The sequence below is a fragment of the Pseudomonas sp. 22490 genome, assembly GCF_052044465.1.
Lineage (GTDB): Bacteria > Pseudomonadota > Gammaproteobacteria > Pseudomonadales > Pseudomonadaceae > Pseudomonas > Pseudomonas aeruginosa.
The window spans coordinates 108293-164450 of sequence record NZ_JBQENS010000012.1; the positions used below are offsets into that span (position 1 = coordinate 108293).

General features: G+C 66.0%; 55 protein-coding genes and 1 pseudogene (1 of these 56 only partly in view). 39 read left to right on the forward strand and 17 right to left on the reverse strand.

Translation table 11 applies throughout. From position 1 onward, the window contains the following. The first annotated feature begins 152 nt into the window (after window positions 1–152). The 31 genes from flgF (at window position 153) to fliJ (ending at window position 34021) form a co-directional block, all read left to right on the forward strand. Window positions 153–902 carry a flagellar basal-body rod protein FlgF gene (gene flgF / locus ACTJJX_RS15585; RefSeq protein WP_003082159.1) on the forward strand — a complete coding sequence of 250 codons (750 nt, stop codon included), beginning with the start codon at window positions 153–155 and terminating at the stop codon, window positions 900–902. Between the two features lie 46 nt (window positions 903–948). Then, window positions 949–1734: a flagellar basal-body rod protein FlgG gene (flgG, locus tag ACTJJX_RS15590; RefSeq protein WP_003082164.1), complete on the forward strand. Its 786-nt coding sequence runs from the start codon at window positions 949–951 to the stop codon at window positions 1732–1734. Window positions 1735–1779: 45 nt separating this feature from the next. Then, complete coding sequence (gene flgH / locus ACTJJX_RS15595; RefSeq protein ID WP_003082166.1) at window positions 1780–2475, forward strand: flagellar basal body L-ring protein FlgH; 696 nt, start codon at window positions 1780–1782, stop codon at window positions 2473–2475. A gap of 11 nt (window positions 2476–2486) precedes the next feature. After that, window positions 2487–3596, forward strand: a complete 1110-nt coding sequence (locus ACTJJX_RS15600; protein WP_003082169.1) for a flagellar basal body P-ring protein FlgI — start codon at window positions 2487–2489, stop codon at window positions 3594–3596. Between the two features lie 10 nt (window positions 3597–3606). Next, on the forward strand, window positions 3607–4809 hold the full coding sequence (gene flgJ / locus ACTJJX_RS15605) for a flagellar assembly peptidoglycan hydrolase FlgJ (RefSeq protein WP_016851895.1): 1203 nt from the start codon (window positions 3607–3609) through the stop codon (window positions 4807–4809). An 18-nt stretch (window positions 4810–4827) separates the two neighbouring features. After that, entirely contained in the window at window positions 4828–6876 is a 2049-nt protein-coding gene (gene flgK / locus ACTJJX_RS15610) for a flagellar hook-associated protein FlgK (protein WP_016851894.1), read from the forward strand. 38 nt (window positions 6877–6914) lie between these two features. Then, entirely contained in the window at window positions 6915–8216 is a 1302-nt protein-coding gene (gene flgL / locus ACTJJX_RS15615; RefSeq protein ID WP_003086414.1) for a flagellar hook-associated protein FlgL, read from the forward strand. Between the two features lie 288 nt (window positions 8217–8504). Continuing rightward, window positions 8505–9641: a DegT/DnrJ/EryC1/StrS family aminotransferase gene (locus tag ACTJJX_RS15620; protein ID WP_003086416.1), complete on the forward strand. Its 1137-nt coding sequence runs from the start codon at window positions 8505–8507 to the stop codon at window positions 9639–9641. A gap of 54 nt (window positions 9642–9695) precedes the next feature. Then, the gene (locus tag ACTJJX_RS15625) at window positions 9696–9920 is read left to right on the forward strand and encodes an acyl carrier protein (RefSeq protein ID WP_003086419.1); all 225 of its coding nucleotides are present in this window, start codon (window positions 9696–9698) and stop codon (window positions 9918–9920) included. Between the two features lie 2 nt (window positions 9921–9922). Then, window positions 9923–10963: a ketoacyl-ACP synthase III gene (locus ACTJJX_RS15630; RefSeq protein WP_003086420.1), complete on the forward strand. Its 1041-nt coding sequence runs from the start codon at window positions 9923–9925 to the stop codon at window positions 10961–10963. Window positions 10964–10988: 25 nt separating this feature from the next. Next, complete coding sequence (locus ACTJJX_RS15635) at window positions 10989–11756, forward strand: SDR family NAD(P)-dependent oxidoreductase (protein ID WP_003086422.1); 768 nt, start codon at window positions 10989–10991, stop codon at window positions 11754–11756. 10 nt (window positions 11757–11766) lie between these two features. After that, window positions 11767–12399, forward strand: coding sequence for an acetyltransferase (locus ACTJJX_RS15640; RefSeq protein WP_003158205.1), 633 nt, complete (start codon window positions 11767–11769; stop codon window positions 12397–12399). A 17-nt stretch (window positions 12400–12416) separates the two neighbouring features. After that, complete coding sequence (locus tag ACTJJX_RS15645) at window positions 12417–13547, forward strand: aromatic ring-hydroxylating oxygenase subunit alpha (RefSeq protein WP_003158206.1); 1131 nt, start codon at window positions 12417–12419, stop codon at window positions 13545–13547. Further along, window positions 13544–14158, forward strand: a complete 615-nt coding sequence (locus ACTJJX_RS15650; RefSeq protein ID WP_016851893.1) for an acetyltransferase — start codon at window positions 13544–13546, stop codon at window positions 14156–14158. Before ACTJJX_RS15645 ends, ACTJJX_RS15650 begins: the two co-directional genes overlap by 4 nt. Then, the gene (locus ACTJJX_RS15655) at window positions 14155–15321 is read left to right on the forward strand and encodes an FkbM family methyltransferase (protein WP_077688105.1); all 1167 of its coding nucleotides are present in this window, start codon (window positions 14155–14157) and stop codon (window positions 15319–15321) included. Before ACTJJX_RS15650 ends, ACTJJX_RS15655 begins: the two co-directional genes overlap by 4 nt. A 120-nt stretch (window positions 15322–15441) precedes the next feature. Continuing rightward, window positions 15442–18948, forward strand: a complete 3507-nt coding sequence (locus ACTJJX_RS15660; protein WP_016851891.1) for a glycosyltransferase — start codon at window positions 15442–15444, stop codon at window positions 18946–18948. A gap of 224 nt (window positions 18949–19172) precedes the next feature. Continuing rightward, the gene (locus ACTJJX_RS15665; protein ID WP_003120600.1) at window positions 19173–20357 is read left to right on the forward strand and encodes a flagellin; all 1185 of its coding nucleotides are present in this window, start codon (window positions 19173–19175) and stop codon (window positions 20355–20357) included. A gap of 79 nt (window positions 20358–20436) precedes the next feature. Next, window positions 20437–20823 (forward strand): flagellar protein FlaG, encoded by a 387-nt coding sequence (locus ACTJJX_RS15670; RefSeq protein WP_003086436.1) that lies wholly within the window; start codon window positions 20437–20439, stop codon window positions 20821–20823. Window positions 20824–20900: 77 nt separating this feature from the next. Continuing rightward, window positions 20901–22337: a flagellar filament capping protein FliD gene (fliD, locus tag ACTJJX_RS15675; protein WP_003449042.1), complete on the forward strand. Its 1437-nt coding sequence runs from the start codon at window positions 20901–20903 to the stop codon at window positions 22335–22337. Beyond that, window positions 22337–22735: a flagellar export chaperone FliS gene (gene fliS / locus ACTJJX_RS15680; protein WP_003086441.1), complete on the forward strand. Its 399-nt coding sequence runs from the start codon at window positions 22337–22339 to the stop codon at window positions 22733–22735. Before fliD ends, fliS (ACTJJX_RS15680) begins: the two co-directional genes overlap by 1 nt. 58 nt (window positions 22736–22793) lie before the next feature. Next, window positions 22794–23174, forward strand: a complete 381-nt coding sequence (gene fliS / locus ACTJJX_RS15685; RefSeq protein WP_003158217.1) for a flagellar export chaperone FliS — start codon at window positions 22794–22796, stop codon at window positions 23172–23174. Window positions 23175–23199: 25 nt separating this feature from the next. Further along, window positions 23200–23493 (forward strand): flagellar protein FliT, encoded by a 294-nt coding sequence (locus ACTJJX_RS15690; protein ID WP_003086445.1) that lies wholly within the window; start codon window positions 23200–23202, stop codon window positions 23491–23493. Window positions 23494–23774: 281 nt separating this feature from the next. After that, the gene (gene fleQ, locus ACTJJX_RS15695) at window positions 23775–25247 is read left to right on the forward strand and encodes a transcriptional regulator FleQ (protein ID WP_003086448.1); all 1473 of its coding nucleotides are present in this window, start codon (window positions 23775–23777) and stop codon (window positions 25245–25247) included. Window positions 25248–25359: 112 nt separating this feature from the next. Beyond that, on the forward strand, window positions 25360–26568 hold the full coding sequence (gene fleS / locus ACTJJX_RS15700; protein ID WP_003109120.1) for a sensor histidine kinase FleS: 1209 nt from the start codon (window positions 25360–25362) through the stop codon (window positions 26566–26568). A 4-nt stretch (window positions 26569–26572) separates the two neighbouring features. Continuing rightward, window positions 26573–27994, forward strand: a complete 1422-nt coding sequence (fleR, locus tag ACTJJX_RS15705; protein ID WP_016851890.1) for a sigma-54-dependent response regulator transcription factor FleR — start codon at window positions 26573–26575, stop codon at window positions 27992–27994. A gap of 246 nt (window positions 27995–28240) precedes the next feature. Then, window positions 28241–28570: a flagellar hook-basal body complex protein FliE gene (fliE, locus tag ACTJJX_RS15710; RefSeq protein ID WP_003140591.1), complete on the forward strand. Its 330-nt coding sequence runs from the start codon at window positions 28241–28243 to the stop codon at window positions 28568–28570. Window positions 28571–28592: 22 nt separating this feature from the next. Further along, window positions 28593–30389: a flagellar basal-body MS-ring/collar protein FliF gene (fliF, locus tag ACTJJX_RS15715; protein WP_003109118.1), complete on the forward strand. Its 1797-nt coding sequence runs from the start codon at window positions 28593–28595 to the stop codon at window positions 30387–30389. A gap of 5 nt (window positions 30390–30394) precedes the next feature. Then, window positions 30395–31411: a flagellar motor switch protein FliG gene (fliG, locus tag ACTJJX_RS15720; protein WP_003082212.1), complete on the forward strand. Its 1017-nt coding sequence runs from the start codon at window positions 30395–30397 to the stop codon at window positions 31409–31411. Window position 31412: 1 nt separating this feature from the next. Next, complete coding sequence (gene fliH / locus ACTJJX_RS15725) at window positions 31413–32219, forward strand: flagellar assembly protein FliH (RefSeq protein ID WP_003082217.1); 807 nt, start codon at window positions 31413–31415, stop codon at window positions 32217–32219. Next, window positions 32209–33564, forward strand: coding sequence for a flagellar protein export ATPase FliI (gene fliI / locus ACTJJX_RS15730; protein WP_003086458.1), 1356 nt, complete (start codon window positions 32209–32211; stop codon window positions 33562–33564). The genes fliH and fliI overlap by 11 nt, the downstream gene beginning before the upstream one ends. Window positions 33565–33577: 13 nt before the next feature. Beyond that, complete coding sequence (fliJ, locus tag ACTJJX_RS15735; RefSeq protein WP_003082220.1) at window positions 33578–34021, forward strand: flagellar export protein FliJ; 444 nt, start codon at window positions 33578–33580, stop codon at window positions 34019–34021. Window positions 34022–34025: 4 nt separating this feature from the next. Here fliJ and ACTJJX_RS15740 read toward each other — a convergent pair whose 3' ends face one another. The 3 genes from ACTJJX_RS15740 to ACTJJX_RS15750 all read right to left on the reverse strand — a co-directional run bounded on the left by ACTJJX_RS15740 (window position 34026) and on the right by ACTJJX_RS15750 (window position 37408). After that, on the reverse strand, window positions 34026–34739 hold the full coding sequence (locus ACTJJX_RS15740) for a TorF family putative porin (RefSeq protein ID WP_003086461.1): 714 nt from the start codon (window positions 34737–34739) through the stop codon (window positions 34026–34028). Between the two features lie 198 nt (window positions 34740–34937). Further along, on the reverse strand, window positions 34938–36134 hold the full coding sequence (roeA, locus tag ACTJJX_RS15745; RefSeq protein ID WP_003082226.1) for a diguanylate cyclase RoeA: 1197 nt from the start codon (window positions 36132–36134) through the stop codon (window positions 34938–34940). Window positions 36135–36250: 116 nt separating this feature from the next. Further along, window positions 36251–37408, reverse strand: a complete 1158-nt coding sequence (locus ACTJJX_RS15750) for a multidrug effflux MFS transporter (RefSeq protein ID WP_003082230.1) — start codon at window positions 37406–37408, stop codon at window positions 36251–36253. A gap of 89 nt (window positions 37409–37497) precedes the next feature. Between ACTJJX_RS15750 and ACTJJX_RS15755 the strand changes: the two genes are divergently transcribed. Beyond that, window positions 37498–38277 (forward strand): AraC family transcriptional regulator, encoded by a 780-nt coding sequence (locus ACTJJX_RS15755; RefSeq protein WP_003082235.1) that lies wholly within the window; start codon window positions 37498–37500, stop codon window positions 38275–38277. Between the two features lie 4 nt (window positions 38278–38281). Here the strand turns inward: ACTJJX_RS15755 and ACTJJX_RS15760 are convergent, their stop codons facing one another. Then, window positions 38282–38992, reverse strand: coding sequence for an rRNA pseudouridine synthase (locus ACTJJX_RS15760; RefSeq protein WP_016851889.1), 711 nt, complete (start codon window positions 38990–38992; stop codon window positions 38282–38284). A 112-nt stretch (window positions 38993–39104) separates the two neighbouring features. Between ACTJJX_RS15760 and hcuA the strand changes: the two genes are divergently transcribed. After that, window positions 39105–39728 (forward strand): hydrophobic compound transporter HcuA, encoded by a 624-nt coding sequence (hcuA, locus tag ACTJJX_RS15765; protein ID WP_003082239.1) that lies wholly within the window; start codon window positions 39105–39107, stop codon window positions 39726–39728. A gap of 92 nt (window positions 39729–39820) precedes the next feature. Then, window positions 39821–40969, forward strand: coding sequence for a hydrophobic compound transporter HcuB (gene hcuB / locus ACTJJX_RS15770; protein ID WP_016851888.1), 1149 nt, complete (start codon window positions 39821–39823; stop codon window positions 40967–40969). Window positions 40970–40972: 3 nt separating this feature from the next. Here hcuB and ACTJJX_RS15775 read toward each other — a convergent pair whose 3' ends face one another. Next, complete coding sequence (locus tag ACTJJX_RS15775; protein ID WP_003082243.1) at window positions 40973–41194, reverse strand: VF530 family DNA-binding protein; 222 nt, start codon at window positions 41192–41194, stop codon at window positions 40973–40975. A 100-nt stretch (window positions 41195–41294) separates the two neighbouring features. After that, window positions 41295–41486, reverse strand: a complete 192-nt coding sequence (locus ACTJJX_RS15780; RefSeq protein WP_003109112.1) for a hypothetical protein — start codon at window positions 41484–41486, stop codon at window positions 41295–41297. A 472-nt stretch (window positions 41487–41958) separates the two neighbouring features. Here ACTJJX_RS15780 and hcuC point away from each other — a divergent pair. Beyond that, window positions 41959–43721, forward strand: a pseudogene (gene hcuC, locus ACTJJX_RS15785) (hydrophobic compound transporter HcuC). A gap of 2 nt (window positions 43722–43723) precedes the next feature. Here the strand turns inward: hcuC and ACTJJX_RS15790 are convergent. Further along, a complete protein-coding gene (locus tag ACTJJX_RS15790) occupies window positions 43724–44059 on the reverse strand; it encodes a lysozyme inhibitor LprI family protein (RefSeq protein WP_003082246.1) in 336 nt (111 codons plus the stop codon). Between the two features lie 103 nt (window positions 44060–44162). Next, window positions 44163–46487, reverse strand: coding sequence for an LTA synthase family protein (locus ACTJJX_RS15795; RefSeq protein WP_003082248.1), 2325 nt, complete (start codon window positions 46485–46487; stop codon window positions 44163–44165). A gap of 254 nt (window positions 46488–46741) precedes the next feature. Between ACTJJX_RS15795 and ACTJJX_RS15800 the strand changes: the two genes are divergently transcribed. Continuing rightward, entirely contained in the window at window positions 46742–47581 is an 840-nt protein-coding gene (locus tag ACTJJX_RS15800; RefSeq protein ID WP_003082250.1) for a CvfB family protein, read from the forward strand. A 9-nt stretch (window positions 47582–47590) separates the two neighbouring features. On the opposite strand, the gene ACTJJX_RS15805 is transcribed toward ACTJJX_RS15800, so the two are convergent. The 5 genes from ACTJJX_RS15805 to yfiR form a co-directional block, all read right to left on the reverse strand. Next, window positions 47591–47965: a hypothetical protein gene (locus ACTJJX_RS15805; protein ID WP_003082252.1), complete on the reverse strand. Its 375-nt coding sequence runs from the start codon at window positions 47963–47965 to the stop codon at window positions 47591–47593. Between the two features lie 106 nt (window positions 47966–48071). Next, the gene (locus ACTJJX_RS15810) at window positions 48072–48626 is read right to left on the reverse strand and encodes a magnesium transporter (protein ID WP_003112496.1); all 555 of its coding nucleotides are present in this window, start codon (window positions 48624–48626) and stop codon (window positions 48072–48074) included. A gap of 274 nt (window positions 48627–48900) precedes the next feature. Beyond that, window positions 48901–49407 (reverse strand): OmpA family protein, encoded by a 507-nt coding sequence (locus tag ACTJJX_RS15815; RefSeq protein ID WP_003082254.1) that lies wholly within the window; start codon window positions 49405–49407, stop codon window positions 48901–48903. Further along, the gene (gene tpbB, locus ACTJJX_RS15820) at window positions 49379–50686 is read right to left on the reverse strand and encodes a diguanylate cyclase TpbB (RefSeq protein ID WP_003082256.1); all 1308 of its coding nucleotides are present in this window, start codon (window positions 50684–50686) and stop codon (window positions 49379–49381) included. The genes ACTJJX_RS15815 and tpbB overlap by 29 nt, the downstream gene beginning before the upstream one ends. Further along, a complete protein-coding gene (gene yfiR / locus ACTJJX_RS15825; protein WP_003082257.1) occupies window positions 50686–51258 on the reverse strand; it encodes a diguanylate cyclase inhibitor YfiR in 573 nt (190 codons plus the stop codon). The genes tpbB and yfiR overlap by 1 nt, the downstream gene beginning before the upstream one ends. Window positions 51259–51467: 209 nt before the next feature. Here yfiR and def point away from each other — a divergent pair, with 209 nt between their 5' ends. Then, window positions 51468–52007 (forward strand): peptide deformylase, encoded by a 540-nt coding sequence (gene def / locus ACTJJX_RS15830; RefSeq protein ID WP_015648345.1) that lies wholly within the window; start codon window positions 51468–51470, stop codon window positions 52005–52007. A 33-nt stretch (window positions 52008–52040) separates the two neighbouring features. Here the strand turns inward: def and ACTJJX_RS15835 are convergent, their stop codons facing one another. Both ACTJJX_RS15835 and ACTJJX_RS15840 read right to left on the reverse strand, forming a co-directional pair. Then, window positions 52041–52172 (reverse strand): hypothetical protein, encoded by a 132-nt coding sequence (locus ACTJJX_RS15835; protein WP_003159768.1) that lies wholly within the window; start codon window positions 52170–52172, stop codon window positions 52041–52043. A 132-nt stretch (window positions 52173–52304) separates the two neighbouring features. Next, window positions 52305–52625, reverse strand: a complete 321-nt coding sequence (locus ACTJJX_RS15840) for a DUF2025 family protein (protein ID WP_003082265.1) — start codon at window positions 52623–52625, stop codon at window positions 52305–52307. Between the two features lie 230 nt (window positions 52626–52855). Here ACTJJX_RS15840 and dgt point away from each other — a divergent pair, with 230 nt between their 5' ends. Both dgt and ACTJJX_RS15850 read left to right on the forward strand, forming a co-directional pair. Then, window positions 52856–54352 carry a dGTPase gene (gene dgt / locus ACTJJX_RS15845; protein ID WP_015648346.1) on the forward strand — a complete coding sequence of 499 codons (1497 nt, stop codon included), beginning with the start codon at window positions 52856–52858 and terminating at the stop codon, window positions 54350–54352. Between the two features lie 13 nt (window positions 54353–54365). Beyond that, the gene (locus ACTJJX_RS15850; RefSeq protein WP_015648347.1) at window positions 54366–55118 is read left to right on the forward strand and encodes an SIR2 family NAD-dependent protein deacylase; all 753 of its coding nucleotides are present in this window, start codon (window positions 54366–54368) and stop codon (window positions 55116–55118) included. A gap of 6 nt (window positions 55119–55124) precedes the next feature. Here the strand turns inward: ACTJJX_RS15850 and ACTJJX_RS15855 are convergent, their stop codons facing one another. Both ACTJJX_RS15855 and ACTJJX_RS15860 read right to left on the reverse strand, forming a co-directional pair. Continuing rightward, the gene (locus ACTJJX_RS15855) at window positions 55125–55712 is read right to left on the reverse strand and encodes a DUF4234 domain-containing protein (protein ID WP_003112490.1); all 588 of its coding nucleotides are present in this window, start codon (window positions 55710–55712) and stop codon (window positions 55125–55127) included. A gap of 94 nt (window positions 55713–55806) precedes the next feature. Next, window positions 55807–56158, reverse strand: the end of a protein-coding gene (locus ACTJJX_RS15860; RefSeq protein WP_003082273.1) for an aldo/keto reductase. 638 nt of this gene lie beyond the right edge of the window; the window shows 352 of its 990 coding nt (coding positions 639–990); its start codon lies beyond the right edge, outside the window — the gene reads right to left on this strand; its stop codon occupies window positions 55807–55809.

The window sequence follows — 56158 nt, forward strand, 5'->3', positions numbered from 1 at the left end:
GGGGTTGCCCCCGAAGCCTCCGAAAGGAGGCTTTCTGTTTTATAAAATCCTTTTAAATCAATGTATTAATTGTTTTTTCGAATTCTGGCACGGCGCTTGCTGGATAACCTGCAAGAAAGCCCGGCGGATTGTGCCGGTGCCTGGAGGATTCGATGGACAAGATGCTGTACGTCTCCATGAGCGGGGCCAGCCAGAACACCCTGGCGATGCGTGCTCATGCCAACAACCTGGCGAACATCTCGACCAGCGGCTTTCGTCGCGACTTCGAGCAGGCGCGTTCGATGCAGGTGTTCGGCGACAGCTTCCCGGCGCGGGTATTCGCCATGAGCGAGCGGCCCGGTACCGATTTCAGCCATGGCAGCCTCCAGGAAACCGGCAACGAGCTGGACATCGCCATCGACGGCGACGGCTTCGTCGCGGTCCAGGCGCCGGATGGCAGCGAGGCCTACGTGCGTACCGCCGGCATGCACATCGACGCCCTCGGCATGCTGCGCACCGGCGACGGTTTGCCGGTGCTCGGCAACGGCGGACCGATCGCCGTGCCGCCGGAGGAAAAGGTGGAGATCGGCCAGGACGGCACCATCAGCATCCGCGCCCTTGGCGAGAACCCCAACGTGGTCGCCGTGGTGGACCGGATCAAGCTGGTCAACCCGAACCTGAAGCAGATGGAGAAGGGTACCGACGGCCTGCTGCACTACAAGCCGCAGCCGGGCGAGCAGGCGCCGCTGGCCGACGCCAACGTGAAGGTGGTCTCCGGTTTCCTGGAAAGCAGCAACGTGAACGCGGTGGAAGAGATGACCGCGATCCTCTCGCTGTCCCGTCAATTCGAGCTGCACGTGAAGATGATGCGCACCGCCGAGGACGATTCGGCGGCCATGGCGCGGGTTTTGCAAATCAGCTAATCACTTGAGCGTGGTGCCATAAAACCGGCACCCGAGGAGCACGACGATGTTATCGGCACTGTGGGTCAGCAAGACCGGTCTGTCCGCCCAGGACATGAACCTGACCACCATTTCCAACAACCTGGCCAACGTATCCACCACCGGCTTCAAGCGCGACCGCGCGGAGTTCCAGGACCTGCTGTACCAGATCCGGCGCCAGCCGGGCGGCCAGTCGACCCAGGACAGCGAGCTGCCTTCGGGCCTGCAACTGGGTACCGGTGTGCGCGTCGTCGGCACCCAGAAGATCTTCACCCCGGGCAGCCTGCAGACCACCGAGCAGCCGCTGGACATGGCGGTCAACGGGCGCGGCTTCTTCCAGGTCCTGCTGCCGGACGGCACCGTGTCCTACACCCGCGACGGCAGCTTCCACCTGAACTCCGACGGGCAGATCGTCACCTCCAACGGCTTCGCCCTGGAGCCAGCGATCGTGGTGCCCAACGAGACCCAGACCTTCACCGTCGGCCAGGACGGCACCGTCTCGGTGACCACCACCGGCAACGCCCAGCCGCAGGTGATCGGCAACATCCAGACCGCCGACTTCATCAACCCGGCCGGCCTGCAGGCCATCGGCAACAACCTGTTCCTGGAAACCGGCTCCAGCGGCGCGCCCCAGGTCGGTACGCCGGGTCTCAACGGCCTCGGCACGGTTGCCCAGAACACCCTGGAAAACTCCAACGTCAACGTGGTCGAGGAACTGGTGAACATGATCACCACCCAGCGCGCCTACGAGATGAACTCCAAGGTCATCTCCACCGCCGACCAGATGTTGTCCTTCGTCACCCAGAATCTTTGACGGGCCCTGACCGGGCCCTGGCTGTACGCCGCGAGGTAGCTTGATATGAACCGGCTGATGATCGTCTCCCTGCTTGGCATCGCCACCGCCCTGGGCGGTTGCGTCAATCCACCGCCGAAGCCGAACGATCCGTACTACGCGCCGGTGCTGCCGCGCACCCCGCTGCCCGCCGCGCAGAACAACGGCGCGATCTACCAGGCCGGTTTCGAGCAGAACCTCTACGACGACCGCAAGGCCTTCCGCGTGGGCGACATCATCACCATCACCCTCAACGAGAAGACCCAGGCGAGCAAGAAAGCCAACTCCGATATCCAGAAGGACAGCAAGACCAAGATGGGGCTGACCTCGCTGTTCGGCAGCGGCATGACCACCAACAACCCGATCGGCGGCGGCGACCTCAGCCTCAGCGCCGAATACGGCGGCTCGCGCGACGCCAAGGGCGATAGCCAGGCGGGGCAGAGCAACAGCCTGACCGGCTCGATCACCGTGACCGTGGCCGAGGTGCTGCCCAACGGCATCCTCTCCGTGCGCGGCGAGAAGTGGATGACCCTGAACACCGGCAACGAGCTGGTGCGCATCGCCGGCCTGGTCCGCGCCGACGATATCGCCACCGACAACACCGTGTCCTCGACCCGCGTGGCCGACGCCCGGATCACCTATTCCGGCACCGGCGCCTTCGCCGATGCCAGTCAGCCGGGCTGGCTGGACCGCTTCTTCCTCAGCCCGCTGTGGCCGTTCTGAGGACGCTCGCGATGACCAAGTTCAAGCACCTGCTGGCCCTCGCCGCGCTGCTCCTGGCCGCCGGCGCGGCCCAGGCCGAGCGGTTGAAGGATATCGCCAGCATCCAGGGCGTGCGGACCAACCAGTTGATCGGCTATGGCCTGGTGGTCGGCCTGAGCGGCAGCGGCGACCAGACCACGCAGACGCCGTTCACCCTGCAGACCTTCAACAACATGCTGGCGCAGTTCGGCATCAAGGTGCCGGCCAACGTCGGCAACGTGCAGTTGAAGAACGTCGCCGCGGTATCGGTGCATGCCGACCTGCCGCCGTTCGCCAAGCCGGGCCAGCCGATCGACGTCACCGTGTCGTCCATCGGCAACGCCAAGAGCCTGCGCGGCGGCAGCCTGCTGATGACTCCGCTGAAAGGTATCGACGGCCAGGTCTACGCGGTCGCCCAGGGCAACCTGGTGGTCGGCGGCTTCGACGCCGAAGGCCGCGACGGCTCGAAGATCACCGTCAACGTACCGTCCGCCGGACGTATCCCGGCCGGCGCCACCGTCGAACGCGCGGTGCCGAGCGGCTTCGACCAGGGCAACAGCCTGACGCTGAACCTCAACCGCCCGGACTTCACCACTGCCAAGCGCATCGTCGACCGCATCAACGAACTGCTCGGTCCGGGCGTCGCCCATGCGGTGGACGGCGGCTCGGTGCGGGTCAGCGCGCCGCTCGATCCGAACCAGCGGGTCGACTACCTGTCGATCCTGGAGAACCTCGACGTGCAGCCGGGCGAGGCGGTGGCCAAGGTCATCATCAATTCGCGCACCGGCACCATCGTCATCGGCCAGAACGTCAAGGTATCGCCGGCCGCCGTCACCCACGGCAGCCTGACCGTGAGCATCACCGAGGACCCGATCGTCAGCCAGCCCGGTGCCTTCTCCAACGGCCAGACCGCGGTGGTGCCGCGCTCGCGGGTGAACGCCGAGGAGGAGACCAAGCCGATGTTCAAGTTCGGTCCCGGCACCACCCTGGACGACATCGTCCGCGCGGTGAACCAGGTCGGCGCCGCGCCGAGCGACCTGATGGCGATCCTCGAAGCCCTGAAGCAGGCCGGCGCGTTGCAGGCCGACTTGATCGTGATCTGAGGACGACGCCATGGATTCCCGTTTGCTCAGCGGTATCGGCGCAGGCCCCGACAGCGGCTCCTATACCGATCTCAACCGCCTCAACCAGCTCAAGGTCGGCAAGGACCGCGACGGCGAGGCGAACATCCGCAAGGTCGCCCAGGAATTCGAATCGCTGTTCCTCAACGAGATGCTCAAATCCATGCGTTCGGCCAACGAAGCGCTGGGCGACGGCAATTTCATGAACAGCCAGACCACCAAACAGTACCAGGACATGTACGACCAGCAACTGTCGGTGAGCCTGTCGAAGAATGCCGGCGGCATCGGCCTGGCCGACGTGCTGGTGCGCCAGTTGTCGAAGATGAAGCAAGGCTCCAGGGGCAACGGCGAAAACCCGTTCGCCCGGGTCGCCGAGAACGGCGCCGGTCGCTGGCCGAGCAACCCCAGCGCGCAGGCCGGCAAGGCCCTGCCGATGCCGGAAGCCGGCCGCGACGACTCGAAGCTGCTCAACCAGCGGCGCCTGGCGCTGCCGGGCAAGCTGGCCGAGCGCATGCTCGCCGGCATCGTTCCCTCCGCCTCGCCGGCCGCCAGCCAGATGCAGAGCCTGGGCCAGGACAGCTACCTGCCGGCGCAGAGCTACCCGGCGGCGAGCCGCCGCGGTTTCTCCGCCGATGGCGTCGACAGCCAGGGCAGCCGGCGCATCGCCCAGCCGCCGCTGGCCAGGGGCAAGTCGATGTTCGCCTCCGCCGACGAATTCATCGCCACCATGCTGCCGATGGCCCAGAAGGCCGCTGAGCGGATCGGCGTCGATGCCCGCTACCTGGTGGCCCAGGCCGCGCTGGAGACCGGCTGGGGTAAATCGATCATCCGCCAGCAGGATGGCGGCAGCAGCCACAACCTGTTCGGCATCAAGACCGGCAGCCGCTGGGATGGTGCCTCGGCGCGCGCCCTCACCACCGAATACGAAGGCGGCAAGGCGGTCAAGGAGGTCGCGGCGTTCCGCTCCTACTCGTCGTTCGAGCAGAGCTTCCACGACTACGTCAGCTTCCTCCAGGGCAACGACCGCTACCAGAACGCCCTGGACAGCGCCGCCAACCCCGAGCGCTTCATGCAGGAACTGCAGCGCGCCGGCTACGCCACCGATCCGCAGTACGCCCGCAAGGTGGCGCAGATCGCCAGACAGATGCAGACCTACCAGGCCGTCGCCGCCGCCGGCACGCCGCCTCTGGGTTGAGCAAGGAGGAACTGACCCATGTCCGACCTACTCTCGATAGGCCTGTCCGGCCTCGGCACCAGCCAGACCTGGCTGACCATCACCGGGCACAACATCACCAACGTCAAGACGCCGGGCTACAGTCGCCAGGATGCCATCCAGCAGACCCAGGTCCCGCAGTTCAGCGGTGCCGGCTACATGGGCTCGGGCAGCCAGATCGTCGACGTGCGCCGCCTGGCCAGCGACTTCCTCACCGGCCAGTTGCGCAACGCCACCAGCCAGAACAGCGAGTTGAGCGCATTCCGTAGCCAGATCGAGCAGCTCGACGGCCTGTTGTCCAACACCACCACCGGCGTCAGCCCGGCCATGCAGCGCTTCTTCGCCGCACTGCAGGCCGCCGCCAACAATCCCTCCTCGACCGAAGCGCGCGAGGCAGTGCTTGCCCAGGCCGAGGGGCTGGGCAAGACCTTCAATACCCTCTACGACCAGTTGGACAAGCAGAACAGCCTGATCAACCAGCAACTGGGCGCGCTGGCTTCGCAGGTCAACCATCTGTCACAGAGCGTGGCCAGCTACAACGATGCCATCGCCAAGGCCAAGTCGGCGGGCGCGGTGCCCAACGACCTGATGGATGCGCGCGACGAAGCCGTGCGCAAGCTGTCCGAGATGATCGGGGTGACCGCGGTCACCCAGGACGATAACAGCGTCAGCCTGTTCATCGGTAGCGGCCAGCCGCTGGTGGTGGGCAATACTGTGTCGACCCTGAGCGTGGTGCCCGGGCTGGATGACCCGACCCGCTACCAGGTGCAACTGAGCAACGGCAACTCCATACAGAACGTCACCGGCCTGGTGTCCGGCGGCGAGATGGGTGGCTTGCTGGCCTACCGCAACAGCGCCCTGGACAGCAGCTACAACAAGCTCGGGCAGTTGGCGATCACCCTCGCCGATACCATCAACAAGCAGCTGGGGCAGGGCCTCGACCTGGCCGGCAAGGCCGGCGCCAACCTGTTCGGCGACATCAACGATCCGGACATCACCGCGCTGCGGGTCCTGGCGAAGAACGGCAACACCGGTAATGTCCACGCCAACCTGAACATCACCGATACCAGCAAGCTGAATTCCAGCGATTTCCGCCTGGACTTCGACGGCACCAATTTCACCGCGCGGCGCCTGGGCGACGACGCAAGCATGCAGGTCACGGTCAGCGGTACCGGTCCCTACACCCTCTCGTTCAAGGATGCCAACGGCGTCGACCAGGGCTTCAACCTGACCCTCGACCAGCTCCCGGCTGCCGGCGACCGCTTCACCCTGCAGCCGACCCGGCGTGGCGCGGCGGATATCGAGGCGACGCTGAAGAATGCCTCGCAACTGGCGTTCGCCGGTACCGCGCGTACCGAATCGACCACCGAAAACCGCGGCACCGGCAAGATCGGCGCGCCGACCCTCACCAGCGGTCCGTCGCCGGTGGACCCGGCGGTGCTACAGGGCGCGTTCGGGCCCAACGGGATCAGCCTGGGCGCGACGCTCAGCGCCGACGGCAAGACCTATACCCTGTCCTCGCCGTTGCCGGCCGGCTGGAGCTACGTCGACAAGGACGGTAACGCCCTGACCGGCAGCCCGACGCTGACCAGCGGCAATACCAATACCGTGCGCATGGCGTTCACCGACCCGAGCGGGCAGAAATACAGCTACGAATTCGAGCTCAGCGGCGTACCGCAGAACTCCGACAGCTTCAAGCTGGGCTTCAACGACAAGGGCATTTCCGACAACCGCAACGCTCTCAACCTGCTGGCCCTGCAGACCAAGCCGACCGTCGGCGGCACCGACAACACCGGTTCCACCTACAACGAGGCCTATGGTGGCCTGGTCGAGCGGGTCGGCACCCTGACCGCCCAGGTGCGTGCCAGCAGCGAGGCCAGCGCCACGGTGCTGAAGCAGGCCCAGGACAGCCGCGATTCGTTGTCCGGGGTGAGCCTCGACGAAGAGGCGGCCAACCTGATCCAGTTCCAGCAGTATTACGGTGCCTCGGCCCAGGTGATTCAAGTTGCCCGCACTTTGTTCGATACCCTGATTGGAGCGTTCCGTTGAGTTCTCTCGACGGGGCCTAAGCCAGCGAGACCGCCACCATGCGCATTTCCACCATCCAGGCCTTCAACAACTCGGTCAACGGGATTTCCCGCAACTACGCGGACCTGAACCGTACCTTCGAGCAGATCAGCACCGGCAAGCGCATCCTGACCCCGGCGGACGACCCGGTCGGTTCGGTACGCCTGTTGCGCCTGGACCAGGAGCAGGGGTTGAACGAGCAGTACAAGACCGGCATGACCGAGGCGAAGAACAGCCTGAGCCAGGAAGAAACCATCCTCCGTTCGGTTGGCAACGTCCTCCAGCGCATCCGTGAGATCGCCGGCCAGGCCGGCGACGGCGCACTGGACTCCAACGACAAGAAGTCGCTGGCCAGCGAGTTGCGCCAGCGCGAGGACGAGTTGCTGAACCTGCTCAACAGCCGCGACGCGAGTGGCAAATACCTGTTTTCCGGGTCCCAGGGCTCGGTGCAGCCGTTCGTGCGCAACGAGGACGGCACCTACAGCTACATGGGCGACGAGAGCCAGCGCGAGGTGCAGATCGCCAGCAGCACGCGGATTCCGGTCAGCGACAGCGGCAAGGTACTGTTCGAGGACATCGTCAATGCCGCTCGTCTCGATACCAAGGCGGCGGCTGGCAATACCGGCGACGGTCGCATCTCGGTCGGCCTGGTCGAGGACGAGCTGGCCTTCGACAGCCAGTTCCCGGCGAGCAATCCGCCTGCGGCAACCGACGGCTTCAACATCCACTTCGTCAGCGACAAGGAGTATGTGGTCTACGATCCGAAGAGCCTGCCTCCGGGCTATGACTGGACCACCTACGATCCGAATTCGCCGCCGGCCTGGCAATTGTCCAAGGGCGCCATCGACGACGACCCGAAGACCATCGACAAGGTGCTCTACGCCGGCGTCAGCGTGACGATCGACGGCACGCCGAAGGCGGGCGACGAGTTCAACGTCAACTACAAGCCGGGCAGCGAGAAGCGCAGCCTGCTGAACGTGGTGTCGGACCTGCGCAAGGCCCTGGAAAGCTCCACCGACAACCAGGCCGGCAACGACGCCATCCGCGATGCGACGGCGGTGGCCCTGACCAACCTCTCCGCCGTGGCTGCCGCCGTGGATGGCGGCCAGGGCAAGATCGGCGCGCGCCTGAATACCGTGGAAAGCACCGAGACCTTCATCGACGATGTGAAGCTGGTGAATGCGTCGGTGATGTCGCAGATCCAGGACCTGGACTACGCCGAGGCGTTGTCGCGGCTGTCGTTGCAGTCCACCATCATGGATGCCGCGCAGCAGAGCTACGTGAAGATCCAGGGGTTGAGCCTGTTCAACTACCTGAAGTGACAGTCCCACTGTGGAACAGGGCCCATGACTCCGTCATGGGCCTTTTCGTTCGCAGGGACTGGACCTGTGTCGCTGGAGGGTATGTTCCGCAAGGTCTACGGAAACACGGGAGAATTTGTCAGAAGTTTGACTGCCGATTCGCGCCGCAGCGCCTGTGGAACAGCCAGGGGCCGCGCGACCAGGGGCTTTGACCTGCATCAGGCTCTTTGGGTACGGGCCTTGCATAGAGTGGCGTGCTCGGGTTTTTCGCCCTTTACTCGCCTGAGTATCCATTCATCAGGGCCCTACATGAACAACAAGACGATCCCGGTCACCAGCCCGCTGCTGCCGCCCCTGGAAGAGTTCATCCCCTACCTGGAAAAGATCTGGGAGAGCCGCTTCCTGACCAACGGGGGCGACATGCACCATGCGTTGGAAGAGGCCCTGTGCGAATACCTGGGGGTGAAGCACATCGTGCTCTTCGCCAACGCCACCCTGGCGCTCATCACCGCGCTGCAGGCATTGCGGGTGACCGGCGAGGTGATCACCACGCCGTACTCCTTCGTCGCCACCAGCCACGCGCTGCTGTGGAACGGGCTCAAGCCGATCTTCGTGGACATCGACCAGGACTCCATGAATCTCGACCCGTCGCGGATCGAGGCGGCGATCACCCCGCAGACCACCGCGATCCTGCCGGTGCATTGCTACGGCAACCCCTGCGATGTCGAGGCGATCCAGCGGATCGCCGATATCCACCACCTGAAGGTCATCTACGATGCCGCGCATGCCTTCGCCGTGCGCGACGCCGGCGGCAGCGTGCTGCGCCACGGCGACCTGAGCATCCTCAGCTTCCATGCCACCAAGGTGTTCAACACCTTCGAGGGCGGTGCGATCATCTGCTCGGACGAAAACACCCGGCAACGCCTCAACCACCTTAAGAATTTCGGCTTCGTCGACGAGGTCACGGTGGTCATGCCCGGCATCAACGGCAAGCTCAACGAGGTCGGCGCTGCCTTCGGGCTGCTGCAACTCAAGCACGTCGACCAGGCCCTGGAGCAGCGCAGGGAGATCGCCGAGCGCTATCGGCGCCTGCTGGCCGGCGTCCCTGGCATCCAGTGCCTCCGGCCTGGTACCCAGACCTTCGCCAACAACGCCTATTTCCCGATCCTGGTGGAAGACGATTTTCCGCTTTCGCGCGACGAGCTGTACCAGCGCCTGCGCGACAGGGATGTGCTGGTGCGGCGCTACTTCTACCCACTCATCAGCGACTTCCCCATGTACCATTCGCTGCCCTCGGCGGCGCCCGCCAATCTTCCGGTGGCGCGGTCGATTTCCTCGCGGGTGCTGTGCCTGCCGATCTATCCCGGGCTGGCCGCCGCAGACGTCGAGTTCGTCGCCGGCCTGATCGCTTCCGCCGCCATGCCGCGGCGGCGAGCATCAAGTTGAGCCCGTCGCGACCGATAACAGAATGAACAACCGCCTCACTCAGGTAGACAAGAAATGAGCCAAGCAAAATTCATCGAAGACTTCCTTTCCGCCACCGATTTCCAGAATCCCGTCGAGGTCAGCATGGACACCCAGCTCGAAGACCTGCCGGAATGGGACTCGCTGGCCGCGCTCGGGGTCATCGTCATGTTCGACATGGAATACGGCAAGACCATCACCGGTGAAGACCTGATCAAGGCTCGCACGGTGGGCGACCTCTACCAGATGCTCGGACTCTGACCATGGCCACCTCCACGCTGAAGAACGTCCGTTTCGCCGGGATGGCGACCTGCGTCCCCAAGCGCGTTATCTCCAACCTGACCGACTGCAAGCCGCAGTTGCGCGCCGAGCGCGAACGCCTGGTGCGCAACATCGGCATCGAGACGCGGCGCATGGCGCAGGAGTGGCAGTGCTTCTCCGACCTGGCCTTCGACGCCGCCGAGCGCCTGCTGGAAAGCCTGGAGTGGAAGCGCGAGGAGGTCGATGCGCTGATCGTCGTGACCCAGTCTCCCGACTACCTGGCGCCGGCTACCGCGATCATCCTCCAGGACCGCCTGGGGCTGCCGCATTCCACCGTGGCCTTCGACGTCAACCTGGGTTGCTCGGCCTATCCGTTCGCCCTCAACCTGCTGGGTTCGCTGATTGCCGCCGGCGGGGTGAAGAAGGGCCTTGTGCTGGTCGGCGACCGCGGCGCCAGTGTCAACGATCCGATCTTCTCCGACGCGGGCACCGCGACGGCGCTGGAGTTCTGCGAAGGCGCGCCGCCGATGCACTTCGACCTGAACAGCGACGGCAGCGGCTACAAGGCCATCATCCTGCCGGTGGGCGGCCATCGCGAACCGGTCGGCGTGCAGCACCTGATGCCGTTCCGCGAGGACGAGAACGACCATTGGCACCGTGCCATCGACCTGCAGCTCGACGGCACCGCCGTACTCAGCTTCTCCACCCAGCGCGTACCGCCGGCGGTGGAAAAGCTGCTCGACTATGCCGGTGCGAGCAAGGACGAAGTGGACTACTTCGTTTTCCACCAGGCCAACCGGATGATCAACGAGACCATCCGCAAGAAGCTCGGCCTGCCGGTAGAGAAGGTGCCTTCGACCCTGCGCGACTTCGGCAACACCAGCGGCGCCTCGCTGCCGGTGACCATGACCGCGCGGATCAACCGGGAACTCGAGGCCGGCCGCAATCGCGTGTTGCTCTGCGGCTTCGGTATCGGCCTGTCCTGGGGTACCTGCCTGGTGGATATCGAAGGGGCGAAGTTCCCCGACCTGATCGAATCCTGAGTGCCTTGAACGCGGAATCAGCCAAGTGAACGACGAGACTTCCTTCAATCCCTTCAGCCTGTCGGGCAGGCGCATCCTGGTCACCGGCGCCAGCTCCGGCCTGGGCCTGGCCATCGCGCAGAGCTGCGCGCGGATGGGCGCCGAGCTGATCGTTACCGGACGTGACCAGACCCGCCTGGATGGATGCCTGACAACCTTGCAGTCGATCTCGGAGCTGCCGCACCGTGCTGTCCAGGCCGATCTTCGGGTAGCCGAGGAGCGCGCTGCGGTGGTAGCGGCTGTCGACAGCGAAATCCATGGACTGGTGCATAGCGCCGGTATTTCCCGTCTGTGTCCAGTGCGGATGATGACCGAAGCGCACTTGCATGAAGTCCAGTCGATCAATGTCGACTCGCCGATGCTGCTTACCCAGGCGTTGCTCAAGCGCAACCTGGTAGCGCCCGGCGGTTCGATCCTGTTCATCGCTTCCATCGCCGCCCACATCGGGGTTGCCGGAGTGGGGGCATACTCGGGAACCAAGGCCGCTCTGATCGCCATGTCCCGCTGCCTGGCCATGGAAGTGGTGAAGCGCAACATCCGGGTTAACTGCCTGTCTCCATCACTGGTGGAAACACCGCTTCTGGATGCAGCCACCCAGACGGTCGGTTCGATGGACGGTCAACGCAGCAACCACCCGATGGGCTTCGGCAAGCCCGAGGATATCGCCAACGCCGCTATCTTCATGCTTTCCGATGCCAGCCGCTGGGTGACCGGCACGACCCTGGTGATGGACGGCGGCCTGACCATCAGTTGAGGACGATGCAATGAAGAGGATCATCATCCTCGGCGCCGGTGGGTTGGGGCGTCAGGTGTTGGCCCAGCTGCAGGTCGACTACGGTCACGGCATCGACTGGGTGATCGGCGGGTTTCTCGACGAGCGCGGCCCCGAAGCGGTCGCGGAGTCGCTCTACTATCCGTGGCTCGGGTATCCGGAGAGCTTCGTCGCCGAGCCTGACCAACTGTTCGTCGCCGCGGTCGGCGATCCGCTCAGTCGCCAGAAGCAGGTCGCATGCCTGCTGGCGAAGGGCGCCGAGTTCGTCGCTATCCGCACCCGCTGCACCCTTGGCGTGCGGACCAGCTACGGCCCGACCTTCTTCGGCTACGACGTGAGCAGCGGCGTGGACTGCCGTATCGGCGCCTACGGTTTCATCGACCAGCAAACCATGCTCGGCCACGACGTGGTCATCGGCGACTATGTACACATCGGCCCGCGCTGCTTGCTGGCCGGCTACGTGAAGGTGGGCGATCGCGCGGTGATCAACTCCGGGGCGATGATCGCCCGCGACGTCAGTATCGGCGAAGACGCCGTGGTGGGCATGGGCGCGGTGGTGTTCAAGGACGTGGCGGCCGGACAGACCGTGGTCGGCAATCCGGCCCGGGTTATTTTCAGCAAGTGAAGGTTGTGGATGTGGACATGACTCGCCATGCGCTGGACGCAGCGCACTACACCGAGCCGCAGACGCTCGCGCTGGAGCGCGAAAGGCTGTTCGGCAGGCTCTGGATCTTCGTCGGCTTCAGTTCGATGGTGCGCGAGCGCAACCAGTTCTTCACCCGCAAGATCGCCGGCGTGCCGGTCGTGGTGCAGCGTACCGAGTCCGGCATCCGGGCCTTTCTCAACCAGTGTCCGCATCGTCTGTCGGCGATCCAGACCGAATGCACCGGCCAGCGACCGCTGGTCTGCCCGTACCATGCCTGGTCGTTCGGCGCCGAGGGGCAGCTACAGGGCATTCCGAACTCCAGTCTGTACCAGTTCAGCGCCGAGGAGCGGGCGCGGATCGGCTTGCGCAAGCTGCACCTGGAAGAGGTGGGGCAACTGCTGTTCGTCAACCTGGCGGACGACCCGTTGCCGCTGCGCGAGCAGTTCGACGATGGATTCCTGGAAACCTTGCGGGAGGTCTCCTCGCACCTGGATACGCGGCTGATCTACAGCTGCCACAAGGTGCGCTACAACTGGAAGCTGAACATGGAGAACGTGAAGGACTACAACCACGTTCCTTTCGTCCATCCGAAGACCTTCCTCCCGGTGATGACCGCTCCGGTGCGCGGTTTGGCACGCGAGGCTGCGGTGCCGTCCGAGGTGCTGCGCCTGCTGCAGGAAGGCGAAACGCCGGAGCTGCGTTCGCTGAGCTTCCCCACCAAGGCGCCGATCCAGCCCTACAAGAGCTGGTTCTCCGACCTCTGCGAGGGCTACGGCGACGAGCACGCCTACTACAACTGGTTCATCTACCCGAACGTGAACTTCTGCAGCGTCCGTGGCGAGCACTTCCTGCTCCAGCAGTACGATCCGGTGGCACCCGGCGAGACCGATTACCACCTGTGGATGATGACTGCCCGGCGCAAGGATCCGAAGACCGATTTCAGCGCTTTGCTGAGCACCCTGATTCGCGGCGAGCGTAACGTGATCGGCGAGGACACCCTGGTCCTGGAACGCCTCCAGGAGGGGCTGGGCGCACATTCGCCGCCGTTCATGCACGGCGACTACGAGGTGCAGCTGGTGCGCCAGCACCTGTGGTATCGCGCGCAGGTACTGGGGGAGAGGGCATGAAGCAGGCGATCATCGTCGGGGAAGGGCGCGCGCTCGAACGGGCGGACAGTACCGCGCGGGAACGGGGACTGGAACACCGGGTCCTGGAGCTGAATGCTGCGGATCGACACAACTTCGATATTGCGCCTCTGCTCGAACGCTACCCCGCTGCGGAAAGCGAAGTATTCGTGGCGCTGGACGAGCGGGCGGTGAACTACGCCCGCCACAAGCTCATCGCGGACATCCGCCTGGCGGGCTACCGGCTATTCGATATCGTCTCGCCTCAGGCCATCGTCGGCGAAGGCGTGCGACTGCTGGGCAACGTGTTCGTCGGCGCCGGTTGCGTGCTCGCCGGTCGTGCCCGCATCGGCACTGGCAGTTGGCTGGAGCTGCAGGTCCTGGTGGAGGAGGACTGCCGGGTCGGAACCTGTAGCACGCTGCTCGCTGGCGTGCAGTTGGGACGGCGAGTGGAGATCGGCCAGGGCAGCACGCTGGGTGCGGGCAGCGTCGCGCTCGCCGACACCCGGGTGGGGCGACACTGCGAATGGTTGTTGCCGGGCAGGATTCCCCGGGAGCTGCCCAATTACTCCTTTTACGATGAACTCATGCCCGATGGGGCGCGCATCCTATGAGCGGGGAGCTGTCGATGATGGCGGGAAACGATATGACGCAGGCGGACTTCCTTTCGCGATGCGAACGGAGCGGATATCTATTGGTGCTGGTGCCTAGTTCCTATCTTGGAGGGGTGTTCCGCTCACAGGTGGTTGCCGGTTTGTCACAGCGTCTGCCTGGGGTTCGCCTGATTGCTGTGGACGATGTGCTTTTCGCCAGCAATAGCGTTCCCGATGGTTTCGACCAAGTGATTCCTACCGCCCAGTTGAAGGAACCATGCCACGCAGGGAAACCCGCGGTGAATTGTGCCTATTCGCTGCCTACCTGGCTGACGCTGGATCACCTGGCGAAGACTGCGCAATGCATCACCCTCGATCTGCCCGAGCTTCTCTACCTGCTGGATATTCCTTTGGTCTACCAGACCGGCGCGCTGACTCGCGAATTGGCGATGCAGCATCACGCCGAGTTCGTCTCGCTGCGCGAGCGCCTGGCCGACGAGCGAAGCCGGAAGACCCTGGAAGCCATCATGCGCCTGCGTTTGGACGGCAACCGCGCTGCGTTGCTGGACGTGTTGTGTCCGGGAGAGCAGGAATACTTTTCCCTGTACCGGGGCCCCGAGCATCCGATCGTCTTGCGAAGCGACGAGCATTACGTGGATATCGGTGCCTACGATGGCGATACGGTGAAGAAGTTCATGCTGGCGGCTCGTCATGAATATGCTTCGATCCATGCCTTCGAGCCTGATCCGGCGAATTACCGGCTCATGCATGCGTCGCTTGCTGGAAGTGTCGGTCTCCATCTGCATAACCAGGCGGTGTCCGATACCGGCGGCCATCTCGCATTCGCAGCCCACGGCACCATGGGAAGCAGGGTCGAGATAGACGGCACCGTGCAGGTGCCGTGCGTGCGGCTCGACGATCTCCTCGATGTCATGACCTTGCTGAAAATGGATGTGGAAGGCCATGAGGCACGGGTTCTGCGGGGGGCCGCGCGGCTGATCGACGAGTGCCGGCCGCGCATGGCCATCACCTGTTACCACCATGTGCAGGACCTGCTGGACATCGTCGCCGCGATCGACGGGATCGCTGCGGGAGCCCGGCTGCGCCTGCGCCATTACTCGCTGTATTTCTACGACACGATCCTCTATGTCGACTGGCCCGATGCTCTTCGTGAAGGGCGCTGACGCGCTCGTCGGAGCAGATGCTCCGCCGCGGGGAGTCGAGACCGGGAGCGGCGACACGAAGGGCCATGGCCCGGCTCTTCCGATCACCATGCGCTGCACCAATTACTCAGGAATGGCTCAATGAGCGCGAACGTTCGTGTCAGCATCGTCATGCCGACCTACAAGCTGGAGTACTTCGAGGACGCCCTCGACAGCGTGCTCGGGCAGACCTATCCGGCCCTGGAGCTGATCATCTGCGACGACAGCAGCGACGAGCGGATCGCCACGCTGGTCGAGCAGAAGCGCGCCTCCGCGGCATTCCCGATCCGCTACTTCCGCAACGAGACGCGCCTCGGCGAACTGGGCAGCACGGCGAAAGGCATCCGCCTGGCGGAGGGCGAGTACGTCAAGTTTCTCCACGACGACGACGTGTTGCTTCCCGAATGCGTCGAGGCGTTGGTGGGAGCGATGGAGCGCGAGCCGAACGTGGTCCTGGCCTCGTCGCGGCGGTTGCGTATCGACGAGGAAGGGCAGCCGCTGCCGGACATCCTGGCGACCTGCTTCCCGTTCGCCGGCGACGTCCTGATCGACGGTCGCGAGCTGGTCTCGTTCCTCGCCGACCACACCATCAACTTCATCGGCGAACCCAGTTGCCTGATGGCCCGGCGCGATGCGCTGCTGCAGATCTGCGAGCGCCTGATGATGCTCAACGGCCGGGCCATCGACTGGATCGGCGACCTGGCCATGTGTGCGCAGTTGCTACAGCGTGGCGACCTGGCGTTCCTGTCGCGGCCGCTGACCCGTTTCCGCGTCTCCCGCCAGCAGTTCAGCCAGATCGGGCGCGACCAGCCCGGTATCGGCGAGCAGGGCCATGCCGACTTCCGCCTGGCTATCCGCGAACTGGGTTGGTATCGCCAGGCCGGCGACAACCGCTTCGTCCGGGTGGCACCGATCACCCGCCTGGACGCCCGTGTCTTCAAGCCGGTCAACCTGCTCGCCGCGCTGAGGCGGGCGGCGGGCTTCGGTAGCGTCACGCTGTCGACCTGGCTGGAGGCGCGGCGGCCGGATGCGGTGCAGAAGGCGCTGATCGATCGATTCCTGCAGGAGCAGGGCGGTGGGCCGCGCTTCGCGGTGCTGGTGCTCGATGCCCACGGCGATACCGAGGCCGTGGAGCTTACCCTGCAGAGCCTGGAGCACGTCAATTCGTATCCACGTGTCGAGAGCCACCTGTTCGCGCCGCTGGGCACGAGTCCGCGGAACGGAGCGATGCTCTTCGATCCAGAGGTGGGGCCGGTGCCGACGATCAACCAGGCGCTTGCCCGGCTTGATACCGACTGGTTGCTCCTGGTCGAAGCGGGCGTCGAATTCACTGTCAGCGGCCTGCTGGTGGCGGCGCTGGACCTGCTGGCGGCACCGGAGAGCTGCCAGGCGGTGTATGCCGACGAACTCATGCGCCTGGATGACGGCGAGCTGGGCGCGGCGTTGCGCCCGGACCTGAATCTCGACCTTCTGCTCAGTTTCCCCGCCGGCCTGTCCCGGCACTGGTTGTTCCGCCGCGAGCCGCTGCTTGCCACGGGCGGATTCGACGAGACCGCCGGCGAGGCTTTCGAGCTGGCCTACCAGTTGCGTCTCGTCGAGCAGCGGGGCCTGGGCTGTATCGGACACATCAGCGAGCCACTGCTGTCTGGCCCAGCGCTGCGCCTGCAGGACAGCACCGCCGAGCGTGCGGCGATCGAAGGCCACCTGCGTGCCCGTGGCTACGCGCAGGCGACAGTCGGAAGCCGGCTGCCGGGGCGCTACGAGCTGGACTACGGCCACGCCGGGCAACCGCCGGTCAGCATCCTGGTGCTGGCCGGGGAGCGCCTGGCGCAGCTCCAGCGTTGCGTAGAAACCGTGCTGGAGAATACCGCCTACCCCAACTACGAGATCCTTCTGCTGGAACAGGGTGGCGAAGCGGCCGACGTTCGCGAATGGCTGCTCGCCGTCGAAGGCATGGGTGTCGAGCAGGTGCGGGTGCTGCGAGGCGATAGGCAGTTATCCCGTGGGGCTCTGCGCAACCTGGCGGCGTCCCGGGCGCGTGGCGAATTCCTGCTCTGGCTCGATGCCGGCAGCGGCATCCTCGACAAGGACTGGCTGCAGCAGTTGCTCAACCATGGCCAGCGTCCGGAAGTCGGCGCGGTAGGCGCCAAGCTCCTGGCGGCGGACGGACGGGTCTGCCACGCCGGCTGGCTGCTCGGTTTGTGCGGACCGGCCGGGCGGGCCTTCGAAGGGCGTTCGCACGAGGACGCCGGTTACCTGCAGCGCCTGCAGGTGGACCAGAACTACTCGGCGGTGGCTGGCGAATGCCTGTTGATGCGCCGCGAGTTGTTCCTCGAATTGGGCGGTTTCGACGAGGCGCTGACGCGCTGGGACGATGTCGACATCTGCCTGCGGGCGGTCCAGGCGGGCTACCTGAACGTATGGACGCCGCGTGCGCGGCTGTTGCTCGATGCGCCTGCCACGACGGCGGCGAGCGTCGAGGAAGAAGATGCGCTGTACGCGCGCTGGCTACCGTTGTTGGCACGCGATCCCGCCTATAACCCGGGCTTTTCGTTGCAGGCCGAAGGCGGTTTCAAGCTGGCCGACCCGCAGCTGGCCTGGCGCCCGTTGCAGGGGTGGCGGCCCTTGCCCACTGTCCTGGCGCACCCCGCCGACCTATTCGGCTGCGGCCATTACCGGGTGATCCAGCCGTTCAGCGCGTTGCGCGAGTCGGCATCCATCGATGGCGCGCTGTCGATCGGCCTGATGCACGTGGCCGATCTGGAGCGCTACGACCCGGACGTACTGGTGCTGCAGCGCCAGGTCGGCGAGGAGCGTCTCGAGGCCATGCGGCGGATGCAGGCGTTCTCGCGGGCCTTCAAGGTCTACGAGCTGGACGACTATCTGCCCAACGTGCCCCTCAAGAGCGCCCATCGCCAGCACCTGCCGAAGGACATTTTGCGCACGTTGCGTCGCGGGCTGGGTTACGTCGACCGCTTCGTGGTGTCGACGCCGGCCCTGGCAGAGGCCTTCGCCGGTCTCCACCCGGATATCCGGGTGATCGAGAACCGCCTGCCGGTGGGGTGGTGGCAGGGGCTGCGGGCGCAGCGGCGGCGCGGCGAGCGGCCACGTGTCGGTTGGGCGGGCGGCTCGAGCCATACCGGCGACCTGGAACTGATCGCCGATGTGGTCCGGGAACTGGCCGACGAAGTCGACTGGGTGTTCTTCGGCATGTGCCCGCCGTCCATCCGTCCCTTCGTCAGGGAAGTGCATGCGGGGGTGCCTATCGAACGCTATCCGCGGGCATTGGCGGCTCTCGATCTCGACCTGGCGCTGGCGCCGGTGGAGCAGAACCTGTTCAACGAGTGCAAGAGCAATCTGCGCCTGCTGGAATACGGCGCCTGCGGTTTCCCGGTGGTCTGCAGCGACGTGCGCTGCTACCAGGACGATCTGCCGGTGACGCGGGTGAAGAACCGTTTCCGCGACTGGGTGGAGGCGATCCGCATGCATACCCGCGACCTGGATGCCGCAGCCAGGGCAGGGGATAACCTACGCGAACGGGTGCTGGCGGATTGGATGCTCGACGGCGAGCGTTTGCGCGCCTGGTATCGTGCCTGGATGCCGGACTGAGCGGCCGGCGGGGCTTTCCGTCGCTGTCCGCAGCGCTCGGGAGGCCTTGCGCGAACCCCTCCGACGGGGCCGATGCATGAAAAACGAGGATGGTCAAAAAAAAACCTAAAGCTCCTCAGGGAAGCGCCGATAAAGATCACGAATGCGAACTTTAGGGGTGCCTGGGCGATGCCCACCCGAGGTCGCAAGCTCAGGCAAACATATCGTCCTTGGAGGGCATCAAGATGGCCTTGACCGTCAACACCAACATCGCTTCGCTGAACACTCAGCGGAACCTGAACAACTCTTCCGCGTCGCTGAACACTTCGCTGCAGCGTCTGTCCACCGGTTCGCGCATCAACAGCGCCAAGGACGACGCCGCCGGCCTGCAGATCGCCAACCGTCTGACCAGCCAGGTCAACGGCCTGAACGTGGCTACCAAGAACGCCAACGACGGTATCTCCCTGGCGCAGACCGCTGAAGGCGCCCTGCAGCAGTCGACCAACATCCTGCAGCGTATGCGTGACCTGTCCCTGCAGTCGGCCAACGGCTCCAACAGCGACTCCGAGCGTACCGCTCTGAACGGCGAAGTGAAGCAACTGCAGAAAGAACTGGATCGTATCAGCAACACCACCACCTTCGGTGGCCGCAAGCTGCTCGACGGTTCCTTCGGCGTCGCCAGCTTCCAGGTGGGTTCGGCCGCCAACGAAATCATCAGCGTCGGCATCGACGAGATGAGCGCAGAGTCGCTGAACGGCACCTACTTCAAGGCTGACGGCGGCGGCGCGGTCACTGCTGCAACCGCTTCGGGCACCGTCGACATCGCGATCGGCATCACCGGCGGCAGCGCCGTGAACGTCAAGGTCGACATGAAGGGCAACGAAACCGCCGAGCAGGCGGCTGCCAAGATCGCCGCTGCGGTCAACGACGCCAACGTCGGCATCGGTGCCTTCAGCGACGGCGATACCATCAGCTATGTTTCCAAAGCTGGCAAGGATGGCTCCGGTGCGATCACTAGCGCGGTTTCCGGCGTTGTCATCGCTGACACCGGCAGCACCGGCGTAGGCACCGCGGCTGGCGTAACCCCTTCCGCTACCGCTTTCGCCAAGACCAACGACACCGTCGCCAAGATCGACATCTCCACCGCGAAGGGCGCTCAGTCCGCCGTGCTGGTGATCGACGAGGCGATCAAGCAGATCGACGCCCAGCGTGCCGACCTCGGTGCGGTGCAGAACCGCTTCGACAACACCATCAACAACCTGAAGAACATCGGTGAGAACGTATCGGCTGCTCGCGGCCGGATCGAAGACACCGACTTCGCAGCCGAAACCGCCAACCTGACCAAGAACCAAGTGCTGCAACAAGCCGGCACCGCGATCCTGGCCCAGGCCAACCAGCTGCCGCAGTCGGTTCTGAGCCTGCTGCGCTAAGCTTCGGCGAGGTCAAGGTGAAGTCACGAGGGGGAGCGCTGGCGCGCTTCCCCTCGTATCTCATTGAGAGGTAGCGACGATGGACGTCAGCAATGTCAACAATTCGACGGCTGCTCCGGTAATCCGGCTGTTCGGCTCGGCGTCTTCTTCCGATGGCGCACGCCCGGCCGGCCAGGCCGGCGAGGCGGCCGCCAGCGCAAGCGCGCAACGGACGGGCGACGTCAGGATGGGCGACAAGGAGCAACGCGCTGCGGTCGAGGAGGCGGTTTCCTCCATCGAGAAGTTCACCCAGAGCATCCGTCGTGATCTGAGTTTCAGCCTGGACGACTCCACGGGGCGGGTAGTGGTCAAGGTGACCGATTCGACTTCCGGAGAAGTCATCCGGCAAATCCCTTCCGAAGAGGCCCTGCGCCTGGCAGAGCGACTGGACGAAGCGCGCAGCCTGCTGTTCAAGGCGGAAGCCTGAGCGGAATTGGCACGTCTTTTGAGTGTCTGTTGGAATTGGAAGGACAAAGCGTCAATGAGCTGACGAGGTGAAGCAAGATGGCGAACAGTACGACGATCAACGGCTACAACTCGGGCCTTGATATCAAGAACATCGTTTCCACCCTGGTGGCGGCCGAGAAGGCGCCGAAGGAGGCGCAGCTCAAGCGTCTGGAAAGCGACACCACCGCCAAGTTCACCGGCATCGGCCAGCTCAAGAGCGCGATCTCCGACCTGCAGACCATCCTCAAGGAACTGAACAAGCCCGAGCTGTTCCAGAAGCGCTCGGCGAGTACCAGCGACGAGAAGTTCGCCACCGCCACCGCGACCAAGGACGCCCTGCCGGGTATCTACAAGCTCGAAGTGACCCAGCTGGCCAGCGTCAGCAAGGTGGCCACCGCGTCGTTTGCCGATGGCTACAAGACCACTTCCGGCGGAACCCTGACCATCAAGCAGGGTGCCGACGATGCCGGTGTCACGGTAAACGTCGCGGCGGGCGCGACCCTCGCCGAAGTGCGCGACTCGCTCAACGCGCAGCTGAAGGACAAGGGCATCACCGCCAACATCGTCAACAACCCTGGAGACGGAACCTCGCGACTGGTCTTCACCGGCAAGGATTCCGGCGCCGGCAAGGACGTGTTCGTCCAGGGCAGTTCCGGCCTGGAGAACTTCAACATCGGCAGCGTCGGCGCCGATGGCAAGCTGACCCTGTCCCAGTTGGACGGTAGCTCCTCCAGCAGCAGCGGCTATATCACCCAGGCGAAGAATGCCAAGTTCAGCATCGACGGCCTGACCCTGGAAAGTCCGACCAATACGGTCGACAAGGTCATCAACGGCGTCACCTTCGAGCTGAAGACGGTCACCGACACCAACAAGCCGATCACCATCTCGGTCGAGCAGGACCGTGGCGGCGTCAAGGACAACATCAAGAAGTTCGTCGAGGCCTACAACAAGCTGGTCGGCGTGACTTCGGAACTGACCGGCGTGACCAAGGTGGGCGACGACAAGGCTCCCGTGGTCGGTGCCTTGGTCGGTGACAGCAGCGTGCGCAACCTGCTCACCACCATGCGCAACGAGATGGTCCAGCCGGGGCAAGGTACCGATGTTCGCATGCTCGCCGACATGGGTATCACCACCAAGAAAGACGGCACCCTGGAAATCGACGACAAGAAACTCGACAAGGTTCTGAAGGACAAGTTCGAGTCGGTTTCCGCTCTGTTCACCGGCGATACCGGCCTGATGAAGCGTCTCGACGACAAGCTCACGCCTTACACCCAGACCGGCGGTGTGCTCCAGCAGCGCCTGGATGGATTGCAGGACACCATCAAGTCGGTGGATACCCAGCGCGAAGCGCTCAATCGCCGGGTCGAGCAGTTGCAGGATCGTTTGCTCAAGCAGTTCACCGCCATGGACCAGTTGATCGGCCAGCTCAACCAGACCAGCGGACGCATGGCCCAGGCTCTTAGCAGCCTGCCTGGCCTTGTGAAGAAAAGCTGATGTCGCGTCCTATCGATACCTACCGGCAGGTAGGCAGCGCACAGGACGTCCCGCCCTACCAGGTGGTCAAGCTGCTGCTGGACGGCGCGCTCGAACGCATCGCCCTGGCCCGGCGCGCGGTGCTGGAGCGCAACCCGGCGCTGCGCGGCGAAGCGGTAGGCACCACGTTGTCGATCATCGGCGCCTTGCAGGCTGGCCTCGATCACCAGCAGGGCGGCGAGATAGCCGGCAATCTGGATGCGTTGTACGACTACATGACCCGCCGCCTGGCTGGTGTCGCGCTGGACGACACACCGCGTCCGCTGGACGAGGTCGAGGCGCTGCTGGGCCAGATCAAGCAGGCCTGGGATGCCATTGGCAGCGCCGAAGCGCAGGGCGAAGACAGCGAACGGCGCTAAAGAATCGCGGTAGCCGACCGATATAGAGCGTATCAGTCACCGAACAAGGCAACCGTCGATGAACGCAATGGCAGCCATGCGGCAATACCAGAATGTCAGTACCCAGGCTCAGGCTATCGATGCCAGCCCGCATCGCCTGATCCAGATGCTGATGGAAGGCGGCCTGACCCGGATGGCGCAGGCCCGCGGAGCCCTGGAGCGCGGCGAAGTGGCGCTGAAGGGCGAGCTGATCGGCAAGGCCATCGCCATCGTCGGTGGCCTGCGCGAAGGGCTCGACTTCGAGGCGGGCGGCGAGCTGGCAGCCAACCTCGACCGCCTTTACGCCTACATGTCGATGCGACTGACGGAAGCCAACTTGAAGAACGACGCGGGCAAGCTCGAGGAAGTTTCCGAGCTGTTGCGCAACATCAAATCCGGTTGGGATGCGATTGCCCCCTGAGAGGCATCCCCAGAGGGACCAAGCAATGAGTGCAGCTGTACAGATCCTTGAAGAAACCGGTAGCGCCCTGCGCGTTGCCCTGGCCAGCCAGAACTGGGAGGCCATCGGTGAACTCGACCAGCGTTGCCGCCAGGCCGTCGACGAGGCGATGCTCGATGTACAGGACGAAGCCACCTTGCGGGCGCGGATGGAAGAGCTGCTGGCGCTGTATCGCGAGCTGATCGATGTCTGCCAGGGCGAGCAGCGCAAGCTGGCCACCGATCTGATCCAGTTGAACCAGTCGAAGCAAGGCGCCAAGGTCTACCAGATGTTCGGATAAGTTTTTCATGGCTTTGTGCCGTTACTTTGGCGCAAGGCTTTTCGGAAAAATTTACATATCCCCCAAAACCCCTGCCAGTACTGCTTTCCATGCGGTCTGTAGGGGTTTTTTATTGCCTCTCCCTGTCGGAAACAGCAAAAAAAACACGCCATAAAATTGACTAATCGTTCACATTTGACTTAACTAGTGGCCAAATGCTGGCTGCTTATTAGAAATAGGCATTAGTCCCAGCCCTCTTTCGGGTCGAGCGAGACCCATTCGATGCAAGGCAGCTGATCAAAATGTGGCGCGAAACCAAACTCTTGCTGATTGACGACAATCTCGATCGCAGTCGCGACCTGGCAGTCATTCTCAACTTCCTCGGCGAAGATCAGCTGACCTGCAACAGCGAGGATTGGCGAGAGGTAGCGGCGGGCCTGAGCAACAGTCGCGAAGCCCTGTGCGTGCTGCTCGGCAGCGTCGAGTCGAAGGGCGGGGCGGTAGAGCTGCTGAAGCAGCTGGCCAGTTGGGACGAGTACCTGCCGATCCTGCTGATCGGCGAGCCGGCCCCGGCCGACTGGCCGGAAGAGCTGCGCCGCCGGGTGCTCGCCAGCCTGGAGATGCCGCCCAGCTACAACAAGCTGCTCGATTCCCTGCATCGCGCCCAGGTCTACCGCGAGATGTACGACCAGGCCCGCGAGCGCGGCCGTTCCCGCGAGCCGAACCTGTTCCGCAGCCTGGTCGGCACCAGCCGGGCGATCCAGCAGGTGCGGCAGATGATGCAGCAGGTCGCCGATACCGATGCCAGCGTGCTGATCCTCGGCGAGTCCGGCACCGGCAAGGAAGTGGTGGCGCGCAACCTGCATTACCATTCCAAGCGCCGCGAGGGGCCCTTCGTCCCGGTGAACTGCGGGGCGATCCCGGCGGAACTGCTGGAAAGCGAATTGTTCGGCCACGAGAAGGGCGCCTTCACCGGTGCCATCACCAGTCGTGCCGGACGTTTCGAGCTGGCCAACGGCGGCACCCTGTTCCTCGACGAGATCGGCGACATGCCGCTGCCGATGCAGGTCAAGCTGCTGCGCGTGCTGCAGGAGCGCACCTTCGAAAGGGTTGGCAGCAACAAGACGCAGAACGTCGACGTGCGGATCATCGCCGCGACCCACAAGAACCTCGAGAAGATGATCGAGGACGGCACTTTCCGCGAAGACCTCTACTACCGCCTCAACGTATTCCCCATCGAGATGGCGCCGCTGCGCGAGCGGGTGGAAGACATCGCCCTGCTGCTCAACGAACTGATCTCGCGGATGGAGCATGAGAAGCGCGGGTCGATCCGCTTCAACTCGGCGGCAATCATGTCGCTCTGCCGCCACGACTGGCCGGGCAACGTCCGCGAACTGGCGAACCTGGTGGAGCGCCTGGCGATCATGCATCCCTACGGGGTGATCGGGGTCGGCGAACTGCCGAAGAAATTCCGCCATGTCGACGACGAGGACGAGCAACTCGCCAGCAGCCTGCGCGAAGAGCTGGAAGAGCGCGCGGCGATCAACGCCGGGCTGCCGGGAATGGACGCGCCGGCGATGCTGCCGGCCGAAGGCCTGGACCTCAAGGACTACCTGGCCAACCTCGAGCAGGGCCTGATCCAGCAGGCCCTCGACGACGCCGGCGGAGTGGTCGCGCGGGCCGCCGAACGCCTGCGCATCCGTCGCACCACGCTGGTGGAGAAGATGCGCAAGTACGGCATGAGCCGGCGCGACGACGACCTGTCGGATGATTGACAGGTCGTTTCGCAACGCTTTGATTTTCAAATGAAAAAAATTTAGGCACGGGTATTGCTATATCTCCGTCGACCGACAGAACCATGACGTCGCGCCGACCGAGAGAAACGCAATGCAACCAGCCCTCAACGCCTTCCCCGAGCAGCCAGCCGATACGGCCGAGGCCACCAGCCGCGCCGGCCTCGAGCAGGCCTTCGCGCTGTTCAACCAGATGTCCAGCCAGCTCAGCGAGTCCTACAGCCTGCTGGAGGAGCGCGTTACCGAGCTGAAAGGGCAACTGGCCCTGGTCAGCGCGCAGCGCATGGAGGAGCTGGCGGAAAAGGAGCGCCTGGCGAACCGCTTGCAGAGCCTGCTCGACCTGCTTCCCGGCGGCGTCATCGTCATCGATGCCCATGGCGTGGTCCGCGAGGCCAACCCGGCGGCCCTGGGCCTGCTTGGCGAGCCGTTGGTGGGCATGCTCTGGCGTGAGGTGATCGCCCGCTGCTTCGCTCCGCGCGAGGATGACGGTCACGAGATTTCCCTGCGCGACGGGCGACGCCTGTCCATCGCCACCCGCTCGCTGAACGGCGAACCGGGTCAACTGATCCTGCTCAACGACCTTACCGATACCCGCCGTCTCCAGGAGCAACTGGCGCGCCACGAGCGCCTGTCGGCGCTGGGGCGGATGGTCGCCTCGCTGGCCCACCAGATCCGCACGCCGTTGTCGGCGGCGTTGCTCTATGCCGGGCACCTCAGCGAGCAGGCGCTGCCGACCGACCAGCAGCAACGCTTCGCCGGGCGCCTGAAGGAGCGCCTGCACGAACTGGAGCATCAGGTACGCGACATGCTGGTGTTCGCCCGCGGCGAGCTGCCGCTGACCGACCGGGTGGCGCCGAAGGCGCTGTTCGACAGCCTGCGCGCGGCGGCCGAAGTCCATGTCCAGGGGCTCCAGGTGCGTTGGCAGTGCGAGGCGCGCGGCGGCGAGCTGCTGTGCAATCGCGACACCCTGGTGGGCACCGTGCTCAACCTGGTGGAGAACGCGATCCAGGCCTGCGGGCCCGAACTGCGCCTGAAGGTGCATCTCTATGCCCGCGCCGACAGCCTGCGCCTCAGCGTCAGCGACAACGGACCGGGTATGGACCCGGCGACCCTGGCGCGCCTGGGCGAACCCTTCTTCACCACCAAGACCACCGGTACCGGGCTCGGCCTGGCGGTGGTCAAGGCCGTGGCGCGCGCCCACCAGGGGCAATTGCAGTTGCGCTCTCGGCCGGGGCGCGGCACCTGCGCCACCTTGATCCTGCCGCTGATTCCGGCGGCGCCTCTTTCTGCGATTCAGGAGTAACCCCATGGCAGCCAAAGTCCTGCTGGTCGAAGACGACCGCGCACTACGCGAAGCCCTCAGCGACACCCTGCTGCTGGGCGGTCACGAGTTCGTCGCCGTGGACTCGGCGGAGGCGGCGCTGCCGGTCCTGGCCCGCGAAGCCTTCAGCCTGGTGATCAGCGACGTGAACATGCCGGGCATGGACGGGCACCAGTTGCTCGGCCTGATCCGTACACGCTACCCGCACCTGCCGGTGTTGCTGATGACCGCCTACGGCGCGGTCGATCGCGCCGTCGAGGCGATGCGCCAGGGCGCCGCCGACTACCTGGTCAAGCCGTTCGAGGCGCGGGCGCTGCTCGACCTGGTGGCACGCCATGCGCTGGGCCAGTTGCCGGGCAGCGAGGAGGATGGTCCGGTGGCCCTGGAGCCGGCCAGCCGGCAGTTGCTGGAACTGGCCGCGCGGGTCGCGCGCAGCGATTCCACCGTGCTGATCTCCGGCGAGTCCGGGACCGGCAAGGAAGTCCTGGCGAACTATATCCACCAGCAATCGCCGCGTGCCGGCAAGCCGTTCATCGCGATCAACTGCGCGGCGATCCCGGACAACATGCTCGAGGCCACCCTGTTCGGCCACGAGAAAGGTTCCTTCACCGGCGCCATTGCCGCCCAGCCCGGCAAGTTCGAGCTGGCCGACGGCGGCACCATTCTTCTCGACGAGATATCGGAAATGCCCCTCGGCCTGCAGGCCAAGCTGTTGCGCGTATTGCAGGAGCGCGAGGTGGAGCGGGTCGGTGCGCGCAAACCGATCAACCTGGATATCCGCGTGCTTGCCACGACCAACCGCGACCTCGCGGCGGAAGTCGCGGCGGGGCGTTTCCGCGAGGACCTCTACTATCGCCTGTCGGTCTTCCCGCTGGCCTGGCGGCCGCTGCGCGAACGCCCTGCGGACATCCTGCCGCTGGCCGAGCGTCTGCTGCGCAAGCACAGCCGCAAGATGAACCTCGGCGCGGTGGCGCTCGGCCCCGAGGCCGCCCAGTGCCTGGTCCGGCATGCCTGGCCGGGCAACGTACGGGAACTCGACAACGCCATCCAGCGTGCGTTGATCCTGCAACAGGGCGGCCTGATCCAGCCCGCCGACCTGTGCCTCACCGCGCCGATCGGCATGCCGCTCGCGGCCCCGGTGCTGGTGCCCATGCCGGCAATGCCACCGGCCATCCCGCCGAGCGTCGAGATTCCGTCGCCGGCCGCAGGCCAGGACGCTAGCGGCGCGCTGGGCGACGACCTGCGCCGCCGCGAATTCCAGGTGATCATCGATACCCTGCGCACCGAGCGCGGCCGCCGCAAGGAGGCCGCCGAGCGCCTTGGCATCAGCCCGCGGACCCTGCGCTACAAGCTCGCCCAGATGCGCGACGCGGGGATGGACGTGGAGGCCTATCTCTACGCCATCTGAGTGCTCGCCATGTTCCCCAGGCCCGCCTCGTGCGGGCCTTTTGCGTCCGCCGCCGGTCGTCGCCCGGGGCTGTTCGAGCGTGCGCGCCTGCCGATAACCGGAGCAGGGACGGACCCTGCAGCGGTCGCGGGCATTGGCGGCGAACGCCGATGCCGGGCCTTGGGGTCGACTTGGCACCCTTGTTGCTAACTCCTCTGCAAAGTGCCGGGCGGCGTCAAAAAAGCCGCGGCTGTTGGAGGAAGAGTCATGAGTCAGGGTGTCGAGTTCAATCGTCTGATGCTGGAAATGCGCTCCATGCAAATGGAAGCCATGGCCAAGGCCAAACCGGTTCAGGCGCCGGCCGAAGCGGGGGCGCCGAGCTTTTCGGAAATGCTCTCCCAGGCCGTGGACAAGGTGAACGAGACCCAGCAGGCCTCCACCGCGATGGCCAACGCCTTCGAGGTCGGCCAGAGCGGCGTCGACCTGACCGACGTGATGATCGCCAGCCAGAAGGCCAGCGTGTCGTTCCAGGCCATGACCCAGGTGCGCAACAAACTGGTCCAGGCCTACCAAGACATCATGCAGATGCCGGTCTGAGCGGCGCGAGGATAACTAGTTCATGGCCGATGCACTGATCGACAGCCAGGTTCCCGCCAAGAGCGGCGGTGCCGGGATGCTGAAGAAATCCTTCCCGGGACTGTCGTTCCTCGACAACCTTTCCGAGATGACCATGCTGCGCCAGATCGGCCTGCTGGTCGGTCTCGCCGCCAGCGTGGCGATAGGCTTCGCCGTCGTGCTCTGGTCCCAGCAGCCGGACTACAAGCCGCTCTATGGCAGCCTCAACGGGGTCGACGCGAACCGTGTGGTGGAAGCGCTGACCGCGGCGGACATTCCCTACAAGGTCGAACCCAACTCCGGCGCGCTGCTGGTCAAGGCCGACGACCTCGGCCGGGCACGCATGAAGGTGGCCTCCGCCGGCGTGGCGCCGACCGACAACAACGTCGGTTTCGAGATCCTCGACAAGGAACAGGCGCTGGGCACCAGCCAGTTCATGGAAGCCACCAACTACCGCCGCGGCCTGGAAGGCGAGCTGGCGCGCACCGTGTCGAGCCTGAACAACGTCAAGGCCGCCCGCGTGCACCTGGCGATCCCGAAGAGTTCGGTGTTCGTCCGCGACGACCGCAAGCCCAGCGCCTCGGTGCTGGTCGAGCTGTATCCGGGTCGCAGCCTGGAGCCGAGCCAGGTGATGGCGATCGTCAACCTGGTCGCCACCAGTGTGCCGGAGCTGGACAAGTCGCAGGTCACCGTGGTCGACCAGAAGGGCAACCTGCTCTCCGACCAGCAGGAACTCTCCGAGCTGACCATGGCCGGCAAGCAGTTCGACTTCACCCGGCGCATGGAAGGCCTGCTCACCCAGCGCGTGCACAATATCCTGCAACCGGTGCTGGGCAACGGTCGCTACAAGGCCGAGGTGTCCGCCGACGTTGACTTCAGCGCGGTCGAGTCGACCTCGGAGATGTACAACCCGGACCAGCCGGCCCTGCGCAGCGAGCAACGCAACAACGAGGAACGGCAGAATTCGTCCGGCCCGCAGGGCGTGCCGGGGGCGCTGTCGAACCAGCCGCCGGGCCCGGCCAGCGCGCCGCAGCAGGCCACCGCCAGCGCGCCGGCCGACTACGTCGCGCCGGGCCAGCCGCTGAAGGACGCCAACGGCCAGACCATCATCGATCCGAAGACCGGCAAGCCGGAGCTGGCGCCGTACCCGACCGACAAGCGCGACCAGACCACCCGCAACTACGAACTGGACCGCTCGATCAGCTACACCAAGCAGCAGCAGGGGCGCTTGCGCCGACTGTCGGTGGCGGTGGTGCTGGACGACCAGATGAAGGTCGACGCGAAGACCGGCGAGGTCAGCCACCAGCCCTGGAGCGCCGACGAACTGGCGCGCTTCACCCGCCTGGTACAGGATTCGGTGGGCTACGACGCCAGCCGCGGCGACAGCGTCAGCGTGATCAACGCGCCGTTCGCCCCGGCCCAGGCCGAAGAGATCGACAGCATTCCGTTCTACTCGCAGCCGTGGTTCTGGGACATCGTCAAGCAGGTGCTCGGCGTGCTGTTCATCCTGGTCCTGGTGTTCGGTGTGCTGCGTCCGGTGCTGAGCAACATCACCGGCGGCGGCAAGGGCAAGTCGCTGGCCGGCGGCGGCGGTCGCGACGGTGACCTGGCGCTGGGCGAGAGTGGCCTGGAAGGCTCGCTGGCCGACGACCGGGTGAGCATCGGCGGGCCGTCGAGCATCCTCCTGCCGAGCCCCACGGAGGGGTATGATGCGCAATTGAACGCGATCAAGAACCTGGTCGCACAGGACCCGGGCCGCGTCGCCCAGGTCGTGAAAGAGTGGATCAACGCCGATGAGTAAGCGCCATGAGTGAGAATCGTCTCGCCGCCAAACTGACCAAGGTCGACAAGGCCGCCATCCTGCTCCTGTCGCTCGGCGAGACCGACGCGGCGCAGGTGCTGCGGCACATGGGGCCGAAAGAGGTGCAGCGGGTCGGCGTGGCCATGGCGTCGATGCGCAACGTGCATCGCGAACAGGTCGAGCAGGTGATGGGCGAGTTCGTCGAAGTGGTCGGCGACCAGACCAGCCTCGGCGTCGGTGCCGACGGCTACATCCGCAAGATGCTCACCCAGGCCCTCGGCGAGGACAAGGCCAACAACCTGATCGACCGCATCCTCCTCGGCGGCAGCACCAGCGGCCTGGACAGCCTGAAGTGGATGGAGCCGCGTGCCGTGGCCGACGTGATCCGTTACGAACACCCGCAGATCCAGGCCATCGTGGTCGCCTACCTCGATCCCGACCAGGCCGCCGAGGTGCTCAGCCATTTCGACCACAAGGTGCGCCTGGATATCGTCCTGCGCGTCTCCTCGCTGAACACCGTGCAGCCCTCGGCGCTGAAGGAACTCAACCTGATCCTGGAGAAGCAGTTCGCCGGCAATTCCAACGCCACCCGCACCACCATGGGCGGGGTCAAGCGCGCGGCGGACATCATGAACTACCTCGACAGCTCCATCGAAGGCCAGCTGATGGATTCGATCCGCGAGGTCGACGAAGACCTGTCCGGACAGATCGAGGACCTGATGTTCGTCTTCGACAACCTCGCCGACGTCGACGACCGTGGCATCCAGGCGCTGCTCCGGGAAGTCTCCTCGGACGTACTGGTGCTGGCGCTCAAGGGCTCCGACGAGGCGATCCGCGAGAAGGTCTTCAAGAACATGTCCAAGCGTGCCGCCGAGCTGCTGCGCGACGACCTGGAGGCCAAGGGGCCGGTACGGGTCAGCGAAGTGGAAGGTGCGCAGAAGGAAATCCTCACCATTGCCCGGCGCATGGCCGAGTCCGGCGATATCGTGCTGGGCGGCAAGGGTGGCGAGGAGATGATCTGAGGTGGTCCCCCACGACAAGGACAAAGACAATCCCAGCGAACTGATCCGCGGCAAGGACGTGGCGGCCTTCGGCCTCTGGTCGTTGCCGAGCTTCGACGAGCCGCGCGACGAGCCGGCCGTTGCCGCGCCGCAGGTGCCCGCGGTCGCCGAACCCGCGCCGGCGCCGCCGGCGGTGGAAGAGGTCGAGCTGGAGACCGTCAAGCCGCCGACGCTGGAGGAAATCGAGGCGATCCGCCAGGACGCCTACAACGAAGGTTTCGCCACCGGCGAGCGCGACGGTTTCCACGCCGGCCAGTTGAAGGCGCGGCAGGAAGCCGAGGAGGCGCTGAAGGAGCGCCTGCAAAGTCTCGAGCGTCTGATGACGCAGCTTCTGGAACCCATCGCCGAGCAGGACGCCCTGATCGAGCAGGGCATGGTCAACCTGGTCAACCACGTTGCCCGCCAAGTGATCCAGCGCGAACTGCACATGGACTCCAGCCATGTCCGCCAGGTCCTGCGCGAGGCTCTGAAGCTGCTGCCGATGGGCGCGGCAAACATCCGTATCCATGTCAACCCGCAGGACTTCGAGCGGGTCAAGGCGCTGCGCGAGCGCCACGAAGAGAGCTGGCGGATTCTCGAGGACGATTCGTTGCTGCCCGGCGGCTGCCGCATCGAGACCGAGCACAGTCGCATCGACGCGACCATCGAGACGCGCCTGGCGCAGGCAGTGAAGCAACTGTTCGAGCAACAGCGCGAACAGGCGACCCATCCGCTGGCCAGCGACATCCGGATCGACCTCGACGCCCCCGGAGACGTCGATGCGCCTTGAGCGAACCAGTTTCGCCAGGCGCCTGGAGGGCTACACCGAGGCTGTCTCGCTGCCGGCGCAGCCGGTGGTCGAGGGCCGCCTGCTGCGCATGGTCGGCCTGACCCTCGAAGCCGAAGGCTTGCAGGCCGCGGTCGGCAGCCGCTGCAACGTGATCAACGAAAGCGGCTACCACCCGGTGCAGGTGGAGGCCGAAGTGATGGGCTTTTCCGGTAGCAAGGTGTACCTGATGCCGGTCGGCAGCCTCGCCGGCATCGCGCCTGGCGCGCGGGTCGTGCCGCTGCCGGACACCGGGCGCCTGCCGATGGGCATGTCGATGCTCGGCCGGGTGCTCGATGGCGCTGGCCGCGCCCTCGACGGCAAGGGCGGAATGCGCGCCGAAGACTGGGTGCCGATGGACGGCCCGACGATCAACCCGCTCAAGCGCCACCCGATCAGCGAACCTCTCGACGTCGGCATCCGCTCGATCAATGGCCTGCTCACGGTCGGCCGCGGCCAGCGCCTCGGCCTGTTCGCCGGTACCGGGGTGGGCAAGTCGGTGCTGCTGGGGATGATGACCCGCTTCACCAGGGCCGACATCATCGTCGTCGGTCTGATCGGCGAGCGGGGCCGCGAGGTGAAGGAGTTCATCGACGAGATCCTCGGCGAGGAAGGCCTCAAGCGCTCCGTGGTGGTCGCCTCGCCGGCCGACGACGCGCCGCTGATGCGCCTGCGTGCCGCGCAGTACTGCACGCGGATCGCCGAGTACTTCCGCGACAAGGGCAAGAACGTATTGCTGCTGATGGACTCGCTGACCCGCTACGCCCAGGCCCAGCGCGAGATCGCCCTGGCCATCGGCGAGCCACCGGCGACCAAGGGGTATCCGCCATCGGTGTTCGCCAAGCTGCCGAAGCTGGTGGAACGCGCCGGCAATGCCGAAGCCGGTGGCGGCTCGATCACCGCGTTCTACACCGTGCTCTCCGAGGGCGACGACCAGCAGGACCCGATCGCCGACGCCGCTCGCGGCGTGCTCGACGGGCACTTCGTATTGTCCCGGCGGCTGGCCGAGGAAGGCCACTATCCGGCCATCGATATTGAAGCTTCGATCAGCCGGGTGATGCCGCAGGTGGTCGAGGCCGAGCACCTGCGCGACGCCCAGCGCTTCAAGCAGCTCTGGTCGCGCTACCAGCAGAGTCGCGATCTGATCAGCGTCGGTGCCTACGTGGCCGGCGGCGATCCCGAGACCGACCTGGCCATCGCTCGCTTCCCGGTCATGCGCCAGTTCCTGCGCCAGGGCCTCGACGAAAGCGAAAGCCTGGCGGAAAGCCGTGCGCGGCTGGCGAGCCTGCTCGCCGGCGGGCAGGCCTGAGGCGCGCTGAGGCATGGAGAAGCGCGCGGCGCGGCTGGCGCCGGTGGTGGACATGGCCAGCAAGGCCGAGCGGGATGCCGCGACCCAGCTGGGCAGGTGCCAGCAGCAATTGCTCGCGGCACAGCAGAAGCTGGCGGAGCTGGAACGCTACCGCAACGACTACCAGCAGCAATGGATCAGCCAGGGCCAGAAGGGCGTCAGCGGCCAGTGGCTGATGAACTACCAGCGCTTCCTCTCGCAACTGGAGACCGCCGTCGCCCAGCAGGCCAACAGCGTGACCTGGCACCGCGAGGCGGTGGACAAGGCGCGGCTCAACTGGCAGGAGAGATACGCCCGCCTGGAAGGGCTGCGCAAGCTGGTCGAGCGCTACCTGGAAGAGGCGCGCCAGGCCGAGGACAAGCGCGAGCAGAAACAGCTCGACGAACTCGCCCAGCGTACCCGCCGCCAGGACGACTGACGACTCAGAAGAACGGACGCGACGCCTTCAGCATGAATGTGGTGTCGCAGTAGCTGTTGTGTCCCGAGTAGGCGCTGCAATCGCTGCCGGTCAGGCTGGTGCCGCTGTAGGACAGGTTCAGGTCGATGCCCAGCCAGGGCCGCGAGAGGTTCACCGACCAGTCGTTGAAGACGCTCACGTAGCCCCCGCCGCTGAGGCTCGCCGGGTTGTCCAGGCGATGGTTGCCGTACTTCAGGGTGACGTCGAAACCGAACGGCGGGTTGACCCCGAGGTCGGCGAACAGGGTGGTGTCGTTGCGCCCCGGGTCGCTGCTCAGGGCCGCGCCGAGCCGGCTGCCGAAGATCGACAGGCCGCCGTAGAGTTCGGCTGCGTCGTTGGCCGGCTGCTCCGGGCGGCTGTAGCGGATCAGGCCCATTTCGTAGCCCAGGCGGTTGTTCAGCGGGCGCTTGAAGCCGGCGTAGGAGTCGATCTCGGTGGGCTTGCCGGGGTCGAGGTTGGAGGTCCAGTTGCCGATGTACCAGCCACTTTCGTGGCTTAGGTCGAGGCCGCCGTGGAAACTGCCGGAGCTGCCCGGGGTGACCAGGCCCTGGGCCATGCTGCGGGTCGGACTGGTGGCCAGCTTGAGTTCGAAATCGCCCAGGTCGCGGGCCATCACCTGGGCCAGGGCCGAGGAACTGGCGAGCAGGGCACAGGTGAGCACGAGCAGGTGCTTGAGCATGGTTCTCCCCTGGTAATGCGGACAACGGCGCTGCGCCGGTCTTCCCGCACGACGCCAACGGCAAGGCCGCGGCATGGGGCCGGGCGAGGTCGGGCAGGTCGGAAGGGCAGGAAGAGCGGCGAGCTAGAGCGCCACGGACCATCTTAACCAAGGTTCGGGCGGCTGACCGACCGCTCGTCAGGGCCGGCCGATCAATTGTTACCGCAGGCTTTCCGCGAGGCTGGCCAGGCGAATCACTTCCACCCGGTTGCGACCGCTGCTCTTGGCCCGGTAGAGAGCCTGGTCGGCGGCGCTGTAGAGCTGCTCGTAGCTGGCCTGGCCGCCTCCGTCGAGGCTGGCCACGCCGAAGCTGGCGGTCAGGCAGAGCACGCCGTCCTGCGTCGCCAGCGGGGTACCTTCGAGGCGTTCGCGGAGTTTTTCCGCAAGGCTGCGAGCCTGCTGCTCGGCGGTGTCGGGCAGGAGCAGGAGGAATTCTTCCCCGCCCAGGCGCGCCACGCTGTCGCTGCTACGGGTATTGCCGCGCAGCAGGTTGGCGGCATGGCGGATGACCTCGTCGCCGAAGGGGTGCCCATAGCGGTCGTTGATGTACTTGAAGTGATCCAGGTCGACCATCAGCAGGCTCAGCGGCTGCGGTTGGCGAGCGATGCGCGCGAGCTCCATGAGCACCAACTGGTCGAACTCGCGACGATTGAACAGGCCGGTCAGGGGGTCGTGACCGGCCAGGTACTCCAACTGGCGATTCTTCTCCTCCAGCTCCTGCCGCTGCAACTCCAGCTTGCGTTGCTGGCGCAGGTTGCGCACGTGGCCGTGCCAGAGGATCAGCGACAGCAGCAGGCCGAGGCCGAACGCGGTGAGGCCGTTGGCCTGGTTCGACAGGCGCAGTTGCGGGTCGGCCTGGGCGTGGTCCATCGCCACCTCGAAGGCCAGCATCGCCAGACCGTAGAAGGGCACCGCGTAGGCCGGGCGGATCAGGATGAACATGGCGCAGGCGAAACAGGCCAGCAGCAGCGGCGTGATGTTGCTGGTGATGCGCTGGTCGATGCAGGCGATGGCGACGCCGAAGCCTATGATCCCTGCGCCGCCCAGCAGGATCAGCAGGCGCATGCGCCACAGCTTGGGCGGCTGGCGGCGCAGCCATAGCGCGAGCAGGCCGATGCCGCCGAAGAGCAGGGCCATGGCGCCATGGGCGTACATGATTTCCTGGCGCCAGAGCTGATGGCCGAGGTCCGGGCGGAAGTCCTTGAGGGAAAACACCAGGATGTGGATCAGGTTGAAGGGGACGGTCAGCAGCGCGAGGTGGGTCAGACGCGAGAGATTCTCCAGGGCGATGGGAAGGGCCAGGGACGAATTCACCTCGATGGCGTGCTGGATCGATTCGAGCGTCGTTCTGGCCACGTTCTGCGGGTCCGCATGGGCGCTGTGCCATCACAGCATAGCAGCGTCGCGACGGCCGCCCTATCCGGCTTTCCGGGCCGGTCGTCCGGTTTGCACGGGCGTACCTGGCGCCGCTTTCATTCCGGCAGCCGCCTGGCCAGCAGCAGTGCGACCAGGCCCAGCAGGCTCCAGTACGCGGCCAGCGGCCAGGGACGGTCGAACGGTAGCAGGGTGGACGCGCCCAGTCCGAGGCCGATCAGCAGGTAGTAGGCGAGCCCGAACAGGGCTCCGGCGCGTCCCCGGCAATCGTCGTAGGCGTGCAGCGCTGGACCCAGCAGGTTGGGAATCGCCACGCCGAAGCCGATGAAGATCGGCAGGGCTGGCAGCGCCCAGTACAGGCCTTCGGCGTATCCGACGGCGGCCAACAGCGTCTGCGCTGTCGCGCCGGCGGCCGCCAGCGCTAGGCCCAGGCGTACCCGGCGAGCGCTGTTCCAGGTGCGCGGCAGGCGTCGGTTGAGCAAGGCGCCGAGGCTCCCGGCAATGGCGATGGCCAGGCCGATCCAGCCGAAGCCCAGGCCGGGCAGGTCGCCGACCATGAACGGCCCGGCGGCGTAGAAGGAGAACACCAGCACATTGAGCACCGCCACCAGCAGTGCGCGCGTTTGTAGCGGGCGGTCGGCCAGGACCCGTCGGAAGATCGCCAGGGTCGCGGGCTCGGGCGTGCCCGCCAGCAGCGGACGGGTTTCCGGCCAGGCCGGGACGACCAGCGCCGCCAGCGAGGCGAGCAGCACCGCCAGGGTGGCGAACACCGCCGGGTGCCCGCCGAGGTCGGCCAGCCACTGGCCGCCGAGGGGGCCGACTGCCGGCGACCAGGCCAGCACCGCGCCGAGCGTGACGAAATAGCTCATCAACGCCGGGCCTTGCAGCACATCGCGCAGGCTGGCCTGCACCGTCACCGAGCAGGTCGCCAGGCCGAGGCCCTGGACCAGGCGACAGGCAAGCAGGTAGGAATAGTCGGTACTGGCCCAGGCACCGAAGGTCGCCAGGGCCGCCAGGCCGAGCCCGCCGAGCAGAGCCGGGCGCCGGCCGAGGCGGTCGGCCAGCCAGCCCCAGAGCCAGATGCCGGGGGCGAAACCGACGAAGAACAGCGCCATGGTCCACTGGCTGGTAGCGTCGTCCAGTCGCCAGTGGCTGGCCAGGGCCGGCAGCGCGGGGGAAAGGATGGTTTCGGCGACTTGCGGCAGGGCTAGCAGGGCGAGCACCAGCAGCAGGGGAGGGCGAGGACGGTCAGGCATGATGGCTCCGGAAAAAAGAGCCAAGCCTAGGCCGCCTGCGCCTGGCAGAATGCTGCGGTCAGGACGGAAAACATCGCGAAGAGGACAAGGTGCCGCGCTATCCCTACGAACGGGTCGAGGATCCCGATCTCGCCCGCTGCCCGGTGGTCGGCCTCGAGGTCGACAGCACCGGCCACCGCAGCGACTGGCATTGCCACCGGCGCGCGCAGTTGCTGTACATGGCGGCCGGTAGCGTCACGCTGTATTTCGCCGAGCGCATTTGCCAATTGACGCCGCTCCAGGCCGCCTGGCTGCCGGCCGGCGTGCCGCATCGCACGGTCCTGCACGGGCGCTTCGCCTACCGTAGCCTGTACTTCGAACCCTCGGCGTTCGCCGAGCTGCCGGACAGCGTCCAGGTCCTCGAAGTCGGGCCGCTAATGCGCGAACTGATCCTGCGCATGACCGGCTGGGCAGCCGACTTGCAATTGGAAGGGCCGCACCTGACGCTGTTGCGCGCACTGTTCGATGAACTGGCGAGCGCGCCGGCACACGCCGCGAGCCTGCCGATGCCGCGCGATGCGCGGGCGCTGAAGGTGGCCGAGGCGCTGCTGGCGCAACCCGCGCTGGACTGGAGCATCGAGGCGTGGGGACGTGAGGTCGGCGCCAGCGGGCGGACCCTGGCGCGTCTGTTCACCGAGCAGACCGGCCTGGGTTTCTCCCGCTGGCGAACCCAGGCGCGCTTGTTCGAAGCGCGGAGGCGCCTGGCCGAAGGCCGCTCGGTGACCGAGGTCGCCCACGCCCTGGGCTACGCCAGCGACAGCGCGTTCATCGCCATGTACCGGCGGGTCTGCGGGCAGTCGCCGGGGCGCGCCCTGCGTGGCCTCGAATGAGCGCTCAGAAGCGTTCGTGGAGGCCGAGGTAGCGCCATTCGCCGAGCGGTAGCCTGGCCAGCGACAGCGCGCCGATGCGCAGGCGGCGGATGCTCCGCACTTCCAGCCCCTCGCTTTCGCACATGAAGCGCAACTGGCCGGGCAGCACGTCTTTGAGGGCGAAGCGCAGGTGGCTTTCGTTCTGCCAACTGACCTTGCACGGCGATAGCCTGCGGCCCTGGTAGGCGAGGCCGTGGCGCAGGCGCTCGAGGCCGCCGGCGGCCAGGTCGCCGGCGACCTCGACCAGGTATTCCTGCTCCAGCCGTGCACCGTCGTCCACCAGCTTGCGCAGTACGCTGTGCTGCTGGCTGAATACCACCAGCCCCGAAGCCTCGCTGTCCAGCGCAAGGGTGGGACGCTGGCGGGCGAAGTGTTTTTTCAGCGCTCGCAAGGGACTGGGGTCATCGCTCCAGCGCCGCCCCGCAGCGAGCAGGCCTTCGAAATCGTCGTGGCGCCAGCCGGCCGGCTTGTGCAACAGCAGGGTGGCCGGTTCAATCGTTTCCGCGCGGGCGCCCGGCAGCAGCTCCACGCGCTGGTCGAGCACCTTGAACTGTGGCTCCTCGATCACTTCGCCGTCGACGCTGACCCAGCCGCCCTCGATGTACAGCTCGGCTTCGCGGCGCGAGCAGGCGGTGAGTTCGGCGAGGCGTTTGGACAGGCGAATCGGGTCGGTCATGGCGAGGCTACTGGAATGAAAGACCGCCAGTTTACTCGTTGTGGCGATGGGCGCCGAGGAATGATTCGGCGCCCGCTCGGTCCCAACTTAAGGAACCGGAGAGGAGACCCTCATGCAGTCACGCCTGATCGATGGCCTGGAATGGGACCTGGACGAGGATGGCAGCGGCGGCCTGTGCAACGTCCATGGCGACAAGGTCCATCTGCGCCAGGGCGACATGGACGGCGCCTGCGGGCCCTACTGCCTGGTCATGGCGATGCTGGTCCGCGGCCAACTGCGCCGGCGCCAGGCCAAGGGCCTGGAGCGGGTCGACAGTCGCAGTCGCTACGGGCGCCTGATGAAGGCGCTGGACCAGCACGGCCCGCTGCTGCGCGTCGGCACCACCGGCGTCGACCTGCTGGAGCTGCTGGCCGAGATCAACGATACCGAGCATTTCGCCCTCAAGGGCGAGGGGCGCAGGTTGGTCCGGCACACCCGCGAATACCTGGAGGCCGGCTTTCCGGTAGTGCTCGGTTTCCACGGCCGCAAGGGCAGCGATATCCGCCACTGGGGCCTGGCCATCGGCATGAGCGAGCGCGCCTTCCTGCTCCTCGACCCGGCCCACGACCTGCCGCGCGGGCAGGCCTGGAACGCGGTGATCACCAGCGAGGCGCATGGTTCCCGGTTCGGGTATCGCTATATCAATGCCAAGGGCACCTGGGCGGTGACCCTCAAGGAAATGGTCGCCTTGCTTTGAGGGGCGGGTTTGTTACAGCCCGTGTGCGGACCGCCAGGCGCGGCGGATCTGCGACTAGAGTGGTGTTTTTCGCTTGGGGAAGGAGAGAACGCATGCCGGGCCTGTCTTTGAATGCCATCCTGCTGAGCGCCGTCGCGCTGCTCGCCCCGTCGGCCGAGGCGGTGGACGCCGGTCGCCACGACAGCGAGCTGGGCGCCGTCGAGGTCACCCCGGTGGTTGGCGGTCTGGCCTATCCCTGGGCCGTCGCCTTCCTGCCGGACAACCAGGGCATGTTGGTCACCGAGCGGCCCGGCAGCTTGCGTTTCGTCAGTCCCGAGGGACAGTTGTCGGCGCCGCTGGAAGGCGTACCCAGGGTCTTCGCCAGCGGCCAGGGGGGACTGCTCGACGTCGCCTTGTCGCCGGGGTTCGCCGAGGACCGGCTGGTCTACCTGACCTATGCCGAGGCCGGCGAGGACGGCCGCGCCGGAACGGCGGCGGGACGTGGCCGGTTATCGGCGGACAAGCGACGGCTGGAGGGCTTCCACGTGATCTTCCGGCAGTTGCCGAAGCTTTCCAGCGGCCATCACTTCGGCTCGCGCCTGGTCTTCGACGGCAAGGGCCACCTGTTCATCGCCCTCGGCGAGAACAACCAGCGCAGCACCTCGCAGGACCTGGACAAGTTGCAGGGCAAGATCGTCCGCCTGTATCCGGACGGCGGCGTTCCCAAGGACAATCCCTTCGTCGGCCGTGCCGACGCGCGGCCGGAGATCTGGAGCTATGGCCACCGCAACCAGCAGGGCGCCGCGCTGAATCCCTGGACCGGCCGGCTCTGGACCCACGAGCACGGCCCGCGCGGCGGCGACGAGATCAACATACCCCAGGCCGGCGGGAACTACGGCTGGCCGCTGGCGACCCATGGAATCAACTACACCCTGCTGCCGATCCCCGAAGCCAGGGGCAAGGCCGTCGAAGGTACCGAGGCGCCGCACCATGTCTGGGAGAAGTCGCCGGCGATCAGCGGCATGGCGTTCTACGATGCGCAGCGCTTCCCGGCCTGGCAGCATAATTTGTTCATCGGCGCGCTGGCGACGCAGGAACTGATCCGCCTGCAACTGGATGGCGACCGGATCGTCCACGAAGAGCGCCTGCTGGGCGATCTCGGGGTGCGCATCCGCGACGTGCGGCAGGGCCCGGACGGCTATCTCTACCTGCTCACCGACCAGAAGGACGGGCAATTGCTGCGCCTGGGGTTGGCGCGCTAGCCTTCAGCCTTGGTTGCGCTTGAGCTGGACGTAGAGCGCCTCGACCTTTTCCCGGGCCCAGGGCGTCTTGCGCAGGAAGGCGAGGCTGGACTTGATGCTCGGGTCGTTCCTGAAACAACGAATGTCGACCCGTTTGCCAAGCTCCGCCCAGCCGTGGTGGGCGACCAGTTCGGTGAGCAGTTTTTCCAGGGTGACGCCGTGCAGTGGATCGGGATGGCCAGGCATGAAGGGCTCGGGATTCAGGCAATGAAAAAGGGGATGGAGCGTGGCACATCTGCGTGCCGGCCTGCCATCCCCTTCGTAGTCCCCGGCGAGGGGCGGGCGATCAGCGCTTCTTGCTGATGGTGATCTGCCGCGACGGGCCGTAGACCTGGCCGCTGACGCCCTTGGCGATCTTCTGGATCTCGCCGCCGGCCTGGAGGAAGGCGGCGACCTGCGCTTCGATGGACTCGCGGGTTTCGACCGCGGGAGCCGGCTTGGCGGCTTTCGGCGCGACGGTTTTCTTCATGATGGCCATATCCGGGGACCTGTCTCTGCATTAAATATGGCCGTTCATTATAACCGAAGCGGCGTTTTATTTCATCTTGAATATTGTCGATCAGATTTCGGACGTAACCTGCTGTTTTCTATAAAGTCCGTTAGGCAATACCCGAGCGAGGCGCTGCGGCATTGGCGATCCGGCGGCGAACTGCTCGAGGTCTCCGCGGCTGGATGTTCCGCCGATCCCGGGCGACGCAGGATACCGCCAGGTGGATAACTCCCTTCGCGCATCCCGGCATGAATTCCAATGTTTGCATTAGTTGATGCGAGAAAGTTCTCCGGGCCTCTATCTCACCTATATCGAGAATAATGAAAAGTTCACGATTAGTTATCGGCTAAGTTGCCCGGATATATACGTCGATATCATCGCGCTGCCGGCCGGGGCATGCATCGCCTCGCTGCGTTCCCGGTGCTAACCTGCGGAACCCCAGCTGCCGAGCGAGCGCCGCATGCCAGCCATTCTCTCCTCCCGCCAACGTATCGCCCTGCGCCTGGCCTGGCGCTTCATGGCGCCTTACCGCTGGCGCATGCTCGGGGCCCTGGTGGCGTTGCTGTTCACCGCGGCGATCACCCTGTCCCTGGGCCAGGGCATCCGCCTGCTGGTGGACCAGGGGTTCCTCACCGCCTCGCCCGAATTGCTCAATCGCTACATCCTGCTGTTCTTCGTGCTGGTGCTCGGCCTGGCCGTGGGCACCTTCGTGCGCTTCTACCTGGTGTCCTGGATCGGCGAGCGCTTCGTCGCCGATATCCGCAAGCGCGTGTTCGACCACCTGATCGAGTTGCATCCCGGTTTCTACGAAACCAACCGTAGCTCCGAGATCCAGTCGCGCCTGACCGCCGACACTACGCTGCTGCAGACGGTGATCGGTTCCTCGCTGTCGATGGCCCTGCGCAATGCCCTGATGCTGGTCGGCGGGGTGCTGCTGTCGTCACCAACGCCAAGCTGACCAGCATCGTGGTGCTGGCGTTGCCGCTGGTGATCGCCCCGATCCTGCTGTTCGGCCGCCGCGTGCGCAGCCTGTCGCGGGAAAGCCAGGACCGGGTGGCCGACGTCGGCAGCTACGTCGGTGAAACCCTCGGTCAGATCAAGACCGTGCAGGCCTACAACCACCAGGCGCAGGATCGCCAGCGCTTCGCCGGCACCGTCGAACGCGCCTTCGACACCGCGCGCAAGCGCATCGCCCAGCGCGCCTGGCTGATCACCGTGGTGATCGTGCTGGTGCTCGGCGCGGTCGGCGTCATGCTCTGGGTCGGCGGCCGCGACGTGATCGCCGGCAGCATCTCGGCCGGCGAACTGGCCGCGTTCGTCTTCTACAGCCTGATCGTCGGTATGGCCTTCGGCACCCTCAGCGAGGTGATCGGCGAATTGCAGCGCGCCGCCGGCGCCGCAGAGCGCATCGCCGAGCTGCTCAGGGCGCGCAGCGAGATCCGCTCGCCAGCGCAACCACGCAAGCTGGCGGCACGGGTGAGCGGGAGGATCGAATTGCAGGCGGTGCGCTTCGCCTATCCGACCCGTCCCGAACACTGGGCCATCGACGACATCAGCCTGGCCGTCGAACCGGGGGAAACCCTGGCCCTGGTCGGACCTTCCGGCGCCGGCAAGTCGACCCTGTTCGATCTGCTCCTGCGTTTCTTCGATCCGCAGCAGGGACGGCTGCTGCTGGACGGACAGCCGATCGTCGAACTGGACCCGGCCGACTTGCGCCGCAGCTTTGCCCTGGTGTCGCAGAACCCCGCGCTGTTCTTCGGCAGCGTCGAGGAAAACATCCGCTACGGCCGTCCGCATGCCAGCGCCGCCGAGGTCGAGGCCGCAGCGCGTGCCGCGCATGCCCACGAGTTCATCCTGGGTCTGCCGCAGGGCTACGCCACCCACCTGGGCGAGGGCGGCATCGGCCTGTCAGGCGGCCAGCGCCAGCGCCTGGCGATCGCCCGGGCGTTGCTGGTAGACGCGCCGGTGCTGCTGCTCGACGAGGCGACCAGCGCCCTGGATGCGGAAAGCGAGCACCTGATCCAGCAGGCCCTGCCAGGCCTGATGAGCGGACGTACCACCCTGGTGATCGCCCATCGCCTGGCCACGGTACAGAGCGCCGACCGCATCGCGGTGATCGACCAGGGGCGGCTGGTGGCCATTGGTAGCCATGCCCGGCTGATCGCCGAGAACCCGCTCTATGCGCGCCTGGCGGAACTGCAGTTCGCTGCCGGCGGACGCTAGCTTCAGAGCGGCTTGTCGATGCCCGCGTACTGCTTGTCCAGCTCGTCGATACGCTGCGCGTAGGCGCGGGAGAGGCAGTCGGTGTCGCCACCGCAGCGCCGGCGCTGGCGCAGCCAGTCCTGCTGCCGGTCCTGCATGGCGCCGCGGCCGCCCATGGCGAACAGGCCGCGGAGGAAGTGGTACTTGACGCTCATCTCGACGTCCTTGTCGTTCAGCGCCCGGTTCGCGCAGATGGCCTTTTCGTCCGCTCGCTCAGCCTTTTCGCAATCGAAGCTGGCCGCTTCGGCCAGGGGCGCCAGCAGGAGTCCGCCGAGGGCGAGGAATGCCAGGTGCTTCATGCCGTTCTCCGTTTCGCCTGGTTGCTTGCGAATCTTCGACGCCCGCGACGGCGCTGGGTTCAGCGGGGAGCGCGCGGCGGCCGGGTGGGCCGCTCCGGCGCGGTCAGTGCGAAAGGATCAGGGCCTTCTGCTCGGGGATGACGGTGCGCTCCCGAGGGGCGTCCGCGCGTTCCGCTTCCTCGGTTTCGGGGCGGTTGGCGAACAGGCTTTTCAGGGTGCTCAGCAGCGGCTGTTCCTTCGCCGCTTCGGCGACCTGGCTGCGGCTTTCCACGGGTTCCGGGTTGGCCGCCGTGACCACGTGGAAGTCGCTGATCTCGATGATCCCGCGGCCCTCGGCGAGCAAGTGGAAGGAGAAGGCCTTGCGCGCTTCCGGGTTGTCGAAGGTGAAGCTCATGTCCAGCGGCTTGCCTTTGAGCAGGCGCGGGATGTCCGGTACCGGTATGGGAACGTCGCGTTCGAACTCCTTGGTCTTCAGCGTCACCCGGGCGCCGTTGCGGTCCATCTGCAAGGCGCGGATCTTCAGGGTGACCGTGGTCCTGCTGTTCTTCGGCATCTCCAGGTATTGCGCGCCGATCAGGTTGTCGGTCCAGTCGTTGTGGGTTTCCGGCTTCAGGCGGATGCGTTCGTGGGTGGCGAACTGGAACTCCTGGCCCAACTGGCCGGCCTGTTGCACGGAGTGGTCGAGGACGGCGGCGCGCTGGCTGACCAGGCGTGCCTGGCGACCGCTGAAGCGACCGAGGAACTCGGCTTCGTCGGCGATGAAGCCCTCGCTGCGGTAGCGCCGGCAGACCTGCTGGAAATCGCATTCGACGAAGGTGTCCTTGCCGTCGTGGTGGCGCAGCATGCCGTTGGTGTAGGACATCATTTCGCGGCCGCTGGCGTAGTCGCGGAACAGCGAGCGCCCGGAAATCCCCGCCGGCACGCGGTAGCCGAAATAGTCGAGGACGGACGCGGCGAGGTCGACGTGGCCGTAGACGCCGCTCTTGATCGGCGGCAGCGCCGCCTGTTCCGGTGCCAGCACCAGGTTGAAGCCCCAGGCCGAGGCGAGGCGCACCTGGTCGACACCGTGGGATTCGTCGGAAGTGAGCACCACCAGGGTGTCGCGCAACACGCCCTGTTTCTCCAGGTCGGCGAGGAAGGCGTCGATCGCGTCGTCGAGATAGGCCACCGCGGCCTGCTTGGCGCTCGGGTAGCGGGCCAGGTAGTCGGCAGGCGCCGAGTAGGGCTGGTGGGTGCCGACGGTGAGCAGGGTCAGCATCCAGGGTTTCTTCTGCTGGCGCAGCTGCTTCACGTAGGTCGCGGCGCCCTCGAAGAAGGCCTTGTCGTCCATGCCCCAGGGAAACTCCAGGTAGGACGTGTTGCGGAACCAGTCGCGCCCGAGGGTCTTGTCGAAGCCCATCTGCGGCATGACCTTGTCCTTGGCCATGAAGCGCAGGCCGGCACCCTGCAGGAAGTGCGTGCTGAAACCGTGCTGGCGCAGCTGGGCGGGCAAGCACTCCCTGGCCCGGGCCGGGTTGTTCAGCAGCTCGACGCCCTTCGGCGTGCCCGAGTCGAGCTTGCTGTAGTCGCCGCAGAGCATGGCGTAGAGGCCGCGGATGGTCTGGTGGCTGTGCAGCACGTAGTCCGGGGTGGTCATCGCCCGTTCGGCCCAGCCACTCAGCCTGGGCATCGGCGCTTCGTGGTAGCTGCTGTTGATGGCGGCGCGGTTGGCGGCGATATACGCGCCGGGGATTCCCTCCATGGCCACGATCAGGACGTTGCGCGCGCGCCCTCCGCCGGCCAGCAGCGGCGTTCCGGAAAGGTCGAGCTGGTTGAGCCCGGCGACGTCCGGCGGGGTGTCCGGACGGTCGTCGGCGAGCCAGTCTTCGACCGCCAGTTGGCCACTGCTGAGCGCGCTGGCCAGCAGCTTGTGCGGCAGGTTGTACTGCTGCCATTGGTCGGCGTCGCTCGGACGCAGGTATTGCAGGCCGACATGCGCCGCCAGGAACGCCGCCGGCAGCGCGTAGGCATAGCGCGGCAGGCGCGGACCGCGGCGACGCCAGAGCAGCACGCAAAGCAATGTCGCGCCACCGAGGCCGAGCGCCAGTGGCAGGTGGGCGAGGCCGCCGCCCTGGGTGGAGCTGCTGACGAACTGCGGATCCAGCAGGTACTTGAGGTCGGAAGGTTCCGGCATGCGCCCGACCGCGCCGACCAGTTCGGCATTGCCGATCAGGAACAGGCACCAGAGCAGCATGACCGGGAGCGCGAACCACAGGGAGCGTCGATGCAGGAGCAGCACCAGCAGGCTGCCGAGGGCCAGGTCCGAGAGATAGCCGAACGGCGTCGACCAGCCGAGCCAGTAGCGGCCGGCGAGGGGAACGACCAGGAACAGCGCGGCCAGCGCCAGAAGCGAGCCGCAAGATGAGAGCCAACGGCTGAGTGGACGCACAGGAACTCCTGATGAGCGGCAGCGAGAATCCTTGATAAGGATGTTCCAAAAAAGTCTTTAGGGTTCACGATTTTGAAACATCGTTGTGCTTACTGCCAGTAGACAGTCGGCATTTGGGAAATGTCCGCGTGGTTCAGGATGTTTCGGCGCGAATGGCCGGCAAGGCGATGAGCGGCGTCGGCGTACCGGCAAAAACTTCCGCCCGCATGCGTGGCGCCCGGTAGAATGCCGCCCCTTCGACAGGGGGAGACAACATGGCGGTCATCGGGCGTTTCAATTCACTGCAGGTGGTCAAGCACACGGAGTTCGGGCTCTATCTCGATGGTACCCAGCACGGCGAGATCCTCCTGCCCAAGCGCTATGTGCCGAAGGACCAGCCCAGCGAAGTGGGCGACTGGCTCAACGTGTTCATCTACCTAGACAGCGACGACCGCCTGATCGCCACCACCCAGACGCCCAAGGTCCAGGTCGGCGGTTTCGCCAGCCTGAAGGTCGTGGAGATCAACCGGATCGGCCTGTTCCTCGACTGGGGCCTGCCCAAGGACCTGCTGCTGCCGCATTCGGAAGAGAAGCGTCCGTTGCAGGTCGGCGACTACTGCGTGGTCTACGTCTACCTGGACAAGCGCACCAACCGCATCACCGCCACCGCACGCCTGGACCGCCAGCTGGACAACCTGCCGCCGCGCTACAGCGTCGGCCAGGCGGTCGACCTGCTGGTGGTGGAGCGTACCGAGATGGGCTTCAAGGCGATCATCGAGGGCAAGCACTGGGGCCTGATCCACAAGAACGAGGCGTTCAAGTTCCTCCGCAGCGGCATGCGCGAACAGGGCTACATCAAGGAATTGCGCGCGGACGGCAAGATCGCCCTGAGCCTGCAGCCGGTCGGCGCCGAGGCCGCCGTCGAGCTGAGCCAGCAGATTCTCGCCCGGCTGCTGGAGGCCGGCGGCAGCCTGCCGCTCAGCGACAAGAGTTCGCCGGAAGATATCCACCGGCTCTTCGGGGTCAGCAAGGGGACCTTCAAGAAGGCCATCGGCGGCCTCTACAAGAAAGGCCTGATCCTGATCCACCCGGAACGCATCGAACTGCCGCGCTGAGGTTTCCGCTCAGGGCTGGAGGAACGGGGCGAAGTCCAGGCCAGCGCCGCCGGGGCGGACGTCGCGCAGGCGCTTGCCGGGGTCCGCGCTCAGCTCCAGGCTGAGGGTCGGCCGGCGGGCGTTCTTGTCGCGCAGTTCCAGGCTGTCCTGCTGCTGGCGAAGGAAACCGGTGGGCACCTTCAGGTGCTCCACTGCATCGCCGGCCGGGTTCGCCAGCAGCAGGTTGAGGAACTTGCCGGCCTTCAGTTGGCTGAGCGGAATATCGAACCACCAGACGTTCTTGCTCTTGTTGAAGCGGGCGAGCAGGGTGTTGCCGGCATCCAGCACGGACATGCCCAAGGCCTGGTTGAGCTGTGCGATGGCTGCCGCTTTATCGAGTTTCATGGAGTTTCCTGACGGGCCGCGCCGGCCGGGATGGCGGGCGGGTAGCCGGATATTCTAGCAGCCGGAGGGACGCCGCAGGACCTGCGCGGTGCGCAGGCCCCGCCGCTCAGACCATCCGCCGGAACTGCCGCCAGCGTTGCTGCCAGCCCAGCAGCAGCGGAGAGACCGCGGGGCCGGTGCCGGCGTCCTGCAGGCGCGGGTGGTGGCTGACCACGTTGACCAGGATCGGCTCCTGGGCGTTCTTCACATCGACGAAGAACAGGTGCTGCCCCTGGTGCAGGCGTTCTTCGAAGGGACGGAAGGCGCGGTTGGTGCGCTGCAGGCCGAAGAAGCTGCCTTCCCACAGGCAGAACGCGCAGAGCATGGCGCCGAGGAAGATCACCGGAATCCAGCCGGCGGCGGTTTCCGTCCAGCCGCTGGCATAGGCGAAGGCCACGGCGACGATGGCCAGGACGAGGCCGACCAGCAGGCCGACACGGCCGGAGCGGACCACATCCTTCTTCATGAACGGAGAGACTTCGTGCAGATGGCGCTGGCCGGTCTCCGCGTCCTTTTCGCTGAGGACGTGGATCTGCTCGGTGGCGATGCCGCTGGCTTCCAGTTCGGCTTCGAGCCGTTCCAGCTCGTCGAGGTTGTCGCTGATGTAGTAATGCCGGTTCATGGCATGCCTCCCATCGTCTGACGGCCTGTTCCTTGGGCGAACAGGCAAAGGTCGATACCCCCTGTCGGTGAATCCCGGAGCACCCGCAAGCGGCAGGTCGGCCGGGATTGTCGGTTTCTTGCGCAGCATTCAGTCTAGCATCCGCGGCAGCGGCGGCCGGTACGCCGGTCTGCTGGCTTCTTCCTTCAACATAGGCCGGAAGCGGGGTAGTGGCGGGGCCGGGCGATGGACGGGCCAGGTACGGGTGGGCCGTACGCAGCCCGCGAGCGCAGGATTACTCGGCGGGAACGATGATGGCGACGCGGCGGTTCTCGCTGCGGCCGGCGCGGGTCTTGTTATCGGCCACCGGCTTGCTCATGCCAAGGCCGCGGACCTCGATGTTGGCCGCCGGCATGCCGGCTTCGCGGAATACCGCGGCCACCGATTCGGCGCGCCGTTCGGAGAGCTTTTGATTGTAGCCTTCGTCGCCGTAGTTGTCGGTGTGGCCTTCCAGGCGGACCTTGTCGATGTCTACCGCGAGCAGGGCGCGGGCGATCTTGGTCAGGGTGTTGCGGCTGTCGGGATTGAGACGGTCTAGATTGTTGCCGAACAGCACCTTGCTCGACATGCCGAACTCCCAGCCTTCGTCGCGGAGTTCGAAGCCCTGCTCCTGGAGCACGGCGATCTGCTCGGCGCTCAGGCCGGTCTGCGGCGGCTTGGTCTGGCAACCGGCCAGGCCCAGCACAAGGCTGAACAGGGCGAGGGCAAGCAATCTACTTGGGTGGAGCCTCTGGGGTAGCACTGTCTATCTCCTTTTCTTCCTGAAGGATGCGGGGGTCGTTGAGTTCCGCCAGGCGCCGGCTGCCGCGGGCCTGGCGCTTGGCGATGTACATCGCCATGTCGGCGTCGTGGAGCAGCGCCGCCGGGGTATCCGCATGCTCGGGATAGAGGGCGATGCCGATGGTCAGCGAGGTACTCACCGTGCTGCCGTCGCTGAGCCGGATCGGCGCCTGCATGCTGGCGATGATGTTGTCGGCGATGCGCAGGGCGTCGGCGCCGGACGCCAGCGGTGCGAGCAGGACGGCGAATTCGTCGCCGCCCAGGCGCGCCACCAGGTCGCTTTCGCGCAACTGCCCACGGATGCGCATGGCGATGTTGACCAGCACGGTGTCGCCGGCGGCATGGCCGAGGCGGTCGTTGATCTCTTTGAAGCGGTCGCTGTCGATGAACAGCACCGCCAATTGCTCGCGATGCTCGTTGGCATCGCGCAGCGCCCGGCTCAGGCGGCCTTCGAAGAAGGCGCGGTTGGGCAGGCTGGTCAGGCTGTCGTGGTGGGCCTGGTGCGCCAGCGAGGCGTTCTCGTCCTGCAGGCGCGCCTGCCAGGATTCGAGTTCGTCGAGCAGGGCGTTGAAGTCCTCGCCCAGTTGGCTCAGCTCGGCGATGCCGGCTTCCGGTACGCGCTTCTCGAAATCCCGTTCGCGGCGCACGGTATGCGCGACCTTCGCCAGTTGGTCGAGCGGGCCGACGATACCGCGTACCAGCCGCCGCGACAGGTAGAAGGCGCCCAGGGCGGTAAGCAGCAGGCACAGGACCATGCCGGCGAAACCGGTGAGCAGGAAGCGCAGCAGGCTGCCGCCGGAGCCCTTCACCTCCACCGAACCGATCTTCTGGCCGTCGTGCAGGATCGGTTGTTCGGTCGGCGCGCTGAGCAGCCAGTGCGCCAGTTGCTGTTCCAGCAGGTGCAGCGGCCCGGTGCTTTCCCGATGCCAACTGGCCAGGGTCTGTCCCTGGCGGTCGTAGACGATGGCGCTGGAGACCTCTTCGCTGGAGGCGATCAGCGCCAGGGACTCCTCGGCGGCCTGGGCATCGCCGAAGACCACCGCGGCTTCGACGGTATAGCTGATGGAACGGGCGATCAGTTGCTGGTTGGGGTCGGCATAGGCGCGCAGGGTCAGCAGGCCGACCAGGGTCACCGCCAGCCCGGCGGTGAATACCGCGACCAGCGCCACGCCCAGGTGCGCGCGATAGAGCACCCGGCGCAGCGATGGATTGGAACCCGTATAGCGACGACGACGGTTCATCACGGAGTGGCCTGCCGCCTTGCCAGTTTCAATACGCTCGGGTGCACGCGTACGCCGCTGCGGGCGATGGAGTCGAGATTGGCCTCGAAGGTGATGCGCGGACCGCCGACGTTGAGGCAGAACATGCTGCCGACGCTGCATTCGGTGCCACGCTCGCTGATGGACAGGACCGGATGCCCGGCCAGGCTGCGGAACACCTGCTGGCGCTCGCGCTCGTCGACCACTCCGAGGTAGATCACGTTGCAGAGCGTGCCGAGGTCCGGGTTGTCCACCGCGCGGCGTTCCGCATGCACGCGCCTGCCATTGGCCTGCACCATGCCGCGGAGCAGGCCGTCGGCGTACTCGGTCGGTCCGACCACGCAGAGTTGCAGGACCGCCGGCTCCTTCGGCCAGCGCACGTAGCTGAATATGCCCAGCAGAACCTGGCTGACCGCATTGCTGCGTTGCTCGACCGACGTCCGTGCGTCGTCCGCCCACAGGCCTCCGCCGCCCAGGCAGGAAACCGCCAGGACCAGGCAGGCCAGGGTGCGCCTGTAGAGGTCGAGGGGCTGCAAGGTGGGCAACGAAGGCAAAAAGGTTTCCTCCAGGAAAACGTAGCGGGGTGGCACGACTGGCCAGTGTAGTCGGTGTGCGGCGAATATTACCGGATGTGCCGGGAAAGAAAGCCGTTCGGTGTCAAATCAATGGCGCAATTGCCGGAGATGGAAGCGCTTTGCGTCTTGTCCTGTCTGGTTTTCTGGCTGAGCATGTAGGGCGTTACTGACCTTTATCAGGGGGCGGCATGATCCGGGAAATCCTCAAGATGGGTGACGAGCGCCTGTTGCGCATCGCGCAGCCGGTGCCGTCCGAACTGTTCGGCAGCGAGGAGCTGCAACGGCTGATCGACGACATGTTCGAAACCATGCATCACGTCGGCGGGGTAGGGCTGGCCGCGCCGCAGATCGGCGTCGACCTGCAGCTGGTGATCTTCGGTTTCGAGCGCAGCGAGCGCTATCCGGACGCCCCGGCCGTGCCGCCGACCATCCTGCTGAACCCGCGGATCACCCCGCTGGACGACGAGATGGAAGAGGGCTGGGAGGGCTGCCTGTCGGTGCCGGGGTTGCGCGGCGCGGTATCGCGCCATCGGTGCATCCGCTACCAGGGCCTGGACCCGCAGGGACAGCCGATCGACCGCAGCGTCGAAGGGTTCCATGCGCGGGTGGTGCAGCACGAGTGCGACCACCTGATCGGCCGCCTGTATCCCTCGCGAATCACCGACTTCAGCAAGTTCGGCTTCACCGAGGTGCTGTTCCCCGACCTAGACCCCGCCGCGGACGATTGAGCGGTTGCGCCTGCGGCTCTGCTCCGGCCTGGCTCAGCTCCGCGATGGGGTGCCGAGCGGCACCGCTGGAGCGTGTTTTTTCGCTCGTTTCGCCAGGCGTTTCTCCTGGGCGGTTTTCAGCGGTTTCCTACGAGTTTCCTTCTTCGCGTTCAGTCCCTTGCTCATGGCGTTCACCTCCCCACGCAGCACCTGCGTGGCGCGCCGGATGGCCGATGGCGTCCGCGGCGCCGGACGGCGGCGGACGCTTCCAGCATAATGCGTGGCGCAGCGCCCGGCGCGGGCGGCGATCGACGGCGCTCAGCGCAACTGGCGTTGTGCGGTGATTTCCGGCAGGTCCTGGCGGCGCAGATAGACCAGTAGCGGCTCGCCGATGTTCAGTCGTTCGTTGATGTTCTGTTCCAGCAGGATCTGCAACTGCTCGCGGCCCAGGCGCATGACGTCGTCGCGTACCGAACTCCAGACGAACTCGCTGGTGGGCGTGATGCTGTCGTCGGCTACGTCCATGCCGAAGGAGTCTTCGCTGAAACGCACGATGTAGCGGCCGGTCTTGCGGTTGAAACCGACGAACCCCTTGAGGGCATCGGCGGCCTGGCAGATGTCGGTGGATGTGATGCTCATGCGGAACCTCCCTGAACGTTCCTGTTTCTCTGGGCGCACGCATGATCGGCGGCGCCCCCGTTCTGCGGCGGGGATCGCTGGTGCCGAGCGGGGTATTCTGCCAGTTGCCGCCGCCCGGGGAAGAGGGCGGATCGCGAACGGTAGTGGGACGGATTGTCGCGACCTTGGTTAAACCGCCGCCACGCGCTAGGCTCGGGGTTCGCAGCCGACCGAGTGGAGAACAGCGCCAGATGCCAGGGGCCGTGGATTTCAAGGAGCGGATATCCCGCCAGCGTCCGCATGACAGGGAAACCTACGGACATGCCGGGAATACCGATCTGCAAGACATCGTCTACCAGTTGGAAAGCGACCGCGGGCGCATCGTCAATTCCGCCGCCGTGCGTCGCTTGCAGCAGAAGACCCAGGTCTTCCCGCTGGAGCGCAACGCGGCGGTGCGCAGCCGCCTGACCCATTCCCTGGAAGTGCAGCAGACCGGGCGTTTCATCGTCCGCACGCTGTTCCGCCAACTGGGCCCGCGTGCCGCGGAGGTCGGCCTGGACGGGCTGGAAGGCGCGCTGGAAAGCCTGGTGGAAATGGCCTGCCTGATGCACGACGTCGGCAATCCGCCGTTCGGTCATTTCGGCGAGTACGCCATCAACGATTGGTTCGAACGCAATCTCGACGCCCTGTTCGAGCGCCGCGTACCGCCGGGCCAGGGCGACGGCCTGTTGCAGCAGCGCATGCTCACCGACCTCAAGCATTTCGAAGGCAACGCCCAGGCCATCCGCCTGGTGGTGAAGCTGCTGCGCCTGAACCTCACCTACACGCAGACCGCCGGCCTGCTCAAGTACGTGCGTCCGGCCTACGAGCCGAAGCCGGACAAGGCGGCGGCGAACCACTACCTGAACAAGAAGCCGGGCTTCTATCTTTCCGAGGAAGCCTTCGTCGACGAACTGCGCCGAGTCCTCGGCATGCGCCCGGGCACTCGCCACCCTGTGGCCTACATCATGGAAGCGGCCGACGATATCTCCTATTGCCTGGCCGATATCGAAGACTCGGTGGAAAAAGGCATCCTCGACATCCGTCAATTGGCGGATCTGCTGGTGAAGAAGTTTGCCGTCCACCATTCGCCGGACGCGCCGATTCCCGGCGACGCGGACAACATGAGCTTCCAGCGGATGGTCGACTACTCGCTGGAAAAGGCCGAGCGGGAGCCGATCAACAAGGTCAGCGAATTCTTCATCCGCCTGCGGGTGAAAATGATCCACCCGCTGGTCCAGCACGCCGCCCAGCAGTTCATCGACAACCTCGAAGCGGTTCATGCCGGCACCCTCGGCCGCGCGCTGATGGAGGACGGCAGCCTGCCGCACGCCATCGTCCAGACGTTCAAGGACGTGGCCATGGAATGGGTGTTCTGCCATCCGGAGGTGGAAACCCTGGAATTGCAGGGCTACCGCATCATCCAGGGCCTGCTGGATTTCTACGCGCCGCTGCTGCGCCTGCCGGCCGAGGAGTTCCAGGCCCTCGCCGAAGGTCGCCAGGCCGCCGCGCCGCATCCGCAACTGCTGGTTCGGCGCCTGCCGAGCCAGCAGATCAAGGCTTACCTGGAGGCCATGAAAGGTGTGGCGGAGGACCCGTTGCAGCGGCAGTGGGAGTTCTACCACCGCTGCCGCATGCTCCAGGATTTCGTCAGCGGCATGACCGACCAGCATGCCCAGGACGAATACCGCGCGTTGTCCGCGCTGTAAGCGGAGGAGCGAGATGCGCGCTGTCGTCGAACTGCTCGCCGGCGCCCGCCGCCTGGTGATCTTCACGGGCGCCGGGGTGTCGGCGGAAAGCGGGATTCCCACCTTCCGCGATGCCCTTGGCGGTCTCTGGGCGCGCTACGATCCGGCGGCCCTGGCCACGCCCGCGGCCTTCGCCGACGATCCCGCGCTGGTCTGGGGCTGGTACGAGTGGCGCCGCCTGAAGGTGCTGGGTGTCCAGCCGAATCCCGCGCACCGGGCGATCGCCGCGTTGAGCGGACGGATCGCCGGCACCCGGCTGGTCACCCAGAACGTCGACGACCTGCATGAACGCGCCGGCAGCCGCGACGTCCTTCACCTGCATGGCAGCCTGCACGCGCCGCGTTGCGCGATCTGCGTGGCAGCCTACCGGGACGCCTTGCCCGATTCGGTCGAGCCGGAAGAGGGACGACGGATCGAGCCGCCGCGTTGTCCGGCCTGCGGCGGACAGGTCCGGCCGGGCGTGGTCTGGTTCGGCGAGGCGCTGCCCGAGGCGGCGCTGCGCGAGGCTTTCGCCGCGGCCTGCGAGTGCGACCTGTTGCTCAGCGTCGGCACTTCCGGCGTGGTGCAGCCGGCGGCGCGGATACCCGGACTGGCGCTGGAGCACGGTGCCAGCGTCGTGCATGTGAACCCGCAACCGGTGCGCACCCGCCATCCGCGCGAACACTGTCTCGTCGGTCCGGCTGGCGAGGTGCTGCCCGAACTGTTGCGCCGGGCGTTTCCCGGCTGAGGCGGCTCAGCCCTGGGACGAGCCGAAGAGGATCACCGCGGAACCGATCAGGATCAGCAGCCAGTAGAGCGCGCCGAGCACGATGAACAGCAGGTTGTAGCCCGAATAGCCGGCGTTGCCCGTGCCCTGCGGGTCGCCGCTGGCGAGGTTGGCCTGGCGCTGGATGTTGCGCATCGGGATCAGCGGCGTGAGCAGCAGCAGGAGCGAGGGCAGCGAGTAGGGCTCCAGCGCGGGGACCACGTCGGTGAGGTGGCTGATCAGGTTCGCCGCGACCGTCAGCAGCACCGCCCAGGTCGCATCCTCGCTCGGGCTCCATAGTGCCTGGCGCTCTTCCGGCAGGGCCTGGTGGATCCGCCGGGCGAGGGCGTGGAAAAAGAAGATGCCGAAGATCGCCCGCCATACCGGGCTGATCCGCCGCTCCATCTGCGGTTGCTGGGCCTTCCAGTGCTTGTACATCCAGTACACGCCGTAGAGCCCCAGGGTGACGAGGAAGAGCACGCTCATCTTGCCCAGGGAAGTGACGAAGAAATGCGCCCGCTTCGCGCCGCGGGTTTCCACCAGGGGCGCTTCCGGGGTCTTGTAGACGTTTTCCATAACTGATCCGGCAGTCCTTGAGAAAAACCGCCATTTTGCCTTCCGCCGCTCCGTCAGGCCAGCGGCCAGGGGCGTTGCCGCCCCGGCCGTCCGATCAGGCGTTGCGGCTGGGCGGCGCCATGAACTCGGGACCGACCGGATCCTGGATGGTCTCGGCGAGGATCCGCTCGATGCGGGCCATGGCCTCGTCGTCCAGGCGCCAGCCGAAGGCGTCGGCGATGCCGTTCAACTGCTCCGGCTTGCGCGCCCCCCACAGCGCCACCGTAGGGCCGCGATCGAGAATCCAGCGGATGGCCAGGGCCAGCACCGACTTGCCATAGCGCTCGCGAGCCAGTTCCTCCAGTTGCGCGACCGCTGCCAGGTACTGGGCGAAGCGGGGCTGCTGGAACTTCGGGTCGGACTTGCGCAGGTCGTCGCCATCGAAGCGGGTCTCGGCGTTCATCCGT

Coding starts and splice junctions, on each gene's coding strand:
- flgF (WP_003082159.1), top strand. CDS start 153: ATGGACAAGATGCTGTACGTCTCCATGAGCGGGGCCAGCCAGAACACC.
- flgG (WP_003082164.1), top strand. CDS start 949: ATGTTATCGGCACTGTGGGTCAGCAAGACCGGTCTGTCCGCCCAGGAC.
- flgH (WP_003082166.1), top strand. CDS start 1,780: ATGAACCGGCTGATGATCGTCTCCCTGCTTGGCATCGCCACCGCCCTG.
- ACTJJX_RS15600 (WP_003082169.1), top strand. CDS start 2,487: ATGACCAAGTTCAAGCACCTGCTGGCCCTCGCCGCGCTGCTCCTGGCC.
- flgJ (WP_016851895.1), top strand. CDS start 3,607: ATGGATTCCCGTTTGCTCAGCGGTATCGGCGCAGGCCCCGACAGCGGC.
- flgK (WP_016851894.1), top strand. CDS start 4,828: ATGTCCGACCTACTCTCGATAGGCCTGTCCGGCCTCGGCACCAGCCAG.
- flgL (WP_003086414.1), top strand. CDS start 6,915: ATGCGCATTTCCACCATCCAGGCCTTCAACAACTCGGTCAACGGGATT.
- ACTJJX_RS15620 (WP_003086416.1), top strand. CDS start 8,505: ATGAACAACAAGACGATCCCGGTCACCAGCCCGCTGCTGCCGCCCCTG.
- ACTJJX_RS15625 (WP_003086419.1), top strand. CDS start 9,696: ATGAGCCAAGCAAAATTCATCGAAGACTTCCTTTCCGCCACCGATTTC.
- ACTJJX_RS15630 (WP_003086420.1), top strand. CDS start 9,923: ATGGCCACCTCCACGCTGAAGAACGTCCGTTTCGCCGGGATGGCGACC.
- ACTJJX_RS15640 (WP_003158205.1), top strand. CDS start 11,767: ATGAAGAGGATCATCATCCTCGGCGCCGGTGGGTTGGGGCGTCAGGTG.
- ACTJJX_RS15645 (WP_003158206.1), top strand. CDS start 12,417: ATGACTCGCCATGCGCTGGACGCAGCGCACTACACCGAGCCGCAGACG.
- ACTJJX_RS15650 (WP_016851893.1), top strand. CDS start 13,544: ATGAAGCAGGCGATCATCGTCGGGGAAGGGCGCGCGCTCGAACGGGCG.
- ACTJJX_RS15655 (WP_077688105.1), top strand. CDS start 14,155: ATGAGCGGGGAGCTGTCGATGATGGCGGGAAACGATATGACGCAGGCG.
- ACTJJX_RS15660 (WP_016851891.1), top strand. CDS start 15,442: ATGAGCGCGAACGTTCGTGTCAGCATCGTCATGCCGACCTACAAGCTG.
- ACTJJX_RS15665 (WP_003120600.1), top strand. CDS start 19,173: ATGGCCTTGACCGTCAACACCAACATCGCTTCGCTGAACACTCAGCGG.
- ACTJJX_RS15670 (WP_003086436.1), top strand. CDS start 20,437: ATGGACGTCAGCAATGTCAACAATTCGACGGCTGCTCCGGTAATCCGG.
- fliD (WP_003449042.1), top strand. CDS start 20,901: ATGGCGAACAGTACGACGATCAACGGCTACAACTCGGGCCTTGATATC.
- fliS (WP_003086441.1), top strand. CDS start 22,337: ATGTCGCGTCCTATCGATACCTACCGGCAGGTAGGCAGCGCACAGGAC.
- fliS (WP_003158217.1), top strand. CDS start 22,794: ATGAACGCAATGGCAGCCATGCGGCAATACCAGAATGTCAGTACCCAG.
- ACTJJX_RS15690 (WP_003086445.1), top strand. CDS start 23,200: ATGAGTGCAGCTGTACAGATCCTTGAAGAAACCGGTAGCGCCCTGCGC.
- fleQ (WP_003086448.1), top strand. CDS start 23,775: ATGTGGCGCGAAACCAAACTCTTGCTGATTGACGACAATCTCGATCGC.
- fleS (WP_003109120.1), top strand. CDS start 25,360: ATGCAACCAGCCCTCAACGCCTTCCCCGAGCAGCCAGCCGATACGGCC.
- fleR (WP_016851890.1), top strand. CDS start 26,573: ATGGCAGCCAAAGTCCTGCTGGTCGAAGACGACCGCGCACTACGCGAA.
- fliE (WP_003140591.1), top strand. CDS start 28,241: ATGAGTCAGGGTGTCGAGTTCAATCGTCTGATGCTGGAAATGCGCTCC.
- fliF (WP_003109118.1), top strand. CDS start 28,593: ATGGCCGATGCACTGATCGACAGCCAGGTTCCCGCCAAGAGCGGCGGT.
- fliG (WP_003082212.1), top strand. CDS start 30,395: ATGAGTGAGAATCGTCTCGCCGCCAAACTGACCAAGGTCGACAAGGCC.
- fliI (WP_003086458.1), top strand. CDS start 32,209: ATGCGCCTTGAGCGAACCAGTTTCGCCAGGCGCCTGGAGGGCTACACC.
- fliJ (WP_003082220.1), top strand. CDS start 33,578: ATGGAGAAGCGCGCGGCGCGGCTGGCGCCGGTGGTGGACATGGCCAGC.
- ACTJJX_RS15740 (WP_003086461.1), bottom strand. CDS start 34,739: ATGCTCAAGCACCTGCTCGTGCTCACCTGTGCCCTGCTCGCCAGTTCC.
- ACTJJX_RS15750 (WP_003082230.1), bottom strand. CDS start 37,408: ATGCCTGACCGTCCTCGCCCTCCCCTGCTGCTGGTGCTCGCCCTGCTA.
- ACTJJX_RS15760 (WP_016851889.1), bottom strand. CDS start 38,992: ATGACCGACCCGATTCGCCTGTCCAAACGCCTCGCCGAACTCACCGCC.
- hcuA (WP_003082239.1), top strand. CDS start 39,105: ATGCAGTCACGCCTGATCGATGGCCTGGAATGGGACCTGGACGAGGAT.
- hcuB (WP_016851888.1), top strand. CDS start 39,821: ATGCCGGGCCTGTCTTTGAATGCCATCCTGCTGAGCGCCGTCGCGCTG.
- ACTJJX_RS15775 (WP_003082243.1), bottom strand. CDS start 41,194: ATGCCTGGCCATCCCGATCCACTGCACGGCGTCACCCTGGAAAAACTG.
- ACTJJX_RS15780 (WP_003109112.1), bottom strand. CDS start 41,486: ATGGCCATCATGAAGAAAACCGTCGCGCCGAAAGCCGCCAAGCCGGCT.
- ACTJJX_RS15790 (WP_003082246.1), bottom strand. CDS start 44,059: ATGAAGCACCTGGCATTCCTCGCCCTCGGCGGACTCCTGCTGGCGCCC.
- ACTJJX_RS15800 (WP_003082250.1), top strand. CDS start 46,742: ATGGCGGTCATCGGGCGTTTCAATTCACTGCAGGTGGTCAAGCACACG.
- ACTJJX_RS15805 (WP_003082252.1), bottom strand. CDS start 47,965: ATGAAACTCGATAAAGCGGCAGCCATCGCACAGCTCAACCAGGCCTTG.
- ACTJJX_RS15810 (WP_003112496.1), bottom strand. CDS start 48,626: ATGAACCGGCATTACTACATCAGCGACAACCTCGACGAGCTGGAACGG.
- tpbB (WP_003082256.1), bottom strand. CDS start 50,686: ATGAACCGTCGTCGTCGCTATACGGGTTCCAATCCATCGCTGCGCCGG.
- def (WP_015648345.1), top strand. CDS start 51,468: ATGATCCGGGAAATCCTCAAGATGGGTGACGAGCGCCTGTTGCGCATC.
- ACTJJX_RS15835 (WP_003159768.1), bottom strand. CDS start 52,172: ATGAGCAAGGGACTGAACGCGAAGAAGGAAACTCGTAGGAAACCGCTG.
- ACTJJX_RS15840 (WP_003082265.1), bottom strand. CDS start 52,625: ATGAGCATCACATCCACCGACATCTGCCAGGCCGCCGATGCCCTCAAG.
- dgt (WP_015648346.1), top strand. CDS start 52,856: ATGCCAGGGGCCGTGGATTTCAAGGAGCGGATATCCCGCCAGCGTCCG.
- ACTJJX_RS15850 (WP_015648347.1), top strand. CDS start 54,366: ATGCGCGCTGTCGTCGAACTGCTCGCCGGCGCCCGCCGCCTGGTGATC.
- ACTJJX_RS15855 (WP_003112490.1), bottom strand. CDS start 55,712: ATGGAAAACGTCTACAAGACCCCGGAAGCGCCCCTGGTGGAAACCCGC.